Annotated in this window: 44 protein-coding genes and 3 tRNA genes (1 of these 47 only partly in view); 27 read left to right on the forward strand and 20 right to left on the reverse strand. The window is 69.9% G+C overall.

Annotation, left to right across the window (positions count from 1 at the left end; genetic code table 11):
* Positions 1-102 precede the first annotated feature (102 nt).
* The 3 genes from ACFOVU_RS04600 (at position 103) to ACFOVU_RS04610 (ending at position 516) form a co-directional block, all read left to right on the forward strand.
* Positions 103-177, forward strand: a tRNA-Gln gene (locus tag ACFOVU_RS04600).
* 66 nt (positions 178-243) lie between these two features.
* Positions 244-316: transfer RNA gene (locus tag ACFOVU_RS04605), tRNA-Glu, on the forward strand.
* 127 nt (positions 317-443) lie between these two features.
* A tRNA-Glu gene (locus tag ACFOVU_RS04610) sits at positions 444-516 on the forward strand.
* Positions 517-562: 46 nt separating this feature from the next.
* On the opposite strand, the gene ACFOVU_RS04615 is transcribed toward ACFOVU_RS04610, so the two are convergent.
* Positions 563-1,162, reverse strand: a complete 600-nt coding sequence (locus ACFOVU_RS04615; RefSeq protein WP_378531166.1) for a TetR/AcrR family transcriptional regulator — start codon at positions 1,160-1,162, stop codon at positions 563-565.
* A gap of 367 nt (positions 1,163-1,529) precedes the next feature.
* On the opposite strand from ACFOVU_RS04615, the gene ACFOVU_RS04620 reads away from it, so the two are divergent.
* A complete protein-coding gene (locus ACFOVU_RS04620) occupies positions 1,530-2,657 on the forward strand; it encodes a PQQ-dependent sugar dehydrogenase (protein ID WP_378530079.1) in 1,128 nt (375 codons plus the stop codon).
* A gap of 109 nt (positions 2,658-2,766) precedes the next feature.
* Here ACFOVU_RS04620 and ACFOVU_RS04625 read toward each other — a convergent pair whose 3' ends face one another.
* Positions 2,767-3,450 carry an IclR family transcriptional regulator gene (locus ACFOVU_RS04625; protein WP_378531168.1) on the reverse strand — a complete coding sequence of 228 codons (684 nt, stop codon included), beginning with the start codon at positions 3,448-3,450 and terminating at the stop codon, positions 2,767-2,769.
* A gap of 256 nt (positions 3,451-3,706) precedes the next feature.
* Between ACFOVU_RS04625 and leuC the strand changes: the two genes are divergently transcribed.
* The 4 genes from leuC to ACFOVU_RS04640 all read left to right on the forward strand — a co-directional run bounded on the left by leuC (position 3,707) and on the right by ACFOVU_RS04640 (position 6,304).
* Entirely contained in the window at positions 3,707-5,104 is a 1,398-nt protein-coding gene (gene leuC, locus ACFOVU_RS04630) for a 3-isopropylmalate dehydratase large subunit (protein WP_378530081.1), read from the forward strand.
* A gap of 30 nt (positions 5,105-5,134) precedes the next feature.
* Positions 5,135-5,725: a 3-isopropylmalate dehydratase small subunit gene (gene leuD, locus ACFOVU_RS04635; protein ID WP_378530083.1), complete on the forward strand. Its 591-nt coding sequence runs from the start codon at positions 5,135-5,137 to the stop codon at positions 5,723-5,725.
* On the forward strand, positions 5,704-5,943 hold the full coding sequence (locus ACFOVU_RS29385; RefSeq protein ID WP_449289728.1) for an SCO5555 family protein: 240 nt from the start codon (positions 5,704-5,706) through the stop codon (positions 5,941-5,943). Before leuD ends, ACFOVU_RS29385 begins: the two co-directional genes overlap by 22 nt.
* Before the next feature lie 79 nt (positions 5,944-6,022).
* On the forward strand, positions 6,023-6,304 hold the full coding sequence (locus ACFOVU_RS04640) for an HU family DNA-binding protein (protein WP_378530085.1): 282 nt from the start codon (positions 6,023-6,025) through the stop codon (positions 6,302-6,304).
* Positions 6,305-6,408: 104 nt separating this feature from the next.
* Here ACFOVU_RS04640 and cofC read toward each other — a convergent pair whose 3' ends face one another.
* Positions 6,409-7,059 (reverse strand): 2-phospho-L-lactate guanylyltransferase, encoded by a 651-nt coding sequence (gene cofC / locus ACFOVU_RS04645; protein WP_378530087.1) that lies wholly within the window; start codon positions 7,057-7,059, stop codon positions 6,409-6,411.
* Between the two features lie 292 nt (positions 7,060-7,351).
* Here cofC and ACFOVU_RS04650 point away from each other — a divergent pair, with 292 nt between their 5' ends.
* The 4 genes from ACFOVU_RS04650 (at position 7,352) to ACFOVU_RS04665 (ending at position 11,992) form a co-directional block, all read left to right on the forward strand.
* Complete coding sequence (locus ACFOVU_RS04650) at positions 7,352-8,245, forward strand: lysophospholipid acyltransferase family protein (protein WP_378530089.1); 894 nt, start codon at positions 7,352-7,354, stop codon at positions 8,243-8,245.
* 58 nt (positions 8,246-8,303) lie between these two features.
* A complete protein-coding gene (locus ACFOVU_RS04655; protein ID WP_378530091.1) occupies positions 8,304-9,395 on the forward strand; it encodes an NAD(P)H-dependent glycerol-3-phosphate dehydrogenase in 1,092 nt (363 codons plus the stop codon).
* A 129-nt stretch (positions 9,396-9,524) separates the two neighbouring features.
* A complete protein-coding gene (locus ACFOVU_RS04660; protein ID WP_378530093.1) occupies positions 9,525-10,808 on the forward strand; it encodes a trans-sulfuration enzyme family protein in 1,284 nt (427 codons plus the stop codon).
* A 65-nt stretch (positions 10,809-10,873) separates the two neighbouring features.
* On the forward strand, positions 10,874-11,992 hold the full coding sequence (locus tag ACFOVU_RS04665; protein WP_378530095.1) for a D-alanine--D-alanine ligase family protein: 1,119 nt from the start codon (positions 10,874-10,876) through the stop codon (positions 11,990-11,992).
* Positions 11,993-12,077: 85 nt separating this feature from the next.
* On the opposite strand, the gene ACFOVU_RS04670 is transcribed toward ACFOVU_RS04665, so the two are convergent.
* A complete protein-coding gene (locus ACFOVU_RS04670) occupies positions 12,078-12,989 on the reverse strand; it encodes an EI24 domain-containing protein (protein WP_378530097.1) in 912 nt (303 codons plus the stop codon).
* 257 nt (positions 12,990-13,246) lie between these two features.
* On the opposite strand from ACFOVU_RS04670, the gene ACFOVU_RS04675 reads away from it, so the two are divergent.
* Positions 13,247-14,173: a type IV toxin-antitoxin system AbiEi family antitoxin domain-containing protein gene (locus ACFOVU_RS04675; RefSeq protein ID WP_378530099.1), complete on the forward strand. Its 927-nt coding sequence runs from the start codon at positions 13,247-13,249 to the stop codon at positions 14,171-14,173.
* A 100-nt stretch (positions 14,174-14,273) separates the two neighbouring features.
* Here ACFOVU_RS04675 and ACFOVU_RS04680 read toward each other — a convergent pair whose 3' ends face one another.
* The 4 genes from ACFOVU_RS04680 to ACFOVU_RS04695 form a co-directional block, all read right to left on the reverse strand.
* Positions 14,274-16,484 carry a GmrSD restriction endonuclease domain-containing protein gene (locus ACFOVU_RS04680; RefSeq protein ID WP_378530101.1) on the reverse strand — a complete coding sequence of 737 codons (2,211 nt, stop codon included), beginning with the start codon at positions 16,482-16,484 and terminating at the stop codon, positions 14,274-14,276.
* A 403-nt stretch (positions 16,485-16,887) separates the two neighbouring features.
* Positions 16,888-18,426, reverse strand: coding sequence for a class I SAM-dependent DNA methyltransferase (locus tag ACFOVU_RS04685; protein ID WP_378530103.1), 1,539 nt, complete (start codon positions 18,424-18,426; stop codon positions 16,888-16,890).
* Positions 18,427-18,432: 6 nt separating this feature from the next.
* On the reverse strand, positions 18,433-19,854 hold the full coding sequence (locus tag ACFOVU_RS04690) for a restriction endonuclease subunit S (protein ID WP_378530105.1): 1,422 nt from the start codon (positions 19,852-19,854) through the stop codon (positions 18,433-18,435).
* On the reverse strand, positions 19,851-23,414 hold the full coding sequence (locus ACFOVU_RS04695; protein WP_378530107.1) for a DEAD/DEAH box helicase family protein: 3,564 nt from the start codon (positions 23,412-23,414) through the stop codon (positions 19,851-19,853). The genes ACFOVU_RS04690 and ACFOVU_RS04695 overlap by 4 nt, the downstream gene beginning before the upstream one ends.
* A 626-nt stretch (positions 23,415-24,040) precedes the next feature.
* Here ACFOVU_RS04695 and ACFOVU_RS04700 point away from each other — a divergent pair.
* Positions 24,041-24,634, forward strand: a complete 594-nt coding sequence (locus ACFOVU_RS04700; RefSeq protein ID WP_378530109.1) for a DUF6879 family protein — start codon at positions 24,041-24,043, stop codon at positions 24,632-24,634.
* Positions 24,635-24,878: 244 nt separating this feature from the next.
* Entirely contained in the window at positions 24,879-25,526 is a 648-nt protein-coding gene (locus ACFOVU_RS04705; protein WP_378531170.1) for a DUF6082 family protein, read from the forward strand.
* Here ACFOVU_RS04705 and ACFOVU_RS04710 read toward each other — a convergent pair.
* The 3 genes from ACFOVU_RS04710 to ACFOVU_RS04720 form a co-directional block, all read right to left on the reverse strand.
* Entirely contained in the window at positions 25,454-26,305 is an 852-nt protein-coding gene (locus ACFOVU_RS04710; protein WP_378530111.1) for an RNA polymerase sigma factor, read from the reverse strand. The two genes, ACFOVU_RS04705 and ACFOVU_RS04710, sit on opposite strands and share 73 nt — an antisense overlap.
* A gap of 237 nt (positions 26,306-26,542) precedes the next feature.
* Positions 26,543-27,007: an ATP-binding protein gene (locus tag ACFOVU_RS04715; RefSeq protein ID WP_378530113.1), complete on the reverse strand. Its 465-nt coding sequence runs from the start codon at positions 27,005-27,007 to the stop codon at positions 26,543-26,545.
* A 287-nt stretch (positions 27,008-27,294) separates the two neighbouring features.
* Entirely contained in the window at positions 27,295-27,435 is a 141-nt protein-coding gene (locus tag ACFOVU_RS04720; protein ID WP_378530115.1) for a hypothetical protein, read from the reverse strand.
* A gap of 52 nt (positions 27,436-27,487) precedes the next feature.
* Here ACFOVU_RS04720 and ACFOVU_RS04725 point away from each other — a divergent pair, with 52 nt between their 5' ends.
* The 4 genes from ACFOVU_RS04725 (at position 27,488) to ACFOVU_RS04740 (ending at position 33,318) form a co-directional block, all read left to right on the forward strand.
* The gene (locus tag ACFOVU_RS04725; RefSeq protein WP_378530117.1) at positions 27,488-28,219 is read left to right on the forward strand and encodes a DUF5753 domain-containing protein; all 732 of its coding nucleotides are present in this window, start codon (positions 27,488-27,490) and stop codon (positions 28,217-28,219) included.
* Between the two features lie 62 nt (positions 28,220-28,281).
* Positions 28,282-28,470, forward strand: coding sequence for a DUF397 domain-containing protein (locus ACFOVU_RS04730; protein WP_378531172.1), 189 nt, complete (start codon positions 28,282-28,284; stop codon positions 28,468-28,470).
* 403 nt (positions 28,471-28,873) lie between these two features.
* Positions 28,874-29,851: an SEC-C domain-containing protein gene (locus tag ACFOVU_RS04735; protein WP_378530120.1), complete on the forward strand. Its 978-nt coding sequence runs from the start codon at positions 28,874-28,876 to the stop codon at positions 29,849-29,851.
* A gap of 128 nt (positions 29,852-29,979) precedes the next feature.
* Positions 29,980-33,318: an AAA domain-containing protein gene (locus ACFOVU_RS04740; protein ID WP_378530122.1), complete on the forward strand. Its 3,339-nt coding sequence runs from the start codon at positions 29,980-29,982 to the stop codon at positions 33,316-33,318.
* A gap of 17 nt (positions 33,319-33,335) precedes the next feature.
* Here ACFOVU_RS04740 and ACFOVU_RS04745 read toward each other — a convergent pair whose 3' ends face one another.
* The 4 genes from ACFOVU_RS04745 to ACFOVU_RS04760 form a co-directional block, all read right to left on the reverse strand.
* Entirely contained in the window at positions 33,336-35,468 is a 2,133-nt protein-coding gene (locus ACFOVU_RS04745) for an ATP-binding protein (protein WP_378530124.1), read from the reverse strand.
* Positions 35,465-36,613 (reverse strand): hypothetical protein, encoded by a 1,149-nt coding sequence (locus ACFOVU_RS04750; RefSeq protein WP_378530126.1) that lies wholly within the window; start codon positions 36,611-36,613, stop codon positions 35,465-35,467. Before ACFOVU_RS04750 ends, ACFOVU_RS04745 begins: the two co-directional genes overlap by 4 nt.
* 347 nt (positions 36,614-36,960) lie before the next feature.
* Entirely contained in the window at positions 36,961-37,419 is a 459-nt protein-coding gene (locus ACFOVU_RS04755; protein WP_378530128.1) for a hypothetical protein, read from the reverse strand.
* A complete protein-coding gene (locus tag ACFOVU_RS04760) occupies positions 37,416-39,032 on the reverse strand; it encodes a hypothetical protein (protein ID WP_378530130.1) in 1,617 nt (538 codons plus the stop codon). The genes ACFOVU_RS04755 and ACFOVU_RS04760 overlap by 4 nt, the downstream gene beginning before the upstream one ends.
* A gap of 519 nt (positions 39,033-39,551) precedes the next feature.
* On the opposite strand from ACFOVU_RS04760, the gene ACFOVU_RS04765 reads away from it, so the two are divergent.
* From ACFOVU_RS04765 to ACFOVU_RS04775, 3 genes are all read left to right on the forward strand, one after another.
* The gene (locus tag ACFOVU_RS04765; RefSeq protein ID WP_378530131.1) at positions 39,552-40,412 is read left to right on the forward strand and encodes a toll/interleukin-1 receptor domain-containing protein; all 861 of its coding nucleotides are present in this window, start codon (positions 39,552-39,554) and stop codon (positions 40,410-40,412) included.
* A gap of 185 nt (positions 40,413-40,597) precedes the next feature.
* Positions 40,598-42,472 carry a hypothetical protein gene (locus ACFOVU_RS04770; RefSeq protein ID WP_378530133.1) on the forward strand — a complete coding sequence of 625 codons (1,875 nt, stop codon included), beginning with the start codon at positions 40,598-40,600 and terminating at the stop codon, positions 42,470-42,472.
* On the forward strand, positions 42,472-43,680 hold the full coding sequence (locus ACFOVU_RS04775) for a hypothetical protein (protein WP_378530135.1): 1,209 nt from the start codon (positions 42,472-42,474) through the stop codon (positions 43,678-43,680). Before ACFOVU_RS04770 ends, ACFOVU_RS04775 begins: the two co-directional genes overlap by 1 nt.
* Before the next feature lie 82 nt (positions 43,681-43,762).
* On the opposite strand, the gene ACFOVU_RS04780 is transcribed toward ACFOVU_RS04775, so the two are convergent.
* The 3 genes from ACFOVU_RS04780 to ACFOVU_RS04790 all read right to left on the reverse strand — a co-directional run bounded on the left by ACFOVU_RS04780 (position 43,763) and on the right by ACFOVU_RS04790 (position 47,928).
* Positions 43,763-45,070, reverse strand: coding sequence for a helix-turn-helix domain-containing protein (locus ACFOVU_RS04780; protein ID WP_378530136.1), 1,308 nt, complete (start codon positions 45,068-45,070; stop codon positions 43,763-43,765).
* Between the two features lie 97 nt (positions 45,071-45,167).
* Positions 45,168-45,578, reverse strand: coding sequence for a hypothetical protein (locus tag ACFOVU_RS04785; protein ID WP_378530138.1), 411 nt, complete (start codon positions 45,576-45,578; stop codon positions 45,168-45,170).
* Between the two features lie 73 nt (positions 45,579-45,651).
* Positions 45,652-47,928 carry a UvrD-helicase domain-containing protein gene (locus tag ACFOVU_RS04790; RefSeq protein ID WP_378530140.1) on the reverse strand — a complete coding sequence of 759 codons (2,277 nt, stop codon included), beginning with the start codon at positions 47,926-47,928 and terminating at the stop codon, positions 45,652-45,654.
* 300 nt (positions 47,929-48,228) lie between these two features.
* Between ACFOVU_RS04790 and ACFOVU_RS04795 the strand changes: the two genes are divergently transcribed.
* The 3 genes from ACFOVU_RS04795 to ACFOVU_RS04805 all read left to right on the forward strand — a co-directional run bounded on the left by ACFOVU_RS04795 (position 48,229) and on the right by ACFOVU_RS04805 (position 54,053).
* Complete coding sequence (locus tag ACFOVU_RS04795; RefSeq protein ID WP_378530142.1) at positions 48,229-49,149, forward strand: NADP-dependent oxidoreductase; 921 nt, start codon at positions 48,229-48,231, stop codon at positions 49,147-49,149.
* Between the two features lie 506 nt (positions 49,150-49,655).
* Positions 49,656-53,012, forward strand: coding sequence for an NB-ARC domain-containing protein (locus ACFOVU_RS04800; RefSeq protein ID WP_378530144.1), 3,357 nt, complete (start codon positions 49,656-49,658; stop codon positions 53,010-53,012).
* A gap of 393 nt (positions 53,013-53,405) precedes the next feature.
* The gene (locus tag ACFOVU_RS04805) at positions 53,406-54,053 is read left to right on the forward strand and encodes a SanA/YdcF family protein (RefSeq protein ID WP_378530146.1); all 648 of its coding nucleotides are present in this window, start codon (positions 53,406-53,408) and stop codon (positions 54,051-54,053) included.
* Between the two features lie 46 nt (positions 54,054-54,099).
* Here the strand turns inward: ACFOVU_RS04805 and ACFOVU_RS04810 are convergent, their stop codons facing one another.
* Positions 54,100-55,434: an MFS transporter gene (locus ACFOVU_RS04810; RefSeq protein ID WP_378530148.1), complete on the reverse strand. Its 1,335-nt coding sequence runs from the start codon at positions 55,432-55,434 to the stop codon at positions 54,100-54,102.
* Positions 55,435-55,506: 72 nt separating this feature from the next.
* Here ACFOVU_RS04810 and ACFOVU_RS04815 point away from each other — a divergent pair, with 72 nt between their 5' ends.
* On the forward strand, positions 55,507-56,493 hold the full coding sequence (locus tag ACFOVU_RS04815; protein ID WP_378530150.1) for a GlxA family transcriptional regulator: 987 nt from the start codon (positions 55,507-55,509) through the stop codon (positions 56,491-56,493).
* A 32-nt stretch (positions 56,494-56,525) separates the two neighbouring features.
* Here ACFOVU_RS04815 and ACFOVU_RS04820 read toward each other — a convergent pair whose 3' ends face one another.
* Positions 56,526-56,846: a hypothetical protein gene (locus ACFOVU_RS04820; protein WP_378530152.1), complete on the reverse strand. Its 321-nt coding sequence runs from the start codon at positions 56,844-56,846 to the stop codon at positions 56,526-56,528.
* Between the two features lie 274 nt (positions 56,847-57,120).
* Here ACFOVU_RS04820 and ACFOVU_RS04825 point away from each other — a divergent pair, with 274 nt between their 5' ends.
* On the forward strand, positions 57,121-57,671 hold the start of the coding sequence (locus tag ACFOVU_RS04825) for a hypothetical protein (RefSeq protein WP_378530154.1). The gene runs 886 nt beyond the window's last position; only the first 551 of its 1,437 coding nucleotides appear in the window; its start codon is at positions 57,121-57,123; its stop codon lies beyond the right edge, outside the window.

Raw genomic sequence — 57,671 nt, forward strand, 5'->3', positions numbered from 1 at the left:
GGCCCCCCGCCACAACCGGTTCGCGAGCACTCCGGATGTCCGCTAAAGTTATGCCTGCGCCGAGGGGCACGGGACCACAAGGAACCGGCTCCGATAAAGCACTGGGGTATGGTGTAATCGGCAGCACGACTGATTCTGGTTCAGTTAGTCTAGGTTCGAGTCCTGGTACCCCAGCCATCGGTTTCCGCAAGCGGAATCCGTTGCGGACCGGTTCGCCGGTCCGATCGTTCAGGCGATCAGCAGGCCCCCGTCGTCTAGTGGCCTAGGACGCCGCCCTCTCAAGGCGGTAACGGCGGTTCGAATCCGCTCGGGGGTACGCACAGGGAGAGGCTCCCACATTGTTGGGGGCCATTTTTCTGGGATCCGGGCTCCACGCCCGGCCATCCGAAAGGGACGATCCGGTCGCACGCGCCGATAAGATCGCCCCACCGCATTTCCGATGCGCCCCCGTCGTCTAGTGGCCTAGGACGCCGCCCTCTCAAGGCGGTAACGGCGGTTCGAATCCGCTCGGGGGTACCGAAGGCCCCACCCGTCAGGGTGGGGCCTTTTTCCATCTTTCCGCTCAGCCTGCGGGGGCGGTCGGCCGAGTCCCGGGATCGGCGGTCTCCGACGCGCGCAGCATCGCCATGAGCTGGTCGATCAGCCAGTCGGCGAGTTCCTCGGCGGGCATAGGGCGTTCCTCCAGCCAGATGAGCAGTGCCGCCTCCACCGTGGCGATCCAGCACCGCATGGCCAGCAGGGTCCGCGGTGACGGGGCGCCCCCGCCGGAGCGAGCCACGAGGATGCGCAGCACCTGGACGCGGACCTCGTCGAGAACGGAGTCGGTGCGTTCCCCGGCCACCCGCGACCCGCCCCGCAGCAAGGCGAGAACGGCCGGCGCGTAGCCGTCAGCGAAGGCGATGAAGGCCCGCAGGGACGAGCGCAGCTGCTCGGTCGCCGGCAGGCCGGGCGGGGGAACCAGTCTCGGGGAGAGCTCGTCGACCGCGCTGCGCAGCGCGGCGGTGCGCAGCTCCCCGATGTTGGCGAAGTAGCGGTAGACGAGGGCGCGGGAGACGTCGGCGGCTTCGGCGATGTCCTCGGGCGTCACCTGGTCGGGGGAGCGACGGGCGAAGACCTCCAGCGCCGTGCGGATGAGGTCCTCGCGCCGCCGGTGCGGGGACATCCGGCGGGGGCGGCGTCCGGCATGCCGACCACTGCCGGAGGACTCGGTCTTCGGCATGGTCGTCCACTCCATTCGTTCGCCATCGCCGGTGATGGGTTCCCATTCTCGCCCCATGCGTGGAGTCCTCGTGCGGGTTCGGCATCGGCCACCGCCTCTCCCGATGCCGGCCCGATGATCGAGGCGCGCGGGTCACACCAGAGTAAATGTGTCGTCGGTCACATTCATTCGCGACGGCGGGGCGCCTCCGGCGCCGCCCCGCCGCCTGGCCAGGTGCAGCAGAGCGGATGCTGTGCGGCTCGGCGCCCGGGAACGCCGGTCACCGTCCGCACCCGGTTGGGAACGCGGCGGATCTGGGCAGGATCAGACCATGCTGAGATACCGGGACCGGGCGCCTGCGTGCGCCGCCGTGATCGCCGTCGCGCTGCTCGGGACCGCCTGCTCCGGGAGCGATCCCGGCCAGGGCGCGCGCGGCGGAGGCGCCGCGACCGATCCGACCCCCATGGCGCGGCTGGCGCCGCCGGGCGAGCCCTCCGACATCGCCACCGACCTCGAGGTGCCCTGGGCCATCGGTTTCCTGCCCGACGGCGCCGCGCTGGTCACCGAGCGCGACTCCGGGCGGATCGTGCGGGTGACCCCCGGCGGCGAGACCACCCCGGTGGGCACGGTCGACGACGTCGCCCCCCGCGGCGAGGGCGGGCTGCTCGGCCTCGCGGTGCAGCCCGATGCCGGCGACACCCCTGACGTGTACGTGTACTACACGGCCGAAGCCGACAACCGGATCGCCCGGATGACCTACGACCCGCAGAACGGGCTCGGCGACCCGGAGGTGCTGGTCGACGGCATCCCCCGTGCGGCCGTCCACAATGGCGGCCGGATCGTCTTCGGGCCCGACGGCCTGCTGTACGCGGCAACGGGCGACGCCGGCGACGAATCGCAATCCCAGCAGATCGACCGGCTCGGCGGCAAGATCCTGCGCATGACCCCCGACGGCGACCCGGCGCCCGACAACCCCTTCGACAACCTCGTCTACAGCTACGGGCACCGCAACGTCCAGGGACTGGCCTGGGACGACGACGGCGTCTTCTACGCCACCGAATTCGGCCAGGACACCTACGACGAGGTCAACGTGATCGTGCCGGGCGGCAACTACGGCTGGCCCGAGGTCGAGGGGGTCGGCGACCACGCGGGCTACATCGACCCGGTGGTCACCTGGACCACCGACGAGGCCTCACCCAGCGGCGCCGCCGTCGCCGGGGACTCGCTGTGGGTGGCGGGGCTGCGCGGCGAACGCCTGTGGCGGGTACCGCTGACCGGCGACTCCGCCGACCCGGTGGGCGAGCCCGAAGCGCTCTTCACCGGGGCCTACGGGCGCCTGCGCGCGGTCACCACCGTCCCCGGCGGCTCCGCCATCTGGGTGAGCACCAGCAACACCGACGGCCGCGGCGCTCCGCGCGACAACGACGACCGCATCCTCAACGTGCCGATGGGGGAGTGATCCCGCGGGGGCCCGTTGAGCGAGCCGGAGGGAGCGCGCCGCGACGAGGACGGTGTCGGCCGAATCGGCGCCGCCCGGAAGCGCACTCGCAGGCTGAGCGGAAAACAGGTCAGCCGCCGTTGTCGCTGTGCAGGGACTCGTTGATCTTCTCGGCGGCCGAGGTGACGGCCTGGGCGTGCAGGCGGCCGGGGGAGCGGGTGAGGCGTTCGATCGGCCCGGACACCGAGACGGCGGCGATGACGCGCCCGCCCGGCCCGTTGATCGGGGCGGACACCGACGCCACCCCCTGCTCGCGTTCGCCGACGCTCTGCGCCCAGCGGCGGCGGCGCACCTGGGTCAGGCTGGCGGAGGTGAAGTGCGCGCCGCGCAGTGAGCGGCGGATGCGGTCGGTATCCTCCCAGGCCAGCAGGACCTGCGCGGCCGACCCGGCGTTCATGGGCAGCTCGCTGCCCACCGGCACGGTGTCGCGGAGCCCGCTGGCGCGCTCGGCGGCGGCCACGCAGACGCGGACGTCGCCCTGTCTGCGGTAGAGCTGGGCGCTCTCGCCGGTGAGGTCGCGCAGCTGCACCAGGACCGGGGTGGCGATCGCGAGCAGCCGGTCCTCGCCGGTGGCGATGGACAGCTCGCCCAGGCGGGGGCCGAGGACGAAGCGCCCCTGGCTGTCGCGCGCCACCATGCGGTGGCGCTCCAGGGCGACGGCCAGGCGGTGCGCGGTCGGCCGCGCCAGGCCGGTGATGCGCACGAGCTGGGCGAGGGAGGCCGGGCCCGATTCCAGGGCGTCCAGGACGGACATCGACTTGTCCAGGACACCGACGCCACTGGATGAGCTAGAGTTGTCCATGGCTTGATATTGCCGTCTCGCTATTTGGAATGCAAGTCCGCCCGGCCCCGCACGGCGGACGCGCGCCACCAGGGACGTCCGCGGATCGGTGTCCCGCCGGCGGGACACCCACGGCCGGCACTGGCACCGGCAGCCCGCCCGCCGGCCCGGCTTCCGCGGTGGCGAGAGGCCCGCATATGCACCGTCGAGACGCGAGGAGGCGTCGTCAATGGCACGCACGATGGCCGAGAAGGTCTGGGAGGAGCACGTCGTCCGGCGTGCCGATGGCGAGCCCGACCTGCTCTACATCGACCTGCACCTGGTGCACGAGGTCACCAGCCCGCAGGCGTTCGAGGGGCTCCGGCTCGCCGGCCGCCCCGTCCGCCGCCCCGACCTGACCGTGGCGACCGAGGACCACAACGTCCCCACCGAGAACATCCTCGGGCCGATCGCCGACCAGGTCTCGCGCACGCAGATCGAGACGCTGCGCAAGAACGCCTCGGAGTTCGGCGTGCGGCTCTTCCCGATGGGCGACATCGACCAGGGCATCGTGCACGTGGTCGGCCCGCAGCTCGGGCTCACCCAGCCGGGCATGACCGTCGTCTGCGGCGACAGCCACACCAGCACCCACGGCGCGTTCGGGGCGCTGGCCTTCGGTATCGGCACCAGCCAGGTCGAGCACGTGCTCGCCACCCAGACACTGCCCATGGCCCCGTTCAAGACCATGGCCGTGACGGTCGAGGGCGACCTCAAGCCCGGTGTGACCGCCAAGGACATCATCCTCGCGGTGATCGCCGAGATCGGCACCGGCGGCGGCCAGGGCTACGTCATCGAGTACCGCGGCGAGGCCATCCGGCGGCTGTCGATGGAAGCCCGCATGACCGTCTGCAACATGTCGATCGAGGCGGGCGCGCGCGCCGGGATGATCGCGCCCGACGAGACCACCTTCGACTACATCAAGGGCCGCCCGCACGCGCCGGAGGGCGCCGAGTGGGACGCCGCCGTGGAGCACTGGCGCAGCCTGCGCACCGACGACGGCGCGGTCTTCGACAAGGAGGTCGTGCTCGACGCCGACGCGCTCAGCCCGTTCGTCACCTGGGGCACCAACCCCGGCCAGGGCGCCCCGCTGGACGCGTCCGTCCCCGACCCCGCCGGCTACGACGACCCGAGCGAGCGGGCCGCCGCCGAGAAGGCGCTCGCCTACATGGACCTGCGCCCCGGCACCCCGCTGCGCGAGGTCCCGGTCGACACCGTCTTCCTGGGCTCGTGCACCAACGGCCGGATCGAGGACCTGCGCGCCGCCGCCGAGGTCATCCGCGGGCGCCGCGTGGCCGACGGCGTGCGGATGCTGGTCGTCCCGGGGTCCATGCGGGTCAAGGAGCAGGCCAACGCCGAGGGGCTGGGCGAGGTCTTCACCGCTGCGGGCGCCGAGTGGCGCGAGGCCGGCTGCTCGATGTGCCTGGGGATGAACCCCGACCAGCTCAAGCCGGGCCAGCGCAGCGCCTCGACCTCCAACCGCAACTTCGAGGGCCGCCAGGGCAAGGGCGGGCGCACCCACCTGGTATCGCCGCTGGTCGCCGCCGCGACGGCGGTCCGGGGCACCCTGTCCTCGCCCGCCGACCTCTAGACCGCCCGAGACCACGAGGGAACCGCCGACATGGAGAAGTTCACCGTCCACACCGGCCGCGCCGTGCCGCTGCGCCACAGCAACGTGGACACCGACCAGATCATCCCCGCCGTCTACCTCAAGCGCGTCGCCCGCACCGGGTTCGAGGACGGGCTGTTCGCCGCCTGGCGCGCCAACGACCCCGAATTCGTGCTGAACAAGCCGGAGTTCGCCGGGGGCAGCGTGCTCATCGCCGGCCCCGACTTCGGCACCGGGTCCTCCCGCGAGCACGCGGTCTGGGCGCTCCAGGACTACGGGTTCAAGGCCGTGCTCGCCTCCCGCTTCGGCGACATCTTCCGCGGCAACTCGCTCAAGGGCGGGCTGCTGACCGTGCTGCTGCCGCAGGAGGTCATCGGGCGGCTGTGGGACGCGGTCGAGGTCGACCCTGCGACGGAGATCACGGTCGACCTCGTCGAGCGCCAGGTGCGCGCCCCGGGCGTCACCGAGCCGTTCGAACTGGACGACTACACCCGGTGGCGGCTGATGGAGGGGCTGGACGACATCGCCCTCACGCTCCGCCACACCGAGGACATCGACGGCTACGAACAGCGGCGCAAGTCGTGGCTTCCGGTCACCCAGTAGAACCGGAAAGCCCGGAATTTTACTCGGATTTGGCGCGGCGCCTGCGGGACGCGCACCGCCGCGCCAACGCTCTCCCCGAGGGTGTCCGGATTCCGGTAATCCGTAGGCTTTTGACGGTCACGGAAGCGGTCAAACGGGATCCTGTACGCGCGTCGGAGCGTCTCGACCGGATGCTCGAAGAGCTTCCGCCGCAGGTGGGGGAGCCCCCGACACGCTGAATTTTCAGGCGTTTGTGTTTGTGCCGGAGCACCCACGTCCCCTAATTTCGTGCGAGCAAGGGGGAACCGGAGGAACCACATGAACAAGCGTGACCTGATCGACGCCATCTCCGACCGGCTCGGTGACAAGAAGACCGCCACCGAGGCCGTCAACGCAGTGTTGGAGACCATCCAGAAGACCGTCGCCAAGGGCGACAAGGTCGCCATCACCGGGTTCGGCGTGTTCGAGAAGTCCGAGCGCGCCGCTCGCACGGCCCGCAACCCCGCCACCGGGGCCAGCATCGCCGTCCCGTCGAGCTTCGTGCCGAAGTTCCGCCCCGGGGCGGACTTCAAGGCCTTGGTGAACACCAAGAAGAAGTAGTCGCACCACCGCACCCCGCGCCGCCCGGGTTCCCCGAGAGGACCCGGGCGGCGCGCGTGCACCCCTGCGCTGTCCCCGGGGCGGGGCACGACCCGCCCCGCACATCACACCTGTGCCGGGCCCAGGCGCGGCAGCAGCTTGGCCGTGTGCGGGCCCACGCCGAGCGCGACCGCGTCGCGCAGGTCGCCGGGGGTGTCGACGTCGCGGCGCACGCTCGGCACCCGCGCCCCCGCCAGCTCCGCGGCGCCGCCGGCGGCGTGCCGGAGCCGCGATCCTCCCTCGAACGCCGGCGCGAACGCCGCCCCCGGTGTCGCGGCGTACAGCGTCGTGCCGACCCCGGGGGCGTCGGCCAGGAACGACGTGGGATGGCCGGCGGCCTCGGCGAGGACCAGGTCGAGTTCGCCAGGGCGCAGAGCGGGCAGGTCCGCCGACAGCGCGCACACGCCCAGCCCGGGGTGGCGGCGGGCGGCCTCGGCCGCACCGTGCAGCAGGGCGGGGTTGAGCCCCGTCCCGGGCTCGCCGCCGACGACGCCCGCGCCCATCCCGCCCAGCGCGCGCGCCGCCCGCGGGTCGTCGGTGACCACGAGCACCGCCGCCACGCGCGCCGAGCACACGGCGGCCATCACGGTGTCGGCGGCGATCGCCAGGGCGAGGTCGGCGCGGTGGCGGCCGGCGAAGCGCGCCAGCCGCGACTTCGCCCCTGAGAGCCGCTTGACCGGGACCACCAGCGCCCACCGCGCATCCGGCTCGACCACCCTCACCACCCTTTCGCACCGCCCCGCCGACGCGGGGCGCGAACGTGACAGCGCGGGCACGCAGGTGCGCATTCCCGGGAGCGTGCGGCGCATCCGGGCAGCATCGTAATGCGGCCGCCCCGGCCGCACCCGCGCGCCGCGGCCGGAGGGCGACGACGCCGGTGATCACTGCATCCGCCTAGACTGATCCTTCCGCACGCGGCCCGGGGGAACCGTGCGCGGTCCCCCCGGCGCACGGCCGGCGGGAGCGGCCGCAGCGGCGGCGATTCGGAAGCGGCAGTCGGAGGAGTCAGTGGCGAAGCAACGGGAATCGCGATGGGTGAAGGCGGTCGTGGCCTCCATCGTCCGCCCGATCATGACGGCCGTGACCAGGGCCGAGTGGAGCGGACAGGAGAACATCCCGCGTGACGGCGGGGTGATCCTCGCCGCCAACCATCTGTCGATGGCGGACCCGCTGACGATCGCGCACTACCTGTACGTGGCCGGGAAGCGCTGGCCCACGTTCACCGCCAAGGAGGGCGTCTTCCGCATCCCCGTGGTGGGCGCCGTCGCCCGCAGCACGGGGCAGATCCCCGTGCGGCGCGGCACCACCGACGCCGTCAAGGCGCTGAAGGCCGCCGAGGAGGCGCTCACCCGCGACGGGTCATCGGTCATCATCTACCCCGAGGGCACCTGCACCCGCGACCCGCACCTGTGGCCCATGGTCGCCAAGACCGGCGTGGCGCGCCTGGCGCTGACCACCGGCGTGCCCGTCGTCCCGCTGGCCCACTGGGGCGAGCAGCACCTCCTGCCCTACGGCAGCGCCAAGCTCAGCCCGTTCCCGCGCAAGCGGGTGCAGATCGTCGCGGGGCCGCCGGTGGACCTGTCGGCCTACCGCGACCGGCCCATCACGGCCACGCTGCTCAAGGACGCCACCGCCGACATCATGCGGGAGATCACCCGATTCCAGGCGGGCATCCGCGGCGAGGAGCCCCCGGCGGTGCCCTTCGACCCCCGCCAGGCCCGGCAGGAGAAGATCGCCGCATGGCCGGCGGAGCCCGTCCCGGGCGAGACCGCCGATGACACCGGGGCGGCCCCCGGTGCGCAGCCCCCGGCCGACGGCGCGGGCACCGGCGACGCGACCGGCGGCAGCGCGGAGGACGGCACCCGCCGTGAGGACGGGCGCGGCGGCGCGGACCGGCCCTGACCGGCCTCCCGGCAGCGGGCACCCGGGCGAGACCACCGACACCACGAGAAGGGCGACGATGACGATGGGCCACGCGGCGCAGGCCGGCGGGCACGACCATGATGCGGGAGCCGCCGGGCACGGCGGCGACCCCGGCCGGCGCAGCCGCGTCGCCGTCATGGGCAGCGGGTCCTGGGGCACGGCGTTCGCCAACGTGGTCGCCGACGCCGGCACGGCCGACGTCGTGATGTGGGGGCGCCGCCCCGAGGTCGTCGAGTCCATCCGGGTGCGCCACGAGAACCCCGACTACTTCCCGGGGCTCGCCCTCAACCCCGCCCTCACCGCCACGAGCGAGCCCGCTGTGGCGCTGGCGGGCGCCGACGTCATCGTCATCGCCGTGCCCTCGCAGTCGCTGCGCGCCAACCTCGCGCAGTGGAAGCCGCACGTTCCCCCCGGCGCCGTCGTCGTCAGCCTGATGAAGGGCATCGAACTCGGCACCTGCCTGCGCATGAGCGAGGTGATCGCCGAGGTGCTGGAGCTGCCGCCCGAGCAGGTCGCGGTCGTCTCCGGCCCCAACCTCGCCCGCGAGATCGCCGAGCGCCAGCCGGCCACAGCGGTCGTGGCGTGCACCCACGAGCCCACCGCCGTGCACCTCCAGCACATCTGTAAGTCCGCCTACTTCCGGCCCTACACCAACACCGACGTGATCGGCGCCGAGCTGGGCGGGGCGGTCAAGAACGTCATCGCGCTGGCCGTGGGCGTGGCCGTGGGGATGGGCTTCGGCGACAACGCGAAGGCGTCGCTCATCACCCGCGGGCTGGCCGAAACCGTCCGGCTCGCGGTGTCCCTGGGCGCCGACGAGCACACCCTGGCCGGGCTCGCCGGGATGGGCGACCTGGTCGCCACCTGTAGCTCCCCGCTGTCGCGCAACCGGACCTTCGGCGAGCGGCTGGGGTCGGGCATGACGCTCGACGAGGTGATCGCCGAAACCCGGCAGACCGCCGAGGGCGTGAAGTCCTCGGAGTCCATCCTCGCCCTTGCACAGCGGCACGGGGTGGACATGCCCATCACCGCGGCGGTCGTCGGGATGATGCACCACGACCTCTCCCCGGCCGAGGCGCTGCTGGCGTTCATGTCCCGCACGGCCAAACCGGAGCGCTACGGGGTATGAGCCACCAGAGGTGAGCCCGCGCCCACCGGGGGAGGGGCGTGGTGCCAGCGGGACCGAAATCAGAACCGCGCGAGCAGGCTGTCGGACCGCGCCCAGGTACGCGCGGGCGAAGGAGGGGGACAGAACGAGATGGAACGCCAGGACGACCACGACAACCGCGGGAAGACCACCCTCGGGGAGAACACCCGCGCCGTCCGGCTGCCGTCCGGTCCCGCGGTGAACGAGCGGCCGGTGCGCATCCCGGTCCACCGCAGCACGACCTATGAGTTCGCCACCTCCCAGGAGTACGCCGACGTCCTCGACGGCGTGAGCCGGGGCTACTCATACGCGCGGATCGACACCCCCACCGCCGAGGCGTTCGCCCACGCGCTCGCCGCCATGGAGGGGGCGGGCCTGGACCGCGAGGTGCGCGGGCAGGCCTTCGCCTCGGGCATGGCGGCGATCAGCACCACCCTGCTCGCGCTGACCGCGGCCGGCTCCCACATCGTCGCCTCCCGCGCGATCTACGGCAACACCTACTCCCTCCTCGACGGCCTGCTGCGGCGCTTCGGCGTGCGGACCGACTTCGTCGACATCACCGACCTGGAGGCCGTGCGCGCCGCGGTGCGGCCCGAGACGGCCGTCATCTTCACCGAGACCCTGTCCAACCCGACGATGACCGTCTCCGACCTGCCCGCCCTGGCGGGCATCGCATCGGACGCCGGCGCGCGGCTCGTCGTCGACTCCACGTTCGCGTCGCCGGCCGTGTGCCGGCCGCTGGAGCACGGCGCCGACATCGTGCTGCACTCCGCCACGAAGTACATCGGCGGCCACAGCGACGCCACCGGCGGCGTCGTGGTCGGCGACCCCAACACCGTGGCCACGATCCGGTCGGCCCGCATCGACCTGGGGCCCAGCCTCGCGCCCGACGAGGCGTTCCTGCTGCACCGCGGGCTGGAGACGCTGCCGCTGCGGGTCGCCCGGCAGTGCGCCACGGCCGCGGAGTTCGCCGCCGCCGTCGCCGGGCACCCGGCGGTCGAGCGCATCGACTACCCGGGGCTGCCCACCCACCCGGGGCACGAGACCGCGCTCCGGCTGTTCGACACCGGGCGGTTCGGCGGGACGGTCACGGTCACCCCGCACGGCGGGCGCGACGCGGGCATGGCCTTCGCCGACGGGCTGCGGCTGGCCACCATCGCCGCCTCGCTGGGCGGCACGCACACCCTCGTCGGCCACGTCGGCTCCACCACCCACCGCCAGCTCGACGACGCCACCCTCCTCACATCGGGGATCGGGCCCGGAGCGGTGCGGTTCGCCATCGGCATCGAGGACCCCGCCGACCTCATCGCCGACGCGCTGGCGTCACTGGACCGGTGCGCCGAGGAATGGGAGTCGGCGGGGCAGGCGGGTATCGACCTGGGCACGAGCCAATGACGAATGCGCGGGACACGATTGCGCAGGTTCCGGATGGGCGCGCAGGCGAGATAGGGTCAGGCATCATGGCCGAGCAGCACAGAATCCGGGTCGCCGTCGTCTTCGGCGGGCGCAGTTCCGAGCACGAGATCTCCTGCGTCACAGCGGGCGGGGTGATGTCGGTGATCGACACCGACCGCTACGAGATCGTGCCCGTCGGGATCACCCGCGAAGGCAACTGGGTTCTCACCTCCGGCGACACCGAGCGGCTGGCGATCACCGAGGGCCGGCTGCCGGCGGTCGACGGCACCGGGATGGCGCTGGCGCTGCCCTTCGACGCCCCCTCCGAACTCCTCCTCGTCGAGCCCGGGGCGGTCCCCGAGCGGCTCGGCCAGGTCGACGTCGTCCTTCCGCTGCTGCACGGCCCCTTCGGCGAGGACGGCACCATCCAGGGGCTCTTCGAGATGATGGGCGCCCGCTACGCCGGCGCCGGGGTCCTGGCCAGCGCGGCGTCCATGGACAAGGTCGTCTCCAAGGCGCTGCTCGCCGGGCACGGGATCCGCCAGTGCGCCTTCGTGGCCGTCACCGACCGGTCGTGGCTGCGCGAGCGCAAGCGCGTGCTCGACGACATCGCCGACCTGGGCGGCACCGTGTTCGTCAAGCCGGCCCGGGCCGGCAGCAGTGTCGGGGTCAGCAAGGTCACCGACGCAACGGACAACGACGCGGTGATCGCGGCGGTCGAGGCCGCCCGTGAGCACGACCCCAAGGTGATCGTGGAGCAGGCCATCGCCGGCCGCGAGATCGAGTGCGGGGTCCTGGAGGCCCTCGACGGCGGCGCCCCCGAGGTGTCGCAGCCCGCCGAGATCCACGTCGCCGAAGGCTTCGACTTCTACGACTTCGAGGCCAAGTACCTCTCGACCAGCAGCCTGACCATCCCGGCGGACCTGCCGACCGCGGCCGTCGAGGAGGTCCGCCGCCTGGCCGCCCGCACCTTCGAGGCCGTGGGCTGCGAAGGGCTCGCGCGCGTGGACTTCTTCTACGGCGACGACGGCGAGGTCTACGTCAACGAGATCAACACCATGCCGGGCTTCACCCCGACATCGGCGTTCCCCAAGATGTGGGCCGCGAGCGGCCTGGAATACCCGGAGCTCGTCGACCGCATCCTCCAAACGGCCCTGCGCCGCGAGCCGGGCCGGCTGCACTAGCAGGAGCGGCGAGCACACGTCACGAGAACGAACGGCCACCGCGGAGTAGCGCGGTGGCCGTCATGTTGCCGGGGTCAGGGCGGAGTCAGCGCCCATCCGGGTGCGGCGGAGGCCGATGTCCCTGCTCCGGGTACCCGTACCCAGGCTGAGCGGGCCCGCCGTGGCCGCGGGGGTAGTCGGCCTGGGGCAGCTGGGCAGCGGCCGCGGAAGGCCCGCCGGGGACCGCTGTACCGTTCCCGGGAACAGAGGCGGGCAGCAACCGCCGGGCCAGGATCGTGCCGCCGGCGGTCGCCGCCGGGAACACCACGACCGCCACGAACGGGATCGCCAGCAGCAGGTAGGCGGGGACCGAGAACCCCAGCACCAGCATGCGGCGGCGGCCCATGTACCAGCGGCGTTCACGCAGCTTGCGCAGCCCCCGCCGGTCGAACGCCGCGCCGACCAGTTCGATGGTCAGCATCCAGCCGCCGAAGATCGCCGAGATCACCGGAACGATCGTCTGGCCGACAACGGGGATGAACCCGGCGATGAACATCGGCAGCGTCACCACAGCCGTGATGAGGATGATCGTCAGCGACTGCCGGACCGCACGGGCAATGGACGCCGCGATCGGGTCGTCCAGCTCGGGAGGGGCGTCGCCGAGCTCGTACTCGACCTCCTCGGCGATCTTGTCGTAGAGCGGGAACCCGAGCGCGAGGGTGAGCCCCGTGAAGCCCACGACCATGATCAGCACGGTCGCGGCCACCAGGACGATCCCCGTCGCCACGCGCAGCGTCGTCGCCCACCCGTCGGACCAGCCATCGGCGAACGGCGTCATCCAGGCGACGATCGACTCGATGTTCACCACGAGCGCGATGAACGCGACCAGGAACAGGATGGAGGTGATGAGAGGCGGTATCGCCCCGAGGAAGAAGAGCTTCGGCCGACGCACGACCATGCCGAAGCCTTGCAGCAGAATGCCGACACCGGAAAAGGCATCGCGTACAGGAGTGCTCACGTCGCCCGACCCTATGGCATCACCGTCGACGTCCGTCCCCTGTCGTGGAACGGTCCGATCACAACGCGATCGGCCGGTGGGCGAGCGCGGTGTCGACGATGAGCGGATCGATCGCCCGCTCTGGACCGCGAAAGCCCAGAGGGGGTCCCACTCACAATCAGGAGAGGGAGGAGCCACAACCACGAGGAGGGAAGGATTATCCCCAACCACGAGAATGCGCATTGCGCGCGCACGACCACGTACGGTGTCCTGAACCCATGCCGGACCTCTCGCATGTGCATGCGCTCGCCGATTCCCAGCACGGGGTGGTCTCCCGTGCCCAGGCCGTCGAATGCGGGCTCAGTGCGGGGCAGATCGACCGGCTCATCCGCCGGCACGAATGGCGGCGCCTGCGCACCGGCGTTTACCTCGTCCGCCGCGACCCCGCGCCGCCGGCGCTCGCGGCCCGCGTCATGGCGGCGCAGCTCATCCACGGCCCCCGCGCGGTCGCCGTGGGGCCCACGGCGGCACGGCTGTGGCGGTTGCAGGGGCTGCTGCGCGGGCCGGGCTACGAGTACGTCCACCTCACGGTGGCCGACCGCGGCGCGTCGGCCAGCACCGGACTCCGCCTCTACGGCTGGAACGTCGAGCCCGGCGAGGTCACCCTGCGCAAGGGGATCCGGCTCACCACACCTGCCCGCACCCTGCGCGACACCGTCCTGCTCACCGACCGAGACTCCGCGGTCAGCGTCATCGACTCCGCCCTCGCCCAGGGCCTCGTCGACCCCGGCGACCTCCCGGCCCTGGCCGCCGCCAACACCGGCCGCGTCGGCGCCCCGCGCTCACGCCCGTGGTGGGACCTCGCCGCCTTCGGCGCCGAGAGCACCCTGGAAACCCGCCTCCGCCTCATCTGCCACGACGCCGGCATCCCACCCGAGGCCCTGCAATACCCCGTCCACGACTCCACGGGAACGGTGGTCGGCCACGCCGACCTCGCCTGGCCCAGTTGGGGAGTAGTAGCCGAAGCCGACGGCCACGGCCCCCACAGCCTCCCAGGAGCCCTCTACACCGACCGTCACCGCCAGAACTCCATCGTCACCACCCCCGACCACCTCACCCTCCTCCGCTTCACCTGGAGCGACCTCCACCACCCCAGGGAAATCGTCGCCATGATCCTCGAAGCCAGGAACAACCGGACGGCCTGAACCACCGCGGCCGCCCTCGGGTCCGTCGACTACGACTCGCGACTCGCGCCTGGGTGCTTAGATTGACAGCGGGCCCGGTTCGGCCGATCAGCAACGTCCGTCACGCCGACGGCAGCTCCAAGCGCCCGGAGGACAGCAGCTCCGCGCGCAACGTCTTGAGGTCTGTCTTCCCGTCGACCGTATTCACGTTCCAGAACGTCCAGCCGTTGGCCGACTGGCGGTTCAGGACGAAGGCCGCGGCCGTCGAGGGGGCGGTGAAGACCTCGCCGGACTCCACTCTGATACGGCCACCGGCCAGCACCGTCGCCGAGTAGCGCACCCGCTTGTTCGTGCCGAAGAGCTCATCGCCGGCCGAAAGCGTCCCCGAGTCGATTAGCTGGGCGACGGTCACGTCATAGTAGGCGCGGGTGCGATGGGAGACCCGTCGCTCCGGGTCGACCCCCCTCGGCACCGGGAACCCGAGCGCGGAGGGGTCCCATACCAGCTCGCAGAGGCGCTGGTACAAAACCTGGCGCTCCTCGATGGCCTGCTTGGTGAAGCCGACGCCACCCGGGTAGTGCCGGAAGAGCTTTTCCAGCCCCCGCCTTTTACGGAATCGGCGGAACCCGACGTCCTTCTCGTACGACTCGGGATGCAGGGACGCCGCAAGGATGTTCTGTCCCCGGTAGTAGACCACCTTCCGGTCGTAGGGGTCGTCCTGGTAGCTCGCGTTGTCGGACTTCGACAGCAGCAGGAGGGCGCCCAGCCGGTCGCGCATCGCCTGGAAGTTCGTCTTGTTGCCCGTTTCCGCCTGGTGGCGCTCGAACTTGTTCGCCCAGATGTGCTCGATCTCGTGGGGGTGCTGCGGGTGGAGGTAGTCGGCGATGCGGTCCGCCCGCCCGCACTCGCGCTCCACGAAGGCGGTGATACGGGCGAGGAGGTAGCGGACCTGCGGGGTGTTGCCGGGGCGGAGGCCGAACTTGGTCGCGGTGATGCCGCGCAGTTCGTCGTCCAACCGGCCGATCTCGAGGCCCAGCAGGGCGCGTAGACGGTCGACGTCCTCGCAGGCACGGAGCTTCGGTACCAGGTCGTGGATGATCTCCGGGTCGAGGTCGGTGCCTTGGCGTGCGCCGCCGTTGACGAACTTCCGCACGTACATCACGTCGATGGCGGCGGCGACGAGCCCCGCCTTCTCGCGGAAGACCGACAGCGTTTCGCCGCGGCGTGCGGTGGCCAGGATCGCCGTGTACTGCGAACCGATGCCGTTGACCGCGTTGTAGTACACCGCCTCCAGGCCGGAGTGAGGGGCGGCGCTCGCTCCCATGAGCGTCGCGTAGCGCTCAGCCAGGACGGTGACTTCGTCCTCGACGAACCGGCGGAAGTCGTCTGCTGCATACAGCCGCATCGTTCTGGTGTTCGCTCGGACCCATTCGTGAGCCGCCCGGCCGATGACGTTCACGTCGGCTGCGTCGTTCCGCCGCTCCTGCGTGAGATCGGCGTACTTGGCGGTGAGCAGGCTCTTGATGAAGTCGCTGGGCGTGCGGGAGTGGAAGGAGGTCAGATGGGCGAGCATTTCGCGCCAGCTCTTGTTGAGCTGGTCGCCGTCCGTCTCTGCCCGGGATAGCAGGAAGCTCTTGAGGAGGTCGACCGGGTCGAGGCGCGCGCCCCGGTCGTTCATCGACTCGAAGATCTCCCAGCCGTGGTCGCGGTTGAGGGCACGGATCCCCACCAGGCACACGCGGTCGCGGAGCCAGTCGAGGAAGTGCAGGATGGATTCGTCGTCCAGCTCGGCCGGGAAGTCCGTCCGGAGGTCGCGGGCTCGCTCGTAGAGGTTGCGGACCGACGGGGTGGGGCTGGCGGGGAGCTCGTAGGGCCAGCCGCGGTAGATGGAGTCGAGCAGCGGGACGCGCTCGTCGATGTCGATGGTGTAGGTGCGTTCTCCGTGACGGACTCTGCGGATCAGGTTTTCGAGTTCGGTGAGGTCGTCGGAGTGGTCGGTGTCCTGTTCGGCGAGCAGCTGGCGGAGGTGCAGCAGGAGAAGGTGGAGTGTCGTGACCCGCTGCTGGCCGTCGACCAGGTAGGTGAGTCCTTCGTTCTCGTCTTGGAAGTAGACGAACGACCCGAGGAAGTAGGGCGGATAGCCGGAGGTCCGCTTCCTGCTGTGCGTGACGTCCCACGAGGTGGCGAACCTCCGGTACAGGTCCCCAACGAGGGACTTGACGTCCTCGCGCGACCACATGTACTCGCGCTGATAGAAGTCGAGCTTGAACCGGTGCCCGTTGAACAGCTGCTCTAGCGTGAACCCGCGGCCCTCAATGGGGGAGTCGGCCATGACCTGAGAGGCTCCTCGATGACTGGGCTGATCCGTTAGAGATCGCCGTACCCGTCCGAACGCCACCATTGAACACGTTGAGATGGCTGGATGTGGCCAATCCATGAATGTGGTCGCAATGAGGCCGGTATCGAGGCCCTTAGGAATCAAGGGGGCGAGCGCGACGGAGATCACCTCTGTGACAACCGGGAGCGCTTCACCGAAGAAGGGAGACGACCCATTCCGACATTTGGCAAAGGATGAGAAATTGTCGCTTCATTCCTCGAATTCGTAGCAACCGCCGATCCATCGGAACTCCACTCGGATGCGACAAATCGGGTCCGAGGAATGTCAATTCAAGACTCTACTCCGTCTACAATCAGCACCTGCGACTTTGACATAACCGTCGACTTCTTCAGGGCCATTACTCAGGGGGAGGCGCCTGCTTCTTCACCTCACCGAGGGACTCAGCGATGGCCGCAAACTCGGCCATCGCCGCTTGGAGGTCTTCCACGATCTCCGTCGCTATGACCTCGGGCGGGGCGAGCATGTCGGAATCGTCAAGCTTGGGGTCCCCCATCCAGGTGATGTCGAGGTTGACCTTGTCCCGAGCTAAGAGCTCGTCCAGGGTGAAGGGCTTGAAACGCTCAGTTTCCACCCGGTCAGCCCGGTCCTTGCCCGGTTTGTAGCACTCCAGGAAGTCATCCAGGTGTGCCCGGGCCAGCGGATTCTGCTTGAGGGTGAAGCGTTGACCGGTGCGGAAGTCGTAGACCCACAGTTTTTCGGTCCACGGCTGATTGGGCCTGGCAGGTTTTTTGTCGAAGAAAAGTACGTTCGCTTTCACTCCACCGGCATAGAAGATGCCCGTGGGGAGGCGCAGCATCGTATGCAGGTCGAACTGCTGAAGCAGTCGGCGTCGAATGGTTTCGCCCGCGCCGCTCTCGAAAAGCACGTTGTCGGGCACGACCACCGCGGCCCGGCCATGAATCTCCAGCAGTGAGGCGATGTGCTGGACGAAGTTGAGCTGCTTGTTGGTGGTGGTGACCCAGAAGTCCTGGCGGATGTAGGAGATCTCCTCCCGATTCGTCGTCTTGCCATCATCCCCGAACACGGTGATGGAAGACTTGCGGCCGAAGGGAGGATTGGCCAAAACCACGGAAGCGCGCTTGGTCGGAGGCTGAGCCAGGGAGTCGCCGACGGTGATGAGCTGAGGACCACTGTGTTTACAGATGCCGTGTAGGACCAGGTTCATCGCGGCCAAGCGCGCAGTCCCATCGACGAGTTCGTTGCCCCATATGCCGCCACGCTGGATATGAGCACGTTGTTCGGGCGTCAAGGGTGTGGTTTCGGCCTGCTTCTGGATGTAGGCGTGGGCGGCGAGAAGGAACCCGCCGGTACCGACTGACGGGTCGGTGATGGTGTCGTCCGCGGTCGGCTGGATGCAGTCCACCATGGCATCGATCAGGGCGCGCGGAGTGAAGTACTGACCGGCACCAGTTTTGGTGTCTTCGGCTCCTGCCTCGAGAAGGGCCTCGTAGGCGTCACCGTTGACATCGACGCCTTGGAGCGACCAGTTCTCCTTGCCGATGTAGTCCTGGATCAGACGCTTGAGCTTGGCAGGGTCCTGGATTTTGTTTTTCGCTTTGCGGAAGATCACGCCAAGATTGCCGGGCAAGCTACCGAGCTCTTCAAGCAGGTTGTGATAAGCGTTCTCGAGATCGTCGCCGTCACTGTTAACCAACTCTTGCCAGCCCCGGTTCCGCCAAGCGGGGCTGTCCGGAAGGATGCGTTCGGGATTGAGAGAGCGGTTCTCCCGCTCGTGCGCCATCTTTAGAAAAAGTAGGAATGTGAGCTGTTCGACATAGTCGATGGTGGAGACACCATCGTCGCGCATTACGTTTCGGAAGCTGATGAGCTTGCGGACCAGTCGCCGTGTCTCAGCTGTGCGTTCAGGGGCGGTCACGGATTCTCAGAACTCCAGGGCGATCTGTTCGCCGGCATGAACCGGACGGGGCTCGTGAAGGGCGTGTGCCGCGGTATCGGACCTGACCAGTATGGGCGTTTGGTTGGCTGTTGAGCGATTTCGGCGTTTCCGTTTGGGAGCGGCGGCGCTATCGTCTCGTATCCGATCCAACAGGAGGGAGGCGGGTTCGTCAGCTGGATCCTGAGGCGCCAACTTGCCGTTGAATGCTGCCGTCAGTAGTGCCCGACGAAGATGACCGGTTCGCTCCCTGGCCTTTTCCACCTCTTTGCTAATTATCGTCACCGAACGTGAATACTCGTCGATCCGGTCTGCTGTATCTCGCTGTGTCTTGATATCGGGAACAGGAATCAAGACCTCTTCAATGGTCCGCTGATCGATTTTCGGCATGCTGCCAGAAAGTCCTTTGGCGGAGTCCTTGAAGTGAGCGCGAACTCTAGTTGACTTCAAGACGGCAAGAACGAATCTTGGATCCAAATGATCAGAAATCCTCACTCTAACAAGTAGATCTGGAAATATAGCCCACCCGCTGGGGCCTTGATAAACCGCCGAGGTGCCTACGAGGTCAGGCGTATTTGATCGCTGGATAAATATGTCACCTGGTTCAAGCCACAGTCCACTGGCTTTTCTGGGTGGAGTGGAGGTCATTTTTGTGTGAGTATCTGAGAATACGCCTTTTGTTATTGCTGTGAGTGTGAGAGTTCGAATTCCCCCTTCTCTTGCCGCGGGTGCGGAGTGGCCGTTGCGCAGTGGTTCTCGAAGAAGTTCTTTAAGTGGAGTGACTTTTTCCGAAGAAAAAGAGTCCAACTCGGTATCGGTGAATCTTTCCACAAGTCTGCCGGCTCTAATTAGAGATTTGTCCAGCAGGGCTTGCGCGGATTTCAGGCGGGTTAGTTCAGTTTCCAGTGTAGAAATAATTCTGCGCTGCTCGGCTAGAGGGGGGAGTGGTAGATGGACGCTCATAAGTCGTGAAGTCTCAATTGAAGCGACCGTCGTGCCCGCCTTGCGGCAATCATGTAGGATCGACTGCTCCATCCAGCGAAGTCCCCAGGCAAGCCAGCGAGCATCCACTGCTTCATTTGGGTGAATCGCCTTCATGTCCTGATTGAGCGTAACATCGTTAACAGTCAACCCAACAGGAAATCGCTTTTCTAGGACTCCGGAGCGGACCACAAAAGCCACCGAATTTGTTGGAATTAACCGTACTGGCGACGACTCCAAGGCCTTGTGTGTGATCCGGTCTTGGACGGTGTCGAGAATTTCCTGTCTCATGTCTTTCGGGGAAACCCAAGGAATATCTCCACCCGCCCAAAATTCAGGCTTGGCTTTGGAGGGGGTTGCACCTCCATAGAACTGACCCAACTCACTCAGCCGGGCGATCGTCCACCCCTCGGGCAGCTTCTTCGTCACGCGCCCAACTCCCGTCCCAGTTCATCCAGCAGTGCTTCCGCCCGGTCGTCACCGAAGGTCATAACAAACCCGTCTACGCCTCCGCGCTCCAGGAATGGGGGTTCGTCAAGGTGCTGGGGCTCGAACGCGATGCTTGTGGAGATCACATCCACGATCCTGTGCAGCCACCAGCCCTGGTCCTCGGTGAATCCGGCACCGGCCTGTTCCTGACGGACCATCCACGCTGCGAAGCGCTCCTCAACCAGGCTGCGGTACGGCTTGACCTCAGCATCGAGCCCCAACTCGTATCGGAGGATACCGATCAGGTCCACGACTCCGCGCGTGGTACCCGGACGGCTGACCGCCTTGCCCATCTGCACGTAGGCGTTGTACAGGACCTCAGGGGTCCAGTTGTACTGCGGGCGGGCGATCGTTTCGGCCAGCGCCTTGAGGTTGCGATACACCTCGCGCGGTTCCCCGCCTTCTCGGAACGCCAGTTCGAAGGGGGCGATTTTATCCTGGTTGGTCTCCATCCACTCGCGGAACGAACCCACGCGACGCGCGGCCAGTTCCTCCGAGGAGATCCCGGTGGCCTCGATCACTTGGTCTCGGCTTCCCTCGTCATAGACGATGTCGTGTGCGCGGCGGATGTCCATGAGGAGGGTCCGCAGCTCCGGGTTGGCCGCGAGTGGCTTCCACGCCTCCTGCAGCTGCTGACGTGGCCCCTCCTCACCGTGAAGCCGATGTGCCTTCTCCTGTTCATCAGGATCCACCGCTCGCACCAGCCCGCTCACGATCTCCCGCAACGGCTGCCCTGCCACCTGTTCGATTTGGGCGCGCTCGCTGTCACCGAGCTGGGTGTTGAGTCGCGCCAGCCGTCCGGCAAGGGTCGCCGTCTCATCTTCGGTCAGAGACATGGCCGCGGCTTTATCCATCAGGCGCTTGAGGCTGATCTGCTTCTCAGTCGCGCGAACTAGAGGCTTCGCGTCGACGCGCGGTGAGTCGGTGACCCCGACCGCGTCCACGATCACGAACCGCGTCTTAGCCAACGCGTCTGGGGTGACGGCCTGGAATTCGGTGGGGTCGACGGTGCGCGCTCCACGGCCCTTCATCTGCTCAAAGTAGGCCCAACTCTTGACGTCGCGCATGAAGAAAACGCACTCCAGCGGGCGTACGTCAGTGCCGGTGGCGATCATGTCCACGGTAACGGCAATGCGCAGTTCGGGGCTGTTTCGGAAGGCCTGGATGAGCTGATCGGGGTTCCTGGCGGAATGAGTGATCTTGACGCAGAAGTCGTCGCCGCGTCCGAACACCAGGCGCGCGATTCTGACGATGTCCTCGGCATGGTTATCATCCCGCGCGAAGATAAGCGTCTTGGGTACCTCGGTCCGCGGCTTGCCTCGCGTCCCTTCCCCCTCGGGTGGGAACACGTGAGTGAACAGGTTGTCGCGGAAGGTGGTAAGGACGGTGCGGATCTGATCCTCCGCAATAACCGACTTGCCGAGATCTGTGGGCTTGTAGTCGTAGTTGTCCTCCAACTCCCGATAGCGCTGACGGCGTGTCTTGCGGTCCTTGACTGGAACGACCGTCTCGGCGGGAATGGAGCCGCCACGCTCGCCTAGCTCGGTGCGAATGCGGAAAACATCGAAGTCAACGTTGACCCCGTCGGCGACGGCCTGTTCATAAGTGTATTCGCTCACCAGATTCTGGTGGAAGAATCCGAAGGTCTGGGCGACTGGGGTCGCGGTCAAACCGATCACGTGCGCGTCGAAGTACTCCAGCACGGCGCGCCACTTGCCGTAGATGGAGCGATGGCATTCATCCACCACGATGAAGTCGAACGCTTCCGGAGGGAGGTCGGGGTTGTAGGCGACCTCAGCCGGGCCCTCGATGAGGTCGTAACCGTCCAGGGCGGAGTCATCTGTTTCGGGGTCGGGAATCTCGCGTCCGGTCAGGGCCAGCCACAGGCGCTGGATCGTGGAGATGACGACCTTAGAGGAGTCGAACATCTGCGCCCCGGTGAGGCGGTCGACCCCATACAGCTCAGTGAACTTGCGGCCGTCGTCCGGCGGCCGGTAGTTGGAGAACTCGGAACGAGCCTGCTTACCGAGGTTGTTGCGGTCCACCAAGAACAGGACCCGCTTGGCCCGGGCATGCTTGATGAGCCGGTAGCTCTCAGCCACGACGGTGTAGGTCTTGCCCGCACCTGTGGCCATCTGGATCAGGGCGCGCGGGTCATCTTTGGCCAGGGAGGCCTCCAGGCCCTGGATGGCGCGCTCCTGGGCTGGGCGCAGAGGTGTGTTGTCCAGGAAGGTGCGGGGGAGGCGACGGAGGCGGGCGCGCAGGGTGGGAGCCTGGCGATCCTCCTCGGCTTCAGTGATCCACTGTGCCAAGGTGGCAGGCTGGTGGATGGCGAAGAGGCGGCGCGAACGTGCGTCAGGATCCAGTTCGTTGAGGAAGCGAGTTTCGTTGCCGTCGCACACGTACTGGAAGGGCAGAGTGGCCCGCCAAGCCGAAAACATCTGGCTATTCGTCAGCCCGCTGGCGTAGCGGGCGGCCTGGTCCTGAGCGGCAGTCAGGTCGGCGCCCTCGCGCTTGGCCTCGATGACGCCCACCAATCGCTGGTCGACGTAGAGCAGATAGTCGGCTCGTCCGACCGCTGTGGAGACTTCCCGTACCGCCACACCTTGGGCGGCGGTCAGGTTCATCATGTTGAAGTCCTGAACACGCCATCCGGCCCGCTCCAGCAGATGGTCGATCTCGGCCCGCACTTGGGCCTCGTTCATAGGCGGACGTGCGGCACGCTGGGCGCGCTCGATGAACGCATCGCGCTGCGCGGGGCTGGCTTTGGCGAAACCGGGGTGGGTGAGCCCGGCGCGCAACAGTTCCAACTCGTCGGCCTGCGCGGTGACGAATTCCCGTAGGGCCTCGGAGTCGCGACGTGCCTGGTCGAGTTCGCGTTCCGCCTGCATCCGAGCCAAGCGCTCACGTTCCAGGCGGTCGGCGTCGCCATCGTAACGCTCGCGGGCCCGGGCAAGTCGCTGCTCGTACTCCGCCAAGGTGGCACGCAGTTGTGAGAGCTCGTGCTTCTCGGCGTTGGTGGCCGGCTCAGGCTCGGTTGTGCCGGGCTGGGGAGCGAGGAAGACCCGGTGCGCTGTGTCACGGGTGATGGAGCGGTGGAGCCAGTCGGCGAGCTGGAAGCAGGACTCGACGGCGGACAGCGCCGCGCGGACACCACGGTAGTGTTCGTGGACGGCTTTGTTGCCGAGACCGCGCACATCCTCGAACCAGGTCTTGACTTGGGGGACAAGCACACCCGTGCGACGCAGAGCGTTGATTCGGTCGACCTGCTTCGTGCCATCCACTCGGCAGCTGGTCAGGCGCACAAGCAAGCGGGCGAGGAGCTCGCCGAACAGGCGCGCCTTGTACATGGCGGCGTTGGGGTCGGTGTACACGTAGGACTCGGCTTGGGCTCCCAGCAGAACCAGCTCATGGTCGTGTGCAAGCAGGAAGCCGAAGTTGGGGGTGCGCTCGGCGATCTGTGCGATACGCCGCTCATCGTCCGGGGGCAGGGAAGACACGGGTCCAGCTCCAAACCACGCTCAGGGGGTGAGCAAAGCCTTGTAGGCTACACTCTCACTCATCATTGAGCAACGGGTTAATTTCGGCCCCTGGTCCTGGCGCCCGGATTAGGTGCGTGGTGTTTTTCTCAGAAAAATATTCTGAGTAATATGAGCGTGGCCACTTCTTCTGTGGAAATGTTCGGGCTCGAACTGCGCCGCAGTATCGGTGTACTGGCGCCCTGCTGATGTCGGAAGGCAACACAGAGGCGCCATCCGAGACACAGGAGCCGCTCCATGAGGACCTGTGTATTGTCGGCGGACCGGAGCGTCAGAGCTCCCAAGAAGCGAGGACGACCTGACCGGCCTACATCTTGCCGAGGGCTGACCAAGTGTCGATGCTGGGAGAGCACTGGTTGTCGATTGATTTCGCCTCTACCGAGTGGATTGTGGCCTCCGGGCGACTCGCAGCAGCCCTGCCTGGACCCTAACCTTGGGTGTTCTCAGTTGGAGACCACGAGAGGCGGTCCGGGCATGAGGGTTGTGCGACGTCTTGGACGGACACCTGCGGAACTCGGCAACACGCGGATCGTACGCATCCCCAGAAACACCCTTGTGGCAGCTAAGAAGGATATCCCGGAGGTCTAGTGCACCCGCCTTCCTGGGCCGTTGCAGCTGGGACCCGCCTCGACCTTGATGCGTTCGGTGCCGAGTTCTCTCGCGCCTGGGCTCGGCTGGAGTCGAGGTTTCTCAAGGTGGAGGCGTGGCAGTCCTATCGGGAGAGTGCGGACAACGAATCTCAGCACGCATTTGAAGCGGGCGACGAGCATCGTGCGGGCGAGCTGTTGAGACTGGAGGCCGAAGCGGACGGCCCGTTGTACGCGGACGTTCGCAGCCGTGGCCTCGATTTCGCAAGGATCCGCATCGTCCGGCCCCCGTTGACGCCTCATCTGCGATACGAGGTCATCAGCTACCGCATTCGAGCCGAAATGGGGGAGTCCATCGAGGTCGTTGAGGTCGCTCGGGACGTGACGCTGCCGGACGAGCACCGATTCGACTTTCTCCTGTTCGACCGTGACAGGGCTCTGGTTCACGACTATGGGCAAGATGCGGTGGGCGACCAGGTCGGCGGCTGGCTCGTCCGGAATGCTGAGGCCGTCCGCAGATTGGAATCCCTCGCGCTGGGCCTTCGGGCGCAGGCTCAGCCGCTCAACCGCTTCCTCACGAACGCCGGGATCTGAGCCGGAAGGCTCTGGAGCGGTCTCGCCCGGATGGGTAGCGTGCGTGCGATGAGGATGCCATGGCCGAGGCCGGGCTTCGAATTTCGGCTGTTCTCGTGAGCGCTGGCGCCGTCGCGGCGAGTCTGGCCGTCCCCATGCTGTTGCTGTGGGAGGCCGATGAGGAGACGAGGAGACGCTGAATCGCTGGGCCCAGATCGGGCAGGCCGTCTCACCCATCGGTGTCTTCTTCGCCGGAACGGCGTTCATCGGCATCACCATCACGCTCTTCCTCCAGCAGCGCGATCTGCGCAATCAACGGGCGCAGTTGAACGTGGCATTGGAGGATCAGCGGCGCGGCAGCGAGATCGCGCTGCGGCAGATCCACACCGACATCATCAAGATGGCCATCGATGATGACGATCTCCTCCAGGTCTGGCCCCGCATCGGCGCCGGGGTCGGTGAGACGAAGCAGGACCATGACTGCAACCTGGTCCTCAACTTGCAGAAGGTCGCCTACGAGACCCGGACGGTCGAGCTGAAGGAATTGCGGGGTGCCTTGCGCTACCTCGTGACCAGCCCGCATATCCATGCGTTCTGGGCCGGGCGCGCGGGCCGCGCGCTTCTGTCACCGGTGGGGATGATGGGGAGGACTTCTTCACCGCCGAGATGGACGCGGCCTTTGCGGAGGTGCGTCCGCCTCGGCCGCCGTCGCTCGGGCGGGTGCTCGCCGACGCGGTCGGCCAGTAGCGGCGCGCTCGGCGTGCCGCTGGTTGAGAGCGGCGCACCCGTCACGATGGAGGATGCTGTGTCGGTGCTCCGCTTCCGCCGAGCACGCCGGTGTCACAAGAGCGGCAGCACGCGGCTGCGGATGGCGCTTGCACTGAGGTCGAGGGTGGCGGCGATGGCCTCGTAGCTTTCGCCCGCCTTGTAGCGGAGAGCGAGTTCGGCGTCGGGGACGCCGATGTCGCGCTTGGCGTGGCTGTTGGCGGAGCGGTCCGGGCGGGCGGCTCGATGGCGGACGCGTTGGCGCACGGCGATGACCGTGACGGCCTTGGTGTTCCCTTTCCTCCCGCGGACGTCGTGGCCCCACGGGCGGGACGGCGTCTCCCCCTCGTGCCAGAGGGCGAGGAACGCCCGGCGGGCGCGGGAGACGAGGGCGTAGAAGCTGCCGCGGGTCAGTCCGAGGGCTTCGGCGGCCTCGGCGTAGTGCCCGAGCTCGGCCAGGGCGAGCAGGATCCGGCGGTGTTTCTCGGGGAGGGCGGCCCAGATCTGCGCGAGCGCCCGGCGCTCCACGATGCCATTCGCCGGGCAGGGGGAAGGGTTGGCGGCCAGGGCCCAGTACCGCTCGAACTTGGGCGTGGAGGTCGATTCGTAGCCCCAATTGAAGCCGCGGAAGGAGTCGTCCTTGCGCGCGTACTCGCCGATGGCGCTCCAACCGACGATGGTCAGGTCCCTGCGCGTAGGCGGTCCGCCGGCTGGGTCCGTGTCGTCGGCGAGGCGGACCAGGTACTCGGCGATCGCCGACCACGCGACCTCGGCCCGTGTGCGCCAGTCGAGCCGTCCCGGCCACCGGACGGTCGACGACGCGAGCGCGGCGATGTCGTCGATGTCGGCGGTGCTGAACCCGTGCGCGATGGGTTCGTTGCGGGCGTCGCGGGCAGTGAGGGCATGGTCAGGGCCGGATGCGGGCATGGCGAAGGACTCTTTCGGCGTGTGTGCGGAGAGACCGCCGGAGGGCGGGAGACGGACCTGCGGAACAGGAAGCGCAGGGAGATGCAGGGAGATAAGGAAGGCGCGGGGCGAGCGGCGGGGGACGGCTTACGCGCGTGATGTGCGGTGCGTGGAGGCTCGCCCTCGGTGCTGCGGGTGCTTCCGGGTGACGCTGGTGCTGTGGTGGCGCGGGTCGTGCGACGGGTACGTCGGTGCGCGTCAGTGGGCGAACAGTGCCCAGACGGTCCGTCCGCCCCGCTCGCGGTCGTAGAACCCCCAGTGGTGGGAGAGCGTCGCGACCAGGCGCAGTCCGCGGTGGTGGGTGGCGTCGGCGTTGAGCGGCTTGACCTGGGGGACCGGTAGCCGGCCGCTCACGGGTTCGGTCCGGGGCCCGTCGTCGCCCACCGAGAGGAGGACCAGCCCCGAGGCGAGGGCGGAGATCCCGACCGTAATCGTGCCATCAGGGTCGCCGCTGCGGGTGTGGCGGCACGCATTGCCGAAGAGCTCGGAGACGACCAGTTCCGCATCGTCCACGACCCGGGTGAACACGGCCAGCGCGGCCCGGGTCCGGCGCCGCAGCTGCGGGCAGAGGGCGGGGCGGCCGGCGTAAGTCCACAGCTGGGAGACGGGAGAGGGGCAGGGGTTGGCCGGGCCGGTGAGGCCGGTGGACGGGAAGGCGTTCATCAGGCAACCGCCTTTCGGGGGGTGCGGTGCGAGGGGTCGGCGGACGGGCTGCTCGTGGGCGGGGCTCCTGCGGTGACCGGGGCGAGGAACGGGCGACGTCCGCGGGGGATCAGCTGCTGAGCGGTCGGCGGCGGGGGAGGAACGGGGGGTTCCATCGCCGCGGTGTAGCGGGCCGCTGCCTCGACCCGGTCGGCGCGTGCCACTGAGTCCCGGCCCCAGACGAACCACCAGGTGCCCTGCGGGCCCTGGGCGGCGACGACCGGAACGGTGCGCCCGCGCTGCCGCACTTAGAGGACGGGGAACTCCTCGGCGGCGGGGGAGAGGAGCGCGTGCCCTCCGATGAGGCGGATGGTGGCGGCGAGCTGAGAGAGGAGCTGGAGGCGAGGGGACCGCTCGAGGGTTGGCCCTGGTGGAGCCGCTTCGGACATGGAGAAACCTCCTACATAACCCGACTGGTTTTGGAACCCTGGGGTAGGTTCCATGGTCTCCAAGATCGAGACAGGCGAGCGCAAGAAGGTAACGCCGGAGGATCTCGATGCCCTCCTCGATTACTACGAGGAAGCGGACACGGGGATCAGGACCTCTCTGCACGAGTGCGCCAGGCTCGGCAACCAGCGGGGATGGTGGTCCAAGTACCGGGACCTGCTCGCGAGCGGTCTGCCTGACTTCGAGATCGAAGCGTCGGTCATCAAGACGTATGAGTGCCAGGTCGTGCCTGGTCTATTGCAGACCCCTGACTACGCGGAGGCCATCTTCCGCGCCAACCTGGTTCGTTCGGATACCGAGATCACCAAGCGACTCGATGGGCGCTTGAAGCGCCAAGAGATCCTGAACCGGGTCGACCCACCTGAGTACTGGGTCATTCTCGATGAGGCGGCGGTGAAGAGGGTCGTGGGTTCCCAGAAGGTCATGGTGCAACAGCTTCGGCACCTCACCCACATGGCGGCTCGCCACAACATCAACATCTCGGTGCTGCCCTTCACGGAAGGGGCGCATCCCGCGACGGTCGGCAGCTTTGTCATCATGGAGTTCCCGAACCCCATGGACGCGAGTATCGGATACGTCGAGACACCCACCTCCGATGTTTACGTCGAGGAGGAACGTGATCTCGCCGTGTTGAACACGATGTTCTCCGGCGCACAAGGGTCGGCGCTGAGCCCTGTGCGATCGCTCGCGTTCATGGACGCGACCATCAAGTCCCTAGAAGAGTGAACTGAGTGTCCTACAACCCAATGTGGCGCAAGAGCTCCTACAGCGGAGTCAACCAGAACTGCATGGAGGTTTCCTTGGCTCACTGGCGCAAGAGCTCCTACAGCAGGGTGAATAACTACTGCGTCGAGTGCTCTGTCAGTCCCGGCGTCACGGCCCTCCGGGACTCGAAGCATCCGGACGCCGCCATGCTGGCCTTCTCCTCGACAGAGTGGTCGGCGTTCATACGCTCCGCCTGCTCCGGGGAGCTTTGACGTTCTTTCACCGCGCCTCGGGCAGGAACAGGCTGTCGGGTCCGTGGGGGAAACGTAGAGGGTGTCGTGGGCGCAGGCGGCAGGTCCCTTCATGGCGTGCATCGTGCCCACGCGTACCCCCCCTTCCCACTCCGTGTGGCGACTTGTAGGCGCTCAGCCGGTGAGTATCGGGCATTGTCGCCGGCGCCACCGTCCGCATCAGATCATCTCCGCTGTTCGGGTCATCGGATCGTGGTTGCGGTGCTATAGGAGTCGAAAGGGGATCAGTGCGCCGGCGGAGCAGGCGCGCCCTACGACCGGCCGGCGACCGAGTAGGACGGCCGTGCGTGAGTCGAACCTCCTCATAGGCTTCGACGAGGACGTCCACCCGATGAAGCAATCGACCACGATTTGAGGCTCTGAGATGAAGGCCGCGAAGATCCTCAAGGCCATGGAACGTGAGCTCCGCGAGTACCCGGAGTCGGCTGGCGAGATCATGGTCGACGCCGCAGGCGAGCTGGGGAAGTGCGGGGCGTTCGAGCAGTCTCTCGAACTGTGCGATCGGATCATCGCCGGGTTTCCGGCCGAGGACGCGGGCTACGCCCATTCGCAGCGGATCGAGATGCTGTACGAACTCGGGCGCGACGACGAGGCCGAGGCGGCGCTGGCGGCGTTGTGGGAGCTCGACGACGAGGCGCCGCACGCGGCTCCGATGGTGGCGGAACTCCTCGAATCCCGGGGGGATGCCCGGCGGGCGCTCCGCTGGTCCGACCGGGCCTTCGCGGATGCGCTGAGCCCGGGTGGTGCCGGCATCGAGCACATCCAGAACATCGCCGACCTCATGTCCGCCCAGTGGCGGGCCGATCTCCGGCGGAGGCTCGGGATGGCTCCGGACGACCTCGATCGCCTTGTCGAGCGCAACGATCCGTTCCGGGAGATCTTCGGGGCACTGGGCGTACCGGACCCGGAGGGTGACGCGCGCGCCGCGCTCGGTTTGGCCGGGCCGTCGCCAGCGGGCGCCGGACAGGCAGGGGTGCCGCTGCTCTCGCACTTCATCCGCGCCGACGTCATGGCCGCTCACGCCGAGGGCCTGCTCACCGGGTTCGGCGGCGGCGAGGAGATCACGCCGGACGGCTACTTTCGTGAGGTCGAGCTGAACCGTCGGCAGATGCAGCGTGAGACGGAGTTCTCGAAGGGCCGGGATGTGCCGGTGTCCATGGCGGATGTCCGGGCGTACGCCAAGGAACAGGGGGTCGACGTGCTCACCCCGGAGGTCCGGCTCGAAGCGGCGTCCGCCAAGTTCGCCCGCGGGGGCGACTTCCCCGTGTGGCCGCCCGAGCGGAACGCGTCATGCTGGTGCGCGTCGGGCCGCAAGTACAAGAAATGCTGCGGACGGCCCTGAACACGCGGCGGGCCTCCACGCGCGGTTGGTGAGGTGGCCGACTCCGGCCGTTAGGCGTGGCCCCGTTGTGTCTGTGCGCCGTCGTAGGGTCACGGGGAGGAACGACCGCGGTCCCGGAGAGGCGACGAGTGGATACGCAGGGTACCCCCACCCCACGACCCCAATGGCTGACCGATGCGACCGAGGCCGTCCGCATCTGGTGGCGGGCGGAGGGCGGAGGAACCGACCGCAAACACCGCGGCGACGTCAAGGTGGGGCAGGTGCTGCCCGCCCCGGACCGCGACCCCGGATGGTTCGCCGTCATCGCCGCCGAGACCAAGTTCGACGAGACCGACCTCGAAGCCGCCTACCTCGCGCCGGCGGAAGGATCGGACGAGATCCGCTACAACCTGCGTGAAGCGGTTAACGACGAGGGCCGCTACCTCGTCCGCGTAGCGCCGCACGCCCCGGGCGAGGGGCTGTACCTCTGGAAGCAGGGGCGTCCCGCAGGACAGCTGGTCAAGTCCCTGCTCGACGCGTTGGAGCAGATGGACGGCTCCGGCGTGGTGTCGGCCTTCGGCCGGGGACGCCCCGATCCGCCCCCGCGGAATGCACCCGGCCGGGCGGCGACCGGGCTCAATGAGGGACAGCGACAGGCGTTCACGGCGTGCGCCTCTCCCGGCCTCAGCATGATCTGGGGGCCGCCCGGCACCGGGAAGACGGAAGTCATCACCCGCGCGATCCAGCACGCGCAGGACGCCGGCAAGTCCGTCCTGCTGGTATCCGGCACCAACATCGCTGTGGACAACGCGCTGGAGCGGGCCATTCGGCGGCTGAAGCCGGATCCCGGCGCCATGATCCGGGTGGGGACCCCGCACCTCGCCGCCGTCGCCGACAACGAGGCGGTCTCCCTGACCGCGCTCAAGCGGGTGCGCCAGCAGGCCAAGGAGGACGAACTTCGGGCGCTGGAAGCGGAGATCGCCCGAGTCCGCCTGCCGGTCGCCGAGTATGAGGAGGCGCAGGCCCGGCTCGGCGGTTTCGATCAGAACGCGTATTTCGCCGCGCGTGACCGGATCGACGCCTCCGCGCGTGCCGTCGATCTCCAGGGGCAGCAGAGCCGGCAGGCACACGACGCGGAGGGCGCGCGCCAGGCACTTCAGCGCGCAACGGAGCGCAAGGACGCGGCGGAGCAGGCATGGGGGAGCCTCTCGGCAGCAGCCGGACGCTGGAATCGTGTCGACGCACTGCGTACACAGATTAGCGATCTGCGCGCCCGCAGGGACGCTGCGCTCCTGCGGGTCCACGACGCCCAGCACGGGCTGGCCGCGGCACAGGCGGAAGCGGCGCGGATCGCGGGATCGGGCCTCATCACCCGCCTGCGGTCGGGCGCGCAGCGCCGGGCGGCAGAGGAGGCCGTCGCTCGGGCCGAACAGCTCCTGATCGGCGCCAATCGCGAACTGGGCGACCTGGACGGGGTCCTGGCCCGTGAGATTCCCCGGCTGTCGACCGAGATCGGGCGGCTGGAGGAGGAGAATGCGACCGCTCCGCGAAGCGCAGTGGTGAACGCGTGGCGGGAGAAGGAGGCCGCCGAGGAGGCGGTCGGCTCCGCCCGGCGCGGGTTCGACACCGCCGCCCGGACCTTGGACCGGCTCGAAGGGGAGGTCGCGCGGGCGCTGGCCCGGCCGGGGGCGACCGAGGACGACCGGGCACTGGTCGCCAAGGCCGACACCGACGGGCTCCCCGCGCTCTTCGCCGAGCTGAAACCGCTCGCCGAGCGGGCCGAGCAGGCGGAGAAGAACAGCAAGGGCCTGGAACGCAGGAGGGAGAAGGCGGAGCGCGAGCTCGCCGAGCTCGGCAGGAATGCGGAGCGGGTCATCATCGGGCAGGCGGGCGTCGTCGCGTCGACGCTGGCGATGATGCGGATGAAGCCCGCTGTCGCCGGGCGTTCCTACGACTACGTGATCGTGGACGAGTGCGCGGCGTCGAGCGTCCCGGAGGTCGTGCACGCGGTCTCGCGCGCCACAGTGGGCGCGGTCCTGCTGGGGGACTTCATGCAGAACGCGCCGATCGCGCCGTCCCGCGGGTTCGGTTCCTCCGACTCCCGGGTGGCAACGTGGCTGGCACCCCGGGACTGCTTCTCCTTCTTCTCCGTCGCCACCCCTGAACAGGCGAATCGGGAGCCCGCGTGCGTGGTGCTGACCGAGCAGCACCGGTTCGGCGGTGAACTCACCCGTCTGGCCAACGCCACCGCGTACGGAGGGCTTCTCCGCGCCGCGCCCGGCAATGCTCCCAGCCAGATCGTGTTCGTCGACGTCGACGGCCTGGGCGAATCGCTGGCTGCGGTGCACAAGAATCCCGAGGGCGGGGGCGGCAAGTGGTGGAGCATCGGGGGCGTGGTGTCCCGGGCTCTGGCCGAACAACAGCTCAGCACGGGGACCGCGAACACGGTCGGCATCGTCACCCCCTACCGGGTCCAGGCCGCACTGACCCAGGGGATCCTCGATGACGCCGGCGGCAGCGCCAAGATCGAGGTGGGAACCTCCCACAGCTTCCAGGGGCGCGAGTTCGAGACGGTCGTCTTCGACATGGTGGAGAACGGCGGCGGATGGGTCGCAGAAGGAGAGCTGGGGAGCAACTCCTACAAGCTGGCCGGCCTGAAGCTGTTCAACGTGGCCATCACCCGGACCCGCCACCACCTCTTCCTGGTCGGCGACGGAACTGCGGTGGAGCGGGCCACGAACGGCCCGCTCGCAGCGGTCAGGGCCGGAATCGACCGCGGCGACATCACCGTCATGCGAGTACGCGACGTGATCGGCGTCCCCGAACCCGACACCCTCGACGGCGCCGCCCGCGACCTGTGGGATGCGCTCAGTCAGTACGTCCGCTATACCGGCCTCTACGACGAGGGCGGTGTTCCCGACATGCTGCTGGAGCACATCGCCCGGGCACGGCGCAGCATCTGGGTGTGGGCGCCGTGGGTGTCGGAGCGTGCGGCGGAGTTCCTGCCCGCCTTGGAGGAGGCGATGCGCCGCGGGGTGGACGTGCGCGTCGTGACCCTGCCCAAGTGGGAGCTTGAACGCAAGCCGGGCAAGATGAGCGCTTGCCACGATGACCTCGTACGGCGGGTCGGCCGCGTCGTGTTCATGTCCGATCAGCACCAGAAGCTCGTGGTGATCGACGGGCAGACCACGTTCATCGGGAGCATGAATGTGCTGTCCCACAAGCGCGATCGCGGACGCCGCGAGATCATGACCATCGTGGAGAGCGCCGCCTATGCACAGCACGTCCTCCGTTTCGAACGCGTGGACCAGCTGCGCATGCCGCCGCTGTGCGGAAAGTGCGGAAACCGGATGCGGGTGGTCAAGCTGACCCAGCCGAAGAAGGATCATGGGCTCCGATGGCAGTGCCGCAGCGGGAGCGGCAGCGCCGACCTCTGCTCGGAACGCAAGTTCCCGCCGCTCCCGAAGGCGCGCAACCAGAAGGCGTGACCCGCACCGGCACGGCTTCACCTCACCGATTTGATCCAGACGACGGTCTTGGTGCGGTCCGTGCGGCTCGGGCGTCGTTCGGTCGACCATGCCTTGCCTCGAGGGCCGAGGAGGGTCTCCAAGGCGCGGAGCACGAGCCCGTGCTCGTACGCCCAGCCTTGCGGATCCGATGTGAGGGAGACGGGCAGCTTCTGGGAGAGGATGCGGTTCGCGGCACCCCAGGTGATGCCCTGCTCGGAGTTGAGGTCGCGGAAGAAGTCCTCCCGCTGGCGCAGGCCCTCGATGGCCGCCCTGATGTGGGTCTCCACCGCGTCGACCGTCTGGCCCGCTTCCTCGCCTGTGGTCAGGACGGCGCCGCCGGCCCTCTCGATGGCGTCGGAGAGTTCGGCCTCCAGCTCTTGGCGGAGCTGTGAGGCGTAGTTGTCCAGCGGTTCCCGGCGGTCGTCGGGGTCGGCGACCTCGTGGGAGGCCTCGAAGGAGAGGGCGCGGATCGGGATCGGGTACGGGCGCTCTCCCGCGCTCGACCAGAAGACACCATGGCCCGGGATGGGCTCGTTGAGGAGGGACGACAGCAGGTCCGCGGAGAAGTGCGAGTTGGCCTGGCGCAGGGCGCGCAGGTCCTTCTCGGCCAAGAGGTGGAAGACGAACCAGTTGTCGCCCTGCGACAGGATGTCGCCCGAGATCGACCCCGGCTGCTGGGTGATGAGCATCGCCCCCAGGTCGTACTTGCGGCCCTCCTTGACCCAGGACACGAACGGGCCCTCGGACTGGGTGGACGCCGAGCCCAGGATGGACTGCGCCTCCTCGATCACCGCGATGGTGGGGATCGTCCGGGAGTCCCGGCGGGTGAACTGCTCCTGGTTGTGCTCGAAGATCTCCTCCAACAGCACGCCCGCCAGCGCGAGGCCTTGGGGCCCGCGCAGCCGGGAGATGTCCACGATGCACAGCCTGCCGTCGCTCAGGGCCCGCTTCAGCGCCTGGAGCAGCCGGCTCGACGGGTCGTGCAGGGTGCTCACGATGCGGGTCATGTTCGACCTGGCCGCGATCGCCTCGTACTCCTGTCCCGCCTCCAGCCGCAGGACGTCGTTGAAGACCGCGAGGTCGGTGCCGTTGCCGCCGCGGTGCACGGCGTCGACGAGGCGGCGCCAGTTGTCGTCGCGCTTGAGTTGGCGCAGTTTGACCACGTTCTGCTGGTCCTGGCGTTCCGGCGGGATCACCATGGACACGACGCGGCTCGGCGGCAGCTCGCGAATGTCGAGTTTGACCGTGTTGACGGCGGTGAAGGAGGCGTAGAAGTCGCTGGGCGCCTCCTTGTCGGTGAACACCACCACGCGATCGGCCAGCTCCGGGACGTCGCACAAGCCCGGGCGGCCCTTGTCGTCGGGCCAGAAGTACTCGCCGTCGGGGTCGAAGACGACGGTTCCCACGGGCACCCGCCGACCGCCGCGCTTCTCGACCGCGGGCCCCTCCTCGCGCCCGTAGAGGTTGGCGAACAACAGCTTCACCAGGTTGGACTTGCCGAAGCCGGCCCGTGCGAAGACGAGGGAGCGTCGGCTGACCAGCTGGCGGATGTCGAAGCGGGGGATGACCGCGGGCTTGCGGATCTCCAGCCGCGCATCCCCGTTGGCGCGGGGATCGCCGGCCCCGTAGACGAACTCGCCCAAGGCCAGGAAGCCGAGCTCCGCGGTGGATCCGGGGTCGGCCGTGGCCCCGGAGACGTGCCGCAGCATGTCGTCGGAGAGGAACGCGACCTTGGAGCCCACGTGCGGCAGGCGCCGGTGGGAGGGGACGAAGACCGGCGGCTCGCCGGGGTTCTTCTCTCGCAGGACGCCGAGGATGCGGATGTCCACCCGGTACTTGAGGTACTGGTCGCGCAGGTTCTCCGGGATCGGCCGGTCCTCGCGCTGCTGCCGGATCGCGTAGTCCTCGCCGGTGGGCGACACGAGCCGCCCGTGCGCGGCCAGCGCGGTCACGCGACCCAGCACGGCTTCGGCGTCGTGCTCCAGCCCCACCAGCACGAACTGGCCGTGCATGGGGGAGGACTGGAAGTCGCTGCGGTAGGGCAGGACGAGGTCGGCGTGGAACTCCATGCCGCCTTCGGAGAACCCCAGGAACGTGCCGACGACGGTGGCATTGCGGAACAGGCTCACCGGTACCTCCGGGCGGCGACGTCGGACACGTACAGCTTGTTGAAGGCGTCGAATAGGTGCCGCCGGTCGGGCGGGACCTGCTCGCGCACCGCCTCCACCAGGGAGTCCTGGAGGATTTCAAGGTCGAAGTCGGCCACCTGGGCGTGCTGGTCGGCCTCTTGCAGGCACAGCGGGTAGTAGGGCACGGGGAACCCCGACTGGGCGTCGTACAGCAGGGTGCCGAAGACCTCTTGGGCGCGGTCGCGCTGGTCGTGGAGGAGGTCGACCGTCCACACGGGGTCGCCGGACTCGCTCCCGAACCGGACGAGGTGCATCGCCCCCATGTTGTGGGTGGGGACGGATACGGGGCCGCCGCCGGTGCGCTCGCGGTCAGCGCCGGCGGGCGGGCGGATGTAGTCGGGACGCCGGTAGACGCGGCGCTGGAGGTCGTAGGGGATGGCCGCGAAGTAGGGGTGGCCGGTCGGGAACAGGTTCGCCAGGGACATCGCCATCCGGTAGCGCTCCACCACCTCCGAGCGCTTTGCGATGCCGACGATGAAGACATCGCGCTTCCACTTCCGCCGCGTGCGGTCGATGGCGTCCCGCATGCGGGTGTACATGGCGTGGAAGAGGTCGTCGGCGAAGACTCGCGACCGCAGCAGGCCGTCGCGGACGATGAGCGTCGAGCTCGCCCAGTTGCTGTAGCAGACCAGCCAGTACAGGACCGCCCACTCGCACAGGTCGCGGAAGACCTCGGGCCATCCGGACCACTGCCTCTCGGACCTGATCATCGGGCTCAGCTCCGCCAGCGAGGACACCCCGAGGTCGCGCATGAGGATCCCGAGCACGCTGTCGGGGTCGGAGAGGTGGCGTTCGCCCAGCTCGACGGTGTCGGTGGTGGGAGAGACGACGTCCAGGAACAGCTCCACCCCGTGGCTGTCGACCACCCGGACCACCTGCATGGTGAAGGGGTTGAAGCGCAGCTGGTTGTTCCCGCCGTCGGAGGCGACCAGCGACACCGCGCTGCTCTGCCGAGGTTGGATGACCCGCACCTCGGGCTTGATGGCGTCGATGTCGGCCATGACATGGCCGAGCAGCCGGGAATCGCTGGAGGTGGCCTCCCGGATGAGCCGCTGGACATCGGGGATGCTGTCCGGGTCGAACACTCGCGCTCCAGCGTCGGGGGATACGGATATCGAGGGCGTGGTGGCGAAACGTGGCGGCACGTTGACGTTCCGATCACTTTACTGATCACCTGTGGCGTCCGTGACCTGAGGGTCCGGAATGGCCGGTTCCGGCAAATGCAAATCGATTCGCATGGCGTTTCCATGCTTATCGAGTGAACCCCCGGTCGGCGTCGGGAATGGCCTTAGTCGAATATTCGTTCGCATGGCGTTTCGGTTGGATCCTGGGTAGGCGCGCGCCGACCGGTTTCCCGCCGATGCGCGGGGAAGGGCCGATGGATGACCATGCCGCCCTTCCCCGCGGCGGAGTGCGCTGCCCAGTGTGTTTCTCAGTCGGCCGTGAGCGGGGAGACGGCCGATCGGAGAGCGGGGAGGCCGGCGGGCTGCTCCGACAGGACCGCGCAGCGGTTGGTGAAGCGGGCGAAGTCCGCGCCCAGAGCCGCTCCGTCGACCGCGTCGCCGGCCACCGGCGCGAGCGCGGCTGACGGGGTGAGGCGGGCGGTGACCTGCGCGAGATCGTTGATGGCGAGGAGGGCGTCGCGATCGCCCGCTTCGGCGAGCGGGATCAGCTGGTGGCGCACGGTGTCGGCGCCTATCAGCGCCGACCGTATGAGCGCCGCCCTATCGGGTTCCTGGACCGGGGCGTGAGCGGCGTGGTTGATCTGGACGCCGCCGTGCGCGAACGGATTGTTCTGGACGGGGCCGGTGATGCTCCCGGCCGTCACCCCGTAGTTGATGCCGATGCCGCTCTTGCGGCCGGGACGGCGCTCCTCTTTCCTGTGGTTCATGCCGCTTCTCCTTGCTGGATGTTGCCCACGCCCATGGGGTTGTTCTGCACATTGCCGTTGATGTTCTCGCCGATGACCCCGAAGTTGACCATTGCCTTCGAGGAATCTTCGCGGTAGCGAGCGACGTCGATGTCGTGCGCCACGAGGAATCGCTCCACCGAATCCAGCACCCTTCGGTGTAGGACGTCGGCCTGGAATCTGGAATCGCCGTCCATGTGCATGTCCGGCACTCGGCGCTTGCTGTACGCCTCGCGCAGGCTCACCGGGCCGTCTCCGGGATCGAGCTCCGGAACGGCCGCGGGCCGGTGCCGGACCGGATGGCCGACCAGCTCGACGATGTCCCCCACGGCTTGCACCGCGGCGCCTGCCAGCCACGTCACCCGAGCGGGGTGGGGTGAGTGGAGGCCGGTGACGCGGTCGACGAGGGGCGCCATCACTTGGGAGACGATGACGACGCGCAGGTACTCGTCGCGTCGGTCGAACCTGACGAGGGCCGAGACAGTGAGCGCTCCCGACCACCCGGTTATGCGCGCCCAGAGGTAGGGGCGTGCCAGCCGTGAATCGGGGGCTGTGTCACCAGGCGGCAGTCCCTCGGTGACCGGCGGCAGGTGTTCCCACATCTCGTCGCCGATCTTGTCCCACCGGTGGTCGGGGGTGCCCCAGATGCCGATCACGTCGACGGGGCGGTGGTCGTCCGGGTTGTCCTCGGATGCCTCACTGCGCCCGAGGTCTCGGGATACGTGCTCGTAGAGCTCGGTGCGGCTGAACCCCTTGGGTTCCAGCTCCGTCGGCCCGTTCATGTGGCGCAGGAATGAGGCGAGCGTGTCGGCCGGGTCGCCTCCGTCGGTTCCGTCGCTCGCGGAGGTGCGGCGTCCTTTGGTGACGTCCACGGAGAGGGTCGTGGGGTGCCACACCTCCAGGCCGGCACCGATGAAGCGGTGTTCCTTCTCGATCCCGTACTTGCCCTCCTTCTCCCGGGTGTAGGGGAGTGCCGACACACCCCTGTCCAGGAGCTGCGCGAACCGCGCCGTCGTACGTTGTCGGCCGTGGCGCTGGACGGCCGTGTGCAGGGCGTACTGCGCCCGGATCCGATCGGACAGGAAGACCGCCCACAGCAGGACGGGCAGGCTCACCGCGGCCACGAGGGCGGGGACGGTTCCGCTGATCGGTCCGGCGAGGCACGCGGTCAGCACGCTGGCGACGAGCAGGCGGCGCTGGCGTCCGAGGCGCATCCCATGGCGGCAGGCCGCGACCACCTCGTCCTGGTCGAAGCCGATGACAGGCACCGGCCGGTTGCTCGCAGCGATGCGGCTCAGGACCCAGCGGGCATAGGCGTCGCCGAGTACGACTTCGGGGTCGCGTGTCCGCTCACTCTCGGACGGGGTGTCCAGTCGCTCCGGCTTCGGGCGGAGTGCGGCGAAGAGGCGATACCGGCGGCGCAGAACGTCGCCGAGCTTTTCGGCGGCGTTGGCCAACTGGCCGGACGACCATTTCGCACCCGCGGCGACCCGGTCGGGCCGGGCGAAGGCCGCTGCGCAGAGGAGGGGCGTCACCTCGTCGTCGCCGGCCCCCGCCTGAGGAGGTGGGGGTGACGGTGGAACGTTCGAATTCATCACTCTCTCGCATTCTTATTGGGCTTATGTCTGATTTGGTGGATGTGAGGCTCTTGTTTCTCGAATTGAGGCAGCGTGCATCAAGGTGACGGTGGGAACGCAATGCCGAGCGAAGGGGTGCTCCGGCGGATATGGGGAAGGGTAGGGGCATCCGGGACCGTTTCGTGCCACCCGAACCGTGAATATAGGGAGCGGTTTGGGGTGTGGAGAGCTGTTTGGCCGGTGTTTCCCGTTGTCCTCTGAGGAGGGTTTGGGAAACGCGCCCGCGCTTGTCCGGATTCTGAGAGCCTGTGGCGGGATGGTGTGTGAGTCCGATCCCGATGGCTTCCAGGTCGATCACTTCCGCTGGGAGATCGATCTTCCGTCATCGAAGGCGTATGCGCCGGTATTCGGGCCGTCCAAAGAGATCACGATTGGCTCCGGAAAGGACCCGGAACCTCTTCGTTGAGGTCGCGCACACTGTCACCGGGCCGAGAACGGGCGCCGTCACGTGCGAAGACGAGGAGAAGGAGAACTGCTGTGTCCCGTGTGTTCATCAACTATCGGACCGGAGATGAGGAGGCCAGTGCCACCCTCATCGAACGGGAACTCTCGCGCCGGTTCGGTTCGGACGAGATTTTCAGGGCGAGCAAATCGATCAAGCCGGGGGACGATTACGAGCGGGAGCTGCTGCGTGCGGTCCGCCGCTGCGACCTGCTCTTGGCCATCATCGGCCCTGGCTGGTCCGACGCCACCGGCCGGAGCGGCGGACGAGCGCTGGACGACCCGGGTGACTGGACGCGGCGGGAGATCGCCGAGGCGTTCGCGTATGGCGCGCGGGTGATCCCGGTGCTGGTCAACAATCGGCAGCGCCTCCCGGAGGAGGAACTCCCCGACGACCTGGCGCCGCTGGCGAAGTGCCAGTACCGGCGTCTCAGCCACCGGAACGCCGACGCCGACATCGAGCAGATCGTGCGGACGGTCGCTGATGCGGTCCCGCGGTTGGTCGACCGGAGAGACGAGGAAGGCGGAGCCGGTTCCGGGGCCCGTCCGCCCGGCGGGCCTGGCCACCCTTCGGGCGGTGGCACGGCCCGGAACACGGTCGGCGACGTGCGCGGACTCGCCCGGCAGGCGGGCGACGTGACCGACCGGCGCTCGGGCGGGATCGGTGACATCGGGATCAACCACGGCACCGTCATCGACAGCATGAGCGGGTTCCTGCACACCGGGAGCGGGAGCCAGGTGACCGGCGGCACCCAGGTGCAGGGGGACCTGGTGCAGGGCGACCAGGTCCAGGGCGGTGTGAACTTCAAGGGGGAGAACCAGGGCGGCATCAACCTGGGGGCGCAGCAGGACCGCACGCGCCGGAACTCTGAACCGCACGAGGACGGTGCGCGGTGAGCACGTCCCCGATCGGAGATGACGCGGTTCCCCGGAGCCCCGCCGCGACGAACGCCACGTCCGTTGGGGCGATGCGCGGCCACACACATACAGGTAGCGGTAACCAGGTCTTCCTTTATGGCGCCGACCTGTTCGGTGCCTATGCCGAAGTCGGTGACGGGAGGCTACGCAGGCGCGCTCGGGTGGTGACCGCAGAGCAGCGGAGCCGTAACGAGGAGACCTTCGTTCCCGGCCCGGATTATCATCACGCACAGTCCTTGCTGTCCGGAGACAGCCGGACGGTCATCCTCTCAGGGCGCCCCGGAAGCGGGCGTCGCACCGCGGCGATGGCTCTGCTGGGTCTCATCAAAAGCGGGCGGCCGGAGCAGGGTGTTGTTGTTCGGGAATTGCCGGATGAGCAGGTCAAGGCCGATGAACCGGCCGGAAAAGCCCTCCAACCGGACTCCATTGAACAGGGGCAGCGGCTCCTTCTGGACCTGACGGCGGATCAGGACCTCCTCTCCCGCATCCGGCCCTTCCTTGAGACGTTCCGGCACGAAGTGCAGACCAAGGACGGCTACTTCGTCGTGGTGATCGACCAGGGCCAGGAAGACGAGGTTCGAGACGAGTTCGGCGATCTCCTCGTGTCGTGGAGGTCGCCGAACGGTGTCGCGGTCCTGGAAAAGCACTTGAGGGTCCATGGCGTCGGAATCGACGCTGCCCGGTTGAACACGCACGAGGCCGCCAAATGGGCGGCCACGGCTCGGCTCGGCGAGATCGCCCACCTTGCCCGCCTGGCGCGTGATGCCCGTCTCGCATCCCCGGACACGAGTGCCGAATCCTGCCTCACCGAAGCCCATGCTGCTCTGGCCGACCGGGGTGCCGAGGTCATCAGGGCGGTCAACGGCCTCTCCGACAGCTGGCAACGTGCCGTTCTGCTCGCCGCAGCGCTGCTCGACGGCCGCAACGTCGACGCGGTCTTCACCGCCGCGAAAGAGCTGATGACCGTCCTCGCGACGTCCACGCTCACCGTTCCGCCGCTCGAACGGACGGTTTTCCCCAGCCAACTCGACCGGTTGGGGGTGTCCATTTCATCGGACCGGACCGTCAGGTTCGCCAAGCTGGGGTACGCGGCCGCCGTTCGCGACTGCTTCTGGGACGGCCATCCCGACCTCTCCCAGGAGTTCGTTGCGTGGGTGGACCGGTGCGTGCGCAGCCCGCGGATGGCGCCCGCGGATCGGGACGCGGTGGCCGGGCACTTTGCCGATCAGTGCGTTCGGCTGAGCCGCCTCGAAAGCCTCTTCGGCCTCGTGCGCCAGTGGGCTTCTGATCCCTCTCAAGGGCGCTCCCTCGCACTGCAAGCAGCCCTGGCGCTGGGCAGGGTTCTCGCCACCCCGGAAGCGGGCCGGGCGGCGCGCCGCGAGGTCTATCACTGGGCGAAAGAGAAACCACTCCCGGCAGAGCTCGGTCAGGTCCTCGTCGCGGTGTGTGTCGATGTCATCGCCGACCGGCAGCCCGACGAGGCCCTGGTGCGCCTGCACTACCTCGCCCGGCGCGGCGGTCCCGCGGTTCGTGGCTCGGCCATGGAGGCGCTGCACGAGCTGATGTCGGCCAGGCCGGACATGTACCGACTCATGATCAAGCGCCTTGCCGAGCGCGCCGGCGCCGATAAGGACGTGTGGGGCGCTGATCGGGAGCTGCTGTGGTGGCTGACCGAGCCGGAGCGGCTGACGGCGTCCCGGCGAGGTCGGCAGCAGGCGATTCCGGTGTTCGTGCGCGCCAACCTGGTGACGGCGCTCGCCGACGCCCTGCACGACGACAACGAGATGCGTCGGCACGTCGGTCGTGCGCTCCAGACGGAGATGGAGACGGGCGGGGCGGGGGCCTTGCTCGGCCTCTTGGTGGAGGCCGGGGGAGGGGCGCGCCGTCTCAGTTCCGTCTACGGTGCTGCGCGCCGGTGGGCGCTCAACCCGGACGAAGTGGGTGAACGGGGCGCGAAGGCGCGGGCGGCGCTGACGCTGATCAGGCGCATCGACCGCGCGCAGGGATGGGACGACGGCGTGGAGGAGAGGGCGAGTTGATGAGTGCGAAGGGAAAGGTCGGGGTGGCGTTCGCGATCGCTGCGGTGCTCGTCCCCCTGGTGATGTCGTTCTTCCTCGGCTGGTGGACGGTGCTATGGGCGCCGTTGGCGCTGATCGTGCTCGGCCTGGCCACCGTAGCAACCGGCGTCTTCACCGAGCCGGACCCGCGTGCCGGGGTCAGCTACATCGACAGCTCGGGCTTGGACGAGGTTCCTCTACCGGAGCCCGACCCCGTCTACCGGCACGCGACCGGCGAGATTCGCCTGCCGAGCGCCCAGAGCGACTACGCCTTCGTGTTCTCGGCGACGGTCTGCCGCCGGGAACGGCGGCCATCGGCGGTTGTGGGCGAGCACCGGAACCCCGAGGCCCTGGCCGATGAGCTCGTGCTCGATCGGGCTGCAAAGATCGCCGCCGGGCTTTCGCCCGAGCTCTACGGGGCGGCACGGCCCCGTCTGGCCGCTGTGCTGGGTGAGGTCGTCCCGGACGGGCGCAACCGGTTCGAGGTGTGGGCAGAGGACGTGTCTCTGACGCTTCCCAAGGAGGACGCGCAGCGGCTGCGTTCGCTCGCCGATATCCGCAAGGACAAGGACGTCTGGGAGCACCAGCGCGCGCATGAGCGCGACCAGCGGGAGTACTACGGGAACGACGTCTTGTCTTCCCAGGCCAGCGCGGTCTCGTGGTGGTTCTCGCGGGACCCGTCCAAGGTGCGGGAGACGGTCGAGCTGACCGACACCCTGGGTGAGCTGTCGGCCGCGGCCGACAGCAGCGAAGCGCTGGCCGAGTTCCGCGCCTTGGTTCCGCGTGCCGGTGCGCCGGGGGCGACGCAGGTTCCGCTGTGGGAGGACGGGGGTTCCACGGCGGAGGCACCCGTGGGAACGCCTGCCGCTCCCTCGGCATGGGAACCGGTCGACCATGCCGGGGCGCTCATCGATCTGAGTGTGGAGCGAGGCGGTCCGGGGCTGCGGGATTCGATGCCCGACCGTCTCGCGCTCGTTCTCGACCAGCATGAGCAGTCCGATACGGCGGCGGAGCTGCGAAAGAAGTACGACGCCCCCCAGTTGTTCGATCCCTATGCCGAGGGAGCCGGTACGCCGGAGGGCTTGACCGATGTCCCTATGGATGAGCAGGAGGGAGGGGACGAGGAAGGCCGAGCGGATCCTCCGCGCGAAGGCGACGACGGCTTCCCGGATGACAAGCCCCCCTTCTGAATCCACGGGGTTGCCCCGGAGGGGCGCGACGTCGTTCCGTCGCGCCCCTGCGGGCGTTGTCAGTCGGCCGGGGACCGTCAGGTCACAGCGGCGATCGGTTCAACGCCCGGGCCAGGCGTGGGGTCAGGCCGCGTACCGCCGGGTCGGTGTGCCATCGGGCGAGGGTGCGGGAGAGTTGGCGGACGTCGTGGGCGACGGTGGCGGAGTCGATGGCCTCTGCGCCGTCGAGGAGGTCGTGGGCCAGGTCGCAGGCGCGGTCGATGTTGTTGCTGCCGGCGTGGGCCAAGGCCAGGCGCATTCCGAATCGGGTCCGGGCGCGGACCGCGTTGCGCGGGATCTTGTGGACGGCCGGGGTGAGGACCGCGGCGGCCTCGGCGGGGCGGCCGACGTCGTAGAGGCACCAGCCGGTGACCACGGAGTGCCGGTCGATCACCGTGGACGAGCCCAGCACCGGGGTGTCGGGGGAGTCGCCGGTGTCGGCTGCGGCCAGGGCCGCCGCCTTGTCCAGGGCGCGGCGGCAGGTGTCGTAGTCGCCGACCAGGGCGTGCCCCTGGGCCTCGCGTTCGGCGGCCATGGCGCGGATCCGGGGCGACGCGGTGGCGGTGGCCTGGGCGCGCTGTGCCAGTTCGATCGTCTGGAGCCCGTCGTGGGCGTACATGGCGATGCAGGCGCGCCGGACCAGGGCGTGGGCGTGGAGCTGCCCGTCGCCGGCGGCCGTGGCCATCTCCAGGGCCCGGTCGGTCCACCACAGCGCGGTGCGGTCCTCGCCCGCCTCCTGGGCCATCCAGCCGCCATATTCGGCGTACCGGGAGGCGAGCATGAGGGCGGGCGGGCCGAGCTCCGGGCCTGCTCCCTTCGCGAGCTGTTGCAGCGCCTGGGTCTGGGCGAGGACGGTCGGCAGGACGACCGCCGGGCTGGTCTGCTGGCCGAGGACGCGCAGCTGGTCGAAGAGGAGGCGGAACGACGTGAGGACGCGCTCCGACAGGAGGGCCGGCTCACGCTCCCGGCCGCTCGCGCTCAGCCCGAGCAGCGCGTCGGATCCGATGCTGAAGGCGCCGAGCCGCGCCCCCGCCGGGAAGCCGTGCGGTTCGACGGGCCGGCGGGCCCCCTCCCGGTCGGCGGGCCGGGTGGACGGGACCGCTCCGCGCCGTCCCGGCGCTTCGACGAGGCCGGCCAGCCGCCCTCCCGCGCCCAGGGCGGCGTCGCAGGCGCGGGCGAGGTCGATGGAGGGCGCCTTGCGTCCGTTCTCCACCTTGCTGAGGTGGCTCTTGCTGAAGAATGTGGCCTCGGCCAGCCGTTGGAGGGACAGCCCTGCGGCGTCGCGCAACCGGCGCAGTTCCGTGCCGAAAGATCCGGTGTCGTTGCCCGTATCCCTTTTCGCCTGCTCCACCTTCGCACCTCTCATTCGGGAACGGCCACCGCGTGAATTCCCGCATACCAGGCTTTCACGCGACTTTCGGCCGTCGTCGGTCGTTGGCTCAGCCACGTCACTGCGCCTGGGAAATGATGTGGACCGCGGTCGCCGCGACGCCCGAGGCGATGGATGCGATCTCGGCGAGCACAGGGATCGCCACCGGCCACGTGCGGGTGAACGAGAGCCCGAGTTCGGCGCGCCGCTCGCGGTCGATCAGCAGGGCGGCCCGGCGCCACTTGTGGTCCTGGAGGTGGCAGCCGCGGAGGATCCCCGGCGCATTGTTGCGGCAGAACTCTCCCGGCGTCCGGTTGGGCGCGCCGCAGGGGACGGGCACCTGCAAGAGGAAGTAGAAGGCGGAAAGGGCCGACAAGGCGATCACTGCGACGGGTTCGATCGCCGGTTCGAGCCAGCCGAACAGCGACCCCCCGAATGGCAGGTAGCCCCAGTAGTGTCGGGCGGGGGTTTTCCTGGTCTTCGTGGACATACCGGAAATGGTCCGGTGGGGCCGGGGATTTCCGGCAGGGGTTGGCCGTTTCCTGCGATTTCCCTTTTGCGGGTCAGAGGGGCAGGAACGGGCTGGGGCTGCCGTGCCAGGAGAGGTAGAGGTGCTCCCGGGCACGGGTGCAGGCGACGTAGAGGAGGGAGCGTTGGGCGTCGAGGTCGGCCTGGTGTTGGTTTTCGTCCAGGTCGGCACTTGTGACGTGGTCCATTTGCGGGAGGGCGGTCGCGGTGGCGCCTGTTACCGCGACCGCGCGGAATTCCAAGCCCTTGACGCCGTGCATGGTGGTCACGCGGACGGTGCCGGCGGCGTCGGTCACCGTGTGCTTGCCGGGGTTGAACAGTGACGCCGGCAGCGACCGTGCGCGCAGGTGGGCGGTCACGGAGTCGCGGAGCCGGTTGGTGCGGGCGGTGACGCAGATGTCGCCCGGTGCGATGCCGTCGGCCAGCCAGCGCCGGACCCGTTCGGCGAGCGCGTCGAGTTCGGCGGGCTCGTCGGCGGCGCCGTGCAGCTCGGGCGGCGGGCCGCTGAGCACGCAGCTCGTGGCGCCCGCGGGCTCGGGGGCGGAATCGCCGAGCTCGGTCACCGGGCGGCCGCGCATGATGCCGTCGGCCCAGGTGAGGATCTCCTCGGTGGTGCGGTAGTTGACGCGCAGCGGGTAGGAGCGGCCGACCACGGCGATGCCCAGCCGCCGGAAGGAGACGGTGTTGTCGTAGATCCGCTGCCGGTTGTCGCCCGCGATGAACATGTCGTTGTGGCCGCGGGAGACGGCCGCGCGCAGCGTGCGCCACTGGGCCGGGTGCAGGTCCTGGGCCTCGTCGACGACGAGGTTGGTGTAGGGCTTGGCAGGGCGGGAGTCGAGGATGCGGGCGGCTTCGGCGTGCAGGTCCTCGATCGGGAGCCGGCGGCTGTTGTGCATCTTGGCACGGGCCTCGCTGACGGCCTCCCAGACCTGGCGGCGCTGCGTGACGCTCAGCGGCAGCGTGCGCCCGCGGCGGGCGTCGGGGTCGAGGTAGCCGTCGAGGGTGGTGATGCCCTGCGCCGTGATCACGTGCCGGTACTCGAAGAACAGGAAGTCCACGGGGAACGGCAGCCGGTGCTGCTGCGTGATGTTGGCGAAGACGCCCCGGGTGTCGGTGCGCAGCCGCACATCGGGGTGTTCCTCCTTGACGACATCGAGCGCGAGCTTGTCCGTGGTGACGACGTCGACGTCGGCGACCAGCTCCGGCGGGAGCAGCAGCGCGAGGTTGCGCTTGAGGGATTCCACCAGCGCGTTGGTGAAGCTGGTGAGCAGCACGCGGCCGTCGAGTGGAAGGTGCTCGGCGAGGTACTTCACGCGGTGCAGCGCCACGACGGTCTTGCCCGTGCCCGGCCCGCCCGACACTTTCGCCGGTCCGTTGAACCGCGCGCGGTAGGCGAGGTCGCGCTGCTTGGGGTGCAGGTAGATGCGCCAGGCGTTGAACTCCCCGGCGAGGACGTCCTCGATCTCCTGGTCGTCGTCGACGACGATGACGCGCTCGCGGGTGTGCCGGATCGCGGTGTCGTAGTCGTCGGTGGCCACCGCCCCGACCACGGGGCGGCGCGGCGCCACGACCTCGTCGAGGACGCGTGCCACCGAGTGGCCCTCGGCGAGCGCGCTGACGACCTCGTACTGGTCCTGGGGCAGAGCGGGCCGCCAGTCGCGGAGCTCCTTGATGCCGCTCAGCGAGCGGCAGAAGTCGCGGATCTCAGGGTCGACGCCGAGCCGCGCGAGGTCGCGGTCGCTGACGTGGGAGAGCAGGCCTGCTGGATCCGGCTCCCTGTCCTCTGCCGTTGTGCTCGCCGCCGGGGTGGCCGGGGTGGCCGGGGGCGTGGGCGCCGCAGCGGGCGTGGGTGTGGGCGTGCCGCCGCCCGCCCCGCCCGCTGTGCCCGCATCGGCTGCGGCCGGCGGGCGCGGCGCGTCGTCGTGTCCGGGCGGGCGGCGGGACGTGCCGGCCCGTTCCAGGGCCGTGGCGTCGCGCCGCTCCAGTGTCCCCATGACGGTGTTGACGTCGTGCCGCTGGTCACCGGCCCACTCCTCGGCGGAATCACGCGGCAGCAGGTGCACCAGCAGGAAGGTCTCGCCCGACTCCGGAGCGAGCATCACGCCGGTCCAGGTGTCGCTGATGCGGAAGGTGCGGATCCGCGGGTCCTGGCCGGCGGTCAGTGGCCGGATGCGCAGGTCGGGGTGGGAGATGAGGGCGTGCAGCGGCAGCTCGCGGAACTTGCGGGTGACGGCGATCAGCCGCTCGCGGGTCGGCCGGTCCAGTTTGTCGTACTGGGGCAGACAGGTCGCGTCGATGGCCAGGTGGGGCATGGGCCTCCTCGTCTCAGCCGCGCGTCCGCGTGGTCACAGCCCGCATGATCTCTGCCATTCCCTTTTGTTGTAGCCGATGGTGCCGACACAACGGCCGGATGCGGCCAATTTCCGCCACCCCCCTTCCGGGGGTACCAGGTCGCCGTCCGCGCCGGCGTGCGGCGGGTGGGGCGGGAGGGTAGTGCGGGGAAGACGGTCGCCGATCGCGGTGTTGGCGCCGATTGGGGTGCGTCCCCTCCGGCCCTGCCACCGATGCGGCGGCGGGCCGGACGTCGTCCAATGAGGAGAAGGTGAGCATCTGTGAAGGCGGTCGTGTACCGGAGCTATGGCGGACCCGAGGTCCTGGAGGTCGCCGAGGTCCCCGATCCCAAGGTCGGCCCCGACTCGGTGCTGGTGTCGGTCAAGGCGGCGGCGGTCAACCCCGTGGACTGGAAGATGCGCGAGGGCTACCTCGACGGGGTCTTCGACGTGTTCTTCCCCGTGATCCCGGGCTGGGACGTGGCGGGACGCGTGGAGGCCCCCGGGTTCGCCGCGCCCGAGTTCTCCGTCGGCGACGAGGTGATCGGCTACGTCCGCCAGGACGCCGTGCGCAACGGCACCTTCGCGGAGAAGGTGGCCGCGCCCGTTCGCACTCTCGCCCGCAAGCCGCACAACCTGAGCTGGGCGCAGGCGGCCGGCCTGCCGCTGGCCGGGCTCACCGCCTACCAGGCGCTCGTGCACGGGCTGAAGGTCGGCGACGGCGACACCGTGCTCATCCACGCGGCGGCGGGCGGCGTCGGCGCCCTCGCGGTGCAGATCGCCCGCGCGCAGGGCGCGCGCGTGATCGGCACCGCCTCCGAGCGCAACCACGGCTACCTGCGCTCGCTGGGGGCCGAGCCGGTCGCCTACGGCGAAGGCCTGGCCGACCGGGTGCGTGCGATCGGCACCGTGACCGCCTCCCTCGACCTGGTCGGGGACGACTCCGCGGCGGCGACGGCGGAGCTGGGGGTGGCGCCGCACCGCATCGCCTCGATCGTCGATGCCTCCGTGGCCCAGGCGGGCGGCGTCTACGTATTCGTCCGGCCCGACGGCGCCGACCTGTCCGCGTTGGTCGACCTGGTCGAGGCCGGCAAGGTGACCGTGGACGTCGAGAAGGTGTTTCCGCTGGAGCGCGCCGCCGACGCCATGCGGCTGAACGCCGAGGGCCACACCCGCGGCAAGATCGCGATCGAAGTGGGCTGAGTCCGGTCTCCGCCGTGCCCCGGACGAGGTCAGGGCCGTCCCTCGCCGGGGTCCTCCCCAACTGTGTGAATTGTGAACCACATCACCCTTTGTGGCATCAAACTGCGGTAAGGGACCGTTGCCGCCCGTCGGAGTGATCTCCGGCTGGACACGGGCCGTCCGTTTCCGAAACATGGGGCGCAATGGACCAAAGTGCGACAACGACGACGAACGCGGTCCCGTCCCCCGGCCGGGACCGCGTTCGCGACACAGTGGGAGTGGGCGACCGGATGGTGCGGCAGACCTCGGAACGGCGAGCCGACGAGCGAGCGGAGGCGGCGCCGCCCCCGGCCGAAGGCCCATCTCGCGGGGCCGTTGGAGCCGAGCGAGGAGGCGAGCGTGACCGGTAAACGCCGCGTGGGCGCCGACGGCGCACACCCCCATCCCTTACGCCCCAGGACCCAGCACCGCGCCGCCCCGCGGTCCGCGTGCTTCCCCGCCCGCCCCGCAACGGGCGGGGGCGCACGGTGACCGACCAGGGATCGTGGGACGGGGATGGCCGCGAGCGCCCCTCGCCGCGGGCGCGCTGGGCCAGGTCTGCGCTGGGGTTCGGTGCGGTGGTGTTCCTCGCGGCCGGCATCTGGCTGGAGAACACCCCCGACATGTTCGAGGACCTGCCGCGCTGGGTGGTGTGGGCGTGCAGCCTGGCCGGCGCCCTGGGCCAGGCCGTCGCCGCCCTCTACCTCGGGCCCGACTCCCCGCTGGGCCGCCGCGCTGTGGACCCGGCCCGCCCGGTGTGGCGCGAAGGGCTGGGCAACAACCTGCTCCAGCCGGTCGCGCACTTCGTCGGGTACGCGGCCGAGCAGGAGCGCATGCACGCCCTGTTCCGCCGGTTCCCGCAGGAGGGCTGGCGCGGCGTGCTGAGGCCGTCGTTCCTGCGCGGCCACCCCGGCGACCACGCGCCGCCGCTGGTGATCGTCGTGACGGGGCTGCCCGCCACCGGTAAGAGCCAGCTCGCCAACCGGGTCGCCCGGCAGGTCGGCGACCGGTTCCCTGACGGTGTCCGGTGGATGGACCTGAGCCGCACGCTCGGCGCCGACGAGGGCGGCGATGCCCCCGCGGCCGCCGGAGCGGACCGGCCCGACGACGGCCGGCGGATGCGCTGGCTGCCCCTCGGGGGCCGACGCCGCCCCGCTGCGGGCGAGCCGGCCGCGGACGCGGCGGCGGCAGACGCGCCGCGCCTGGGCCCCGTCGTCCCGCGCTCGCCGACCAACCTGCTGGAGGAGGCCTTGGACGCGGTGGGCGACACCCCGCGCGGCCCGCGCCGCCAGCTCCAGGACGCCTGGCGGACGCTGACCGCGGGCAAGCGCATCCTGCTCGTGCTGGAGAACGCCGAGGACCCGCGGCAGGTCGAGGCGCTGTGCCCCAACAGCGCGATGAGCGCCGTCCTGGTCACCAGCCGCCGAGCGTTCCAGGACGCGTCGTTCGAGTTCGAGTCCGTCACGATCGACGGCCTGACCGGTGACGAGGGCATCGAGCTGCTGGAGCACCTCGCGCCGGTGGGCCCGGCCGTCGGCGACCCGGAGCGGGAGCGCGACCTGCGCCGCGAGATCGTCGAGCACTGCCACGGGCTCCCGCTGGCCGTGGCCATGTGCGGCAAGCGCCTCGCCTCCTCGTCCGGCCCCGACACCGGGGGCCTGCTCGAGGCGCTCCGACACGAGGACGAGACCCCGCTGCTCGGCCCGCGCGGGTTCCCCGCGTCGTTCACCGTCGTCTTCCAGATGAGCGGCCCCACCGCGCGGCTGCTGCTGCGGCGCATGGCGGCGACCGGGATGGGGGAGATCGCCGACTACGCCGCCGCCGCGCTCCTCGGCGTCGACCGGGCGGTGGCGCGCAGGGTCATCGAGGAGCTCCAGTCGCTGTTCCTCATCGAGCCCGTGGGCCGGGCCGACGACGGCGTCCTCCGCTTCCGCCTGCACGAACTCGTCGGGGACACGCTGCGCGTGCTGCGCCCCGCCGACTTCGCCGTCCCCGAGGAGGAGGGCCGGGCATGGGGCGAGGAGGCCACCCACGCAGCGCGCAAGCGCCTCGTGGACGCCTACACCTGGATGGTGGAGCGGGTCGCCGAGGGCATCCACCCCGCCGACGACGGCTTCCCCCAGCCCGCTCTTGCCGCCCCGCCGCGCGGGCCGCGCATCGACGCGCTCCTCGGGCTGGAGCCCCCCGAGCGCCCGCAGGAGTGGCTGGACCGCGAGAGCGAGGTGGTGCTCGGCTGCATCTGGATGGCCGCCGCCGACGGCCACGCCGGGACCGCCTGGCGGCTGTCCCGCGCGGTGGCGGCGATCTGCCTGGTCGTGCGCACCCATTGGGACGAGTGGGATCAGGCCGTCGACGCCCAGCTCGCGATCGCCCTGGAGCAGAAGGACCTGCTCGCGCTGGGCATGGCGCTGCTCGACGCCGCCGAGCTGTGCGCGAGCCGCGGCGGCTACGTCCCCGGCGACACCTACGCCCAGCGGGCCGCCTACGTCTTCGAGGAACTGGGCGCCGACGCCCGGTGGACCGCACGCGCCCGCAGGGCGCGCGCCGTCAGCCGCCAGCGCTGGGGCGACCTTGACGGGGCGATGGCGGAGCTGCGCCGGGCGGAGAGCGCCTTCGCCGAGCACGGCGAGCCCTGGTGGCACGCGCGCACCCTCTACAACCTGGCCGAAGTCCACTTCGACCTCGGCCGCCTCGACGTCGCCCGCGACCTCCTGGAACGGGCCGCGGCCTCCTTCAGCGCCGAGGGCGACACCACCCAGCGCGACCTGTCGCGGATCCTGCTCGCCGAGGTCCTCGCCGCCGGCGGCCGCGAACTGCGCGCCTGGTACATGCTGCGGGAGATGCGGGACCGCTTCGCCGGCGAGGGCAGGCACTGGTACGTCGCCCAGTGCCTGCGGGTCATGGGCGAACTCGACGGCGACGCCCTCGAACGCCACTACCAGGCGTGCGACCTGGTCTTCAACGGCCGCCGCCAGGCCGAGCTGCGCGACCGGGTGGAGCGCGAGTACGCCCACGACCTGCGCGAGCGCGAGCGCGCCGGGACACCGCCGGGCGGCCTGAGCGAGCACATGGCGCTGCGCCGGAGCCACCGCGAGCGCCTGGAGCGCTCCGCGGCCGACCACCTCGGCGAGTACGCGGCCGGCGCGCACGAGGAGTTCACCCGCGCGGCCGGAGGCGGCCGGCGCCGCGCCCGGGCGCGCCGCCGCGCGTGGTCGGTGCAGGGGCGCACCGCCCTGCTGCGCCAGGCGATCGGGCTGATGGAGCGCATGGGCGACGAGTGGGGGATGCGGCGCGCCCAGCTCACCCTGGGCCGGACCCTGGTCCGGGCGCGCGACCTCGCCGAAGGGCGCGAGCAGCTGCGCCAGGCCGCCGAGGGGTTCGCCCGGCTGCACGTCACCGGCGACCGCCCAGGCGAGCCGGGGGACAAGCGGTGGGCGGCCCGGGCCCACCACATCGCCGCCGAGGAGCTGTTCACCGCCGTGATCCCCGGCGGACCCGAGGGCCGGGACGGCACCGGCCGCGGCCCGCGTCCGCCCGGCGTGCGGTCGGCCTCGACCGAGTGGGCGCGCAAGCAGATGAAGGCCGCCCGCGAGCACGCCGAGCAGGCGCGCGCCGCCTACGGGGAGCGGGAGAACCATTCCGGGCGCATCGGCACCGAGATCCTGATGGCCCGGATCCTGTGGGCGGTCGGCGCCGAAAACGAGGCGGTGTTCGCCCACCTGGAATCGGCGGAGTCCGACGCCCGCGAGCACGCCCGGCCGGAGCTGGCCGCCGAGGCCGGTGAGTGGCGGGAGGCCTTCGCCAACGAGCACGCGCAGGTCGCCCGCGGCTGGGTGATCTACTGACGGGGCGGGGCGGGGCGGGTAAGGCGTGGGCGCCGGCCCCGCCCGGTGTGCCGACACGGTGGACCCGGCCCTCGTGGCGGCGCTCGCGATGCGCCGGCCGACCGCTCCCCGGAGGGGCGCGGTCGGCCCGCCATGCCGCTGTCCCCGAGCGGCGCCGGGGATGCGCGTGGCGCCGCAGGGGCGTCGTCTCTGCGAAGCCGTGTGGTGCGGGGTGCGCAGCGCGTGCCGGGTACGCCCGCCGGGCGCCGTGCGCGGCGCGCAGCAGGATCGGGCGTGGGGATCGGATCGGTGGCCGGGGGCCGTTAGGCTGCGGCGGTGAGCGGGCAATGCCCGCTGCGCCGCGGCTGCGGCGCTCGTCGGCGGAATCGGACCCACCACCCCTCGGGAGCGCGCGTGTCATCGGGAACCTGGGCGGCCGCGGCCGTCGCGGCGGTAGTGGCGCTCGCCTTGGCGCCCACGGTGTGGGTGTGGCTGGCGAGCCTGCGCCACCGGTTCCCGGCCGAGGACGTCCCCGTCCGCCCGGTGGCGATCGTGCTCGGCGCCGCCGTCTGGGAGAGCGGCCCCTGTCCGATGCTGGCGCGCCGGCTCGACCTCGCCGCCCGGCTCTACACCGCGGGCCGGGTGCGGGCCGTGCTGGTCTCGGGCGACAACCGCGCGGTCTCGCGCCACGAGACAGACGCCATGACCGCCTACCTCGTCGCCCACGGGGTCCCCGAGGAGGATGTGGTCGCCGACCCCCACGGCTACCGGACCTGGGACACCTGCGTGCGGGCGCGCGACACCTACGGCGTCGACGGCGCGACCGTCGTCACCCAGGCGTTCCACCTGCCGCGCGCCGTCGCGCTGTGCCGTGCGGCCGGCGTGGACGCGGTGGGTGTGGGCGACCCGAGCCTGCGCCGGCGGTCGCGCGCCACCGTGCGCGGCTACGCCCGCGAGATCGGCGCGAATCCCAAGGCGCTGCTCGACGCCCTCTTGCGCCGCCCGCCACTGCACCCCGACCCGCCCACCGACACGCTGAGGGCCGTCCTGGAACGGGCGTGACGCCAGATGAGCGCCGCCCGATGAGCAGTCCACCGCCGGGGCGGGCCTACTGCTGGACGGCCCCGCTGATCGGTGCCGGGGCTGGGCGGTGGGGAGTGGGGCGGGGGATCAGCAGCGCCATGGCGGTGGCCGCGAGGCACACGGCCCCCGCTGCGACCCACATCGCCGTGTAGGAGCCCAGCGCGTCGCGCACGGCGCCGCCGGCCAGCGCCATGAGGCCCGCGCCCACTTGGTGGGCCGCCAGGGTCCAGCCGAAGACGATGGCGCTGTCCTCGGTGCCGAAGCGGCCGCGCAGGGCGCTCAGGCCGATCGTGGGCGGCACCGTCGCGACGTCCAGCAGGCCGAAGACGATGACGAAGACGACCAGCGATGTCCGCACCTCCGGCCCCAGCAGCAGCGGCAGCACCACGAGCGTGATCCCGCGCAGGCCGTAGTAGGCGGCGAGTAGCCTGCGGGGGTCGAAGCGGTCCGTCAGCCAGCCCGAGAACGCCGTGCCCGCGATGTTGAAGAGGCCGATCAGCGTCAGCAGCGACGCCGCGGCGGTGGGCGGCATCCCGTGGTCGTGGGCGGCGGGCACGAAGTGCGTCCACATGACCCCGTTGGTGGAGGCGCCGCAGATCGCGAAGGTTCCGGCGAGCAGCCAGAACGTGCGGGTCCTGGCCGCCCCGCGCAGGACCCGCACGGCGTGGCGGAGCGCGCCGGGCCGCGGCGCCGGGGCGGGGGTGAACGCTGTGGCCCCGTAGGCGCGCTGCCCCAGGTCGGCGGGGTGGTCGCGGAGGAGCAGCCAGATCAGCGGGGCCACCGCCAGCGCCGTTAGCGCGACCGTCACGGTGCCCGCACGCCACTGCCCGTTGTCGATGATCCAGGACAGCACCGGCAGCAGGGCGAACTGGCCCGCGACGCTCGCGGCGCTGAGCAGGCCGGTGACCAGGCCGCGCCGGCGCACGAACCAGCGGTTGGCGACCGTGGCCGCGAAGGCGAGGGCCATCGATCCGGTCCCCAGCCCGACGAGGACCCCCCAGTACAGGGTCAGCTGCCAGGCCGCGGTCATGACCGTGGTCAGCCCCGCTCCCGCGGCGACCACCAGCAGCGCGGCGGTGACGACGCGGCGCATGCCGAACCGGTCCATCAGCGCCGCCGCGAAGGGCGCGCCCAGCCCGTTGAGCGCCATGTTGACCCACACGGCGACGCTGATGGCGCCGTGGGACCAGCCGAACTCCCGGTGCAGCGGGGTCATCAGCAGGCCCGGCAGGGTGCCGAAGGCGCCCGCGGCGATGATGGCCAGCGCCGCGACGGCGGCGACCGCCCAGGCGCGGTGCAGGCGGGGACGGGGGCCGGGGCCGACGGTGTCGTCCGTCTCCGGCGGTGTCTCGTTGCTCATGACAACGATGGTGGGACCGGCGCCGCCCCTGCGGCGAGTGGCCGGATGGACAACATGTGAAAGAATCCGGCCATGGCCATTTTCACCGACCCCGGGCGGCACCCGGTCGCCGTCCTGGTCCGCAACGGGCTCATGCCCATGGAACTCGGCATCGTCCACCAGATCCTGGGCCGGGCCGCCTCAGCCGAGGGGCGGCCGCTCTACTCCATCGTCACGTGCGCCGTGTCCCCCGGCGATATCCGCACCCACGCCGATTTCACCATCGGCGTCGCGCACGGGCCGGAGGCCCTGGCCGAGGCGTCGACGGTGATCGTCCCCGCCTCGCACGACCCCGATGCGGCCGACGAGAACGGGCGGCTCGACCCGGGGCTGGCCGGCGCCCTGGCGCGGATCCGGCCGGGCACCCGGATCGCCTCCATCTGCACCGGGGCGTTCGTCCTGGCCGCGGCGGGGCTCCTGGACGGGCGCCGGGCGACCACCCACTGGAAGTCCGCCGCGTTGTTCGCGTCGCTGTTCCCCGATGTGCGCCTCGACCCCGGCGTCCTCTACACGCACGACGGAGACGTCCTCACCTCCGCCGGGGAGGCGTCGGGGATCGACCTGTGCCTGCACATCGTCCGCACCGACCACGGTGCCGCGGTCGCCAACGACGTCGCGCGGCACACGGTCGTCCCGCCGCACCGCGACGGCGGCCAGGCGCAGTTCATTCCGCGCCCGGTGCCCCTGCCCAAGGCCTCCTCCACCGCGCGCGCCCGGGCGTGGGCGCTGGACCACCTCGACCGCCCGCTGACGCTGAGCGACCTCGCCGCGCGGGAATCGACCAGCGTGCGCACGCTCACCCGGCGCTTCCGCGAGGAGACCGGCGTCTCGCCGTTGCAGTGGCTGACCCGCCAGCGCGTGGAGCACGCCCGGCACCTGCTGGAGCAGAGCGACTTGACCATCGACCAGGTCGCCGCCGCAGCGGGGTTCGGCACGGCGGTGTCGTTGCGTCAGCACCTGCACGCCGCCCTGGGGGTCTCTCCCAGCGCCTACCGCCGCACGTTCCGCGGGATCGCCTGACACGCTCGCCGGGGCGCGCGAATCCGCGTTTGCTAGGCCGGCGCCTGGCGGGGGAGCGATTCGGGGAGGGTGGCGACCGCGGCCGTGAGGGCGGCGAGCAGGTCGGGCTGGCAGCCGCCGCACTCGAACCGCGGCAGGGAGTCGGGGCCGGTGACCTCGAAGGCAACGGCGGCGGGGTCGCGCTCGGTGTGGCGGCGGAAGTCCAGGCCGCAACGGGCGCAGGTGAGCCGGGCCCGCTTGGCGCGGCGGCGCGACCAGCGCCGGGCTTCGTCGGGAACCTCCCGGCAGGCGGGCTCCAGTTCCGGGGGGTTCCGGACGTCCGTAGTGGACGCCCGAATGTAGGCGAAGTACATGCGACCCTCTCCCCTCGAGCGGCGATTGGTGACCTGCGGTCACCAATCATGGATATTGCCACTACACACGGTCACCGGTCACGTCTGGTTGCGGCGCGGCGGTCACGGCGTTGCGCGGGTTTCGGCCCGCCGCTCCGCTCCACGGTCAACGGCCGCCCGGCCCCGTTCGCCGGTCCGGAGAACCGGGCGCGGTGCCGGCCGGCCGGGCAGGGCGGGCACGCCCCGGGGCCGCGGATTCGCGGGCGGGGGCGGCACGCGGGGATAATGTCCGACCATGGACGCGACGACGGGCACCGGCCCCCTTCACGGCGTGGACGACATCGACTGGGCGGCGCTCGCGCCCGAGGACGGGGCCGACATCCCCGGTCTGCTGCGCGGCATCGCGGGGGACGCCTCCGCCCCCCGCGGCCTCGACGACTCCGTCTCCGCTCTCTTCGACCTCATCCGCTTCCCCGCCCCCGCCTACGCCGCGGCGCCCCGCGTGGCCGAATACCTGCTGCGCATCGCCTGCCACCCCGACACCCCGGCCGACTGGCGGGCCCGCCCGCTCAGCCTGCTGCTGGAACTGCTCGTGCCCACGGCGGCCGCGACCCTGCCCGCCCGTACCGACATCGCGCTGTGGCGCGACGAGGTCGCCTGGGCGGCCGCGACCGACGCCGAGAAGGTCCGCGACCAGTACCGCGCATGGCTGGAGGAGGCGCCCGACGAGCAGCAGTACCGCCGGATGCTCAGCCGCCTGGACACCGCGTCGCGGGAGAACGGCGCCGCGCTCCTCCAAGCGGAGCTGGACGTCTACGACACCGTGCGCGACCACGCCGGCGACCT

This window comes from Nocardiopsis sediminis (assembly GCF_042650565.1).
Lineage (GTDB): Bacteria > Actinomycetota > Actinomycetes > Streptosporangiales > Streptosporangiaceae > Nocardiopsis_B > Nocardiopsis_B sediminis.

What these genes read in the sequence shown, in the direction of transcription:
- ACFOVU_RS04615 (WP_378531166.1), bottom strand. Translation starts at nt 1,162, where the DNA reads ATGTCCCCGCACCGGCGGCGCGAGGACCTCATCCGCACGGCGCTGGAG.
- ACFOVU_RS04620 (WP_378530079.1), top strand. Translation starts at nt 1,530, where the DNA reads ATGCTGAGATACCGGGACCGGGCGCCTGCGTGCGCCGCCGTGATCGCC.
- ACFOVU_RS04625 (WP_378531168.1), bottom strand. Translation starts at nt 3,450, where the DNA reads ATGTCCGTCCTGGACGCCCTGGAATCGGGCCCGGCCTCCCTCGCCCAG.
- leuC (WP_378530081.1), top strand. Translation starts at nt 3,707, where the DNA reads ATGGCACGCACGATGGCCGAGAAGGTCTGGGAGGAGCACGTCGTCCGG.
- leuD (WP_378530083.1), top strand. Translation starts at nt 5,135, where the DNA reads ATGGAGAAGTTCACCGTCCACACCGGCCGCGCCGTGCCGCTGCGCCAC.
- ACFOVU_RS04640 (WP_378530085.1), top strand. Translation starts at nt 6,023, where the DNA reads ATGAACAAGCGTGACCTGATCGACGCCATCTCCGACCGGCTCGGTGAC.
- ACFOVU_RS04655 (WP_378530091.1), top strand. Translation starts at nt 8,304, where the DNA reads ATGACGATGGGCCACGCGGCGCAGGCCGGCGGGCACGACCATGATGCG.
- ACFOVU_RS04660 (WP_378530093.1), top strand. Translation starts at nt 9,525, where the DNA reads ATGGAACGCCAGGACGACCACGACAACCGCGGGAAGACCACCCTCGGG.
- ACFOVU_RS04665 (WP_378530095.1), top strand. Translation starts at nt 10,874, where the DNA reads ATGGCCGAGCAGCACAGAATCCGGGTCGCCGTCGTCTTCGGCGGGCGC.
- ACFOVU_RS04675 (WP_378530099.1), top strand. Translation starts at nt 13,247, where the DNA reads ATGCCGGACCTCTCGCATGTGCATGCGCTCGCCGATTCCCAGCACGGG.
- ACFOVU_RS04680 (WP_378530101.1), bottom strand. Translation starts at nt 16,484, where the DNA reads ATGGCCGACTCCCCCATTGAGGGCCGCGGGTTCACGCTAGAGCAGCTG.
- ACFOVU_RS04710 (WP_378530111.1), bottom strand. Translation starts at nt 26,305, where the DNA reads ATGCCCGCATCCGGCCCTGACCATGCCCTCACTGCCCGCGACGCCCGC.
- ACFOVU_RS04715 (WP_378530113.1), bottom strand. Translation starts at nt 27,007, where the DNA reads ATGAACGCCTTCCCGTCCACCGGCCTCACCGGCCCGGCCAACCCCTGC.
- ACFOVU_RS04720 (WP_378530115.1), bottom strand. Translation starts at nt 27,435, where the DNA reads ATGTCCGAAGCGGCTCCACCAGGGCCAACCCTCGAGCGGTCCCCTCGC.
- ACFOVU_RS04725 (WP_378530117.1), top strand. Translation starts at nt 27,488, where the DNA reads ATGGTCTCCAAGATCGAGACAGGCGAGCGCAAGAAGGTAACGCCGGAG.
- ACFOVU_RS04730 (WP_378531172.1), top strand. Translation starts at nt 28,282, where the DNA reads ATGGAGGTTTCCTTGGCTCACTGGCGCAAGAGCTCCTACAGCAGGGTG.
- ACFOVU_RS04735 (WP_378530120.1), top strand. Translation starts at nt 28,874, where the DNA reads ATGAAGGCCGCGAAGATCCTCAAGGCCATGGAACGTGAGCTCCGCGAG.
- ACFOVU_RS04755 (WP_378530128.1), bottom strand. Translation starts at nt 37,419, where the DNA reads ATGAACCACAGGAAAGAGGAGCGCCGTCCCGGCCGCAAGAGCGGCATC.
- ACFOVU_RS04760 (WP_378530130.1), bottom strand. Translation starts at nt 39,032, where the DNA reads ATGAATTCGAACGTTCCACCGTCACCCCCACCTCCTCAGGCGGGGGCC.
- ACFOVU_RS04775 (WP_378530135.1), top strand. Translation starts at nt 42,472, where the DNA reads ATGAGTGCGAAGGGAAAGGTCGGGGTGGCGTTCGCGATCGCTGCGGTG.
- ACFOVU_RS04785 (WP_378530138.1), bottom strand. Translation starts at nt 45,578, where the DNA reads ATGTCCACGAAGACCAGGAAAACCCCCGCCCGACACTACTGGGGCTAC.
- ACFOVU_RS04790 (WP_378530140.1), bottom strand. Translation starts at nt 47,928, where the DNA reads ATGCCCCACCTGGCCATCGACGCGACCTGTCTGCCCCAGTACGACAAA.
- ACFOVU_RS04810 (WP_378530148.1), bottom strand. Translation starts at nt 55,434, where the DNA reads ATGAGCAACGAGACACCGCCGGAGACGGACGACACCGTCGGCCCCGGC.
- ACFOVU_RS04815 (WP_378530150.1), top strand. Translation starts at nt 55,507, where the DNA reads ATGGCCATTTTCACCGACCCCGGGCGGCACCCGGTCGCCGTCCTGGTC.
- ACFOVU_RS04820 (WP_378530152.1), bottom strand. Translation starts at nt 56,846, where the DNA reads ATGTACTTCGCCTACATTCGGGCGTCCACTACGGACGTCCGGAACCCC.